General features: G+C 54.2%; 69 protein-coding genes, 4 tRNA genes and 1 other annotated feature (1 of these 74 only partly in view). Of the genes, 26 read left to right on the top strand and 47 right to left on the bottom strand.

Translation table 11 applies throughout. The features are described from left to right. The 8 genes from N1689_RS19305 to luxS all read left to right on the top strand — a co-directional run. Positions 1-23: transfer RNA gene (locus tag N1689_RS19305), tRNA-Ser, on the top strand (it extends 70 nt beyond the left edge of the window). 8 nt (positions 24-31) lie between these two features. Further along, a tRNA-Arg gene (locus N1689_RS19300) sits at positions 32-108 on the top strand. Positions 109-317: 209 nt separating this feature from the next. Continuing rightward, a tRNA-Arg gene (locus N1689_RS19295) sits at positions 318-394 on the top strand. Between the two features lie 209 nt (positions 395-603). Then, positions 604-680: transfer RNA gene (locus N1689_RS19290), tRNA-Arg, on the top strand. 609 nt (positions 681-1,289) lie between these two features. Next, entirely contained in the window at positions 1,290-1,856 is a 567-nt protein-coding gene (gene yqaB / locus N1689_RS19285) for a fructose-1-phosphate/6-phosphogluconate phosphatase (protein ID WP_253419845.1), read from the top strand. Then, the gene (locus N1689_RS19280) at positions 1,853-2,281 is read left to right on the top strand and encodes a YqaA family protein (protein WP_010248498.1); all 429 of its coding nucleotides are present in this window, start codon (positions 1,853-1,855) and stop codon (positions 2,279-2,281) included. The genes yqaB and N1689_RS19280 overlap by 4 nt, the downstream gene beginning before the upstream one ends. Positions 2,282-2,312: 31 nt before the next feature. Further along, on the top strand, positions 2,313-3,920 hold the full coding sequence (gshA, locus tag N1689_RS19275; protein ID WP_161732746.1) for a glutamate--cysteine ligase: 1,608 nt from the start codon (positions 2,313-2,315) through the stop codon (positions 3,918-3,920). 150 nt (positions 3,921-4,070) lie between these two features. Then, the gene (luxS, locus tag N1689_RS19270) at positions 4,071-4,586 is read left to right on the top strand and encodes an S-ribosylhomocysteine lyase (RefSeq protein ID WP_003849049.1); all 516 of its coding nucleotides are present in this window, start codon (positions 4,071-4,073) and stop codon (positions 4,584-4,586) included. A gap of 60 nt (positions 4,587-4,646) precedes the next feature. Here luxS and N1689_RS19265 read toward each other — a convergent pair whose 3' ends face one another. Next, the gene (locus N1689_RS19265) at positions 4,647-5,933 is read right to left on the bottom strand and encodes an HlyC/CorC family transporter (protein WP_013358821.1); all 1,287 of its coding nucleotides are present in this window, start codon (positions 5,931-5,933) and stop codon (positions 4,647-4,649) included. Positions 5,934-5,948: 15 nt separating this feature from the next. Next, on the bottom strand, positions 5,949-6,749 hold the full coding sequence (locus N1689_RS19260; RefSeq protein ID WP_010248489.1) for an inner membrane protein YpjD: 801 nt from the start codon (positions 6,747-6,749) through the stop codon (positions 5,949-5,951). Between the two features lie 164 nt (positions 6,750-6,913). Here N1689_RS19260 and ffh point away from each other — a divergent pair, with 164 nt between their 5' ends. The 6 genes from ffh to N1689_RS19230 all read left to right on the top strand — a co-directional run bounded on the left by ffh (position 6,914) and on the right by N1689_RS19230 (position 11,013). Next, on the top strand, positions 6,914-8,275 hold the full coding sequence (gene ffh / locus N1689_RS19255; RefSeq protein WP_013358819.1) for a signal recognition particle protein: 1,362 nt from the start codon (positions 6,914-6,916) through the stop codon (positions 8,273-8,275). Between the two features lie 141 nt (positions 8,276-8,416). Then, entirely contained in the window at positions 8,417-8,665 is a 249-nt protein-coding gene (rpsP, locus tag N1689_RS19250) for a 30S ribosomal protein S16 (protein WP_003849041.1), read from the top strand. 18 nt (positions 8,666-8,683) lie between these two features. Beyond that, entirely contained in the window at positions 8,684-9,232 is a 549-nt protein-coding gene (gene rimM / locus N1689_RS19245; RefSeq protein WP_013358818.1) for a ribosome maturation factor RimM, read from the top strand. Between the two features lie 35 nt (positions 9,233-9,267). Continuing rightward, on the top strand, positions 9,268-10,032 hold the full coding sequence (gene trmD, locus N1689_RS19240) for a tRNA (guanosine(37)-N1)-methyltransferase TrmD (RefSeq protein WP_050496505.1): 765 nt from the start codon (positions 9,268-9,270) through the stop codon (positions 10,030-10,032). 42 nt (positions 10,033-10,074) lie between these two features. Beyond that, complete coding sequence (gene rplS, locus N1689_RS19235) at positions 10,075-10,422, top strand: 50S ribosomal protein L19 (protein ID WP_003849035.1); 348 nt, start codon at positions 10,075-10,077, stop codon at positions 10,420-10,422. 168 nt (positions 10,423-10,590) lie between these two features. Next, complete coding sequence (locus N1689_RS19230; RefSeq protein WP_260059904.1) at positions 10,591-11,013, top strand: hypothetical protein; 423 nt, start codon at positions 10,591-10,593, stop codon at positions 11,011-11,013. Positions 11,014-11,074: 61 nt separating this feature from the next. On the opposite strand, the gene N1689_RS19225 is transcribed toward N1689_RS19230, so the two are convergent. The 9 genes from N1689_RS19225 to N1689_RS19185 all read right to left on the bottom strand — a co-directional run bounded on the left by N1689_RS19225 (position 11,075) and on the right by N1689_RS19185 (position 18,516). Further along, entirely contained in the window at positions 11,075-11,305 is a 231-nt protein-coding gene (locus tag N1689_RS19225; protein ID WP_260059901.1) for an ogr/Delta-like zinc finger family protein, read from the bottom strand. Between the two features lie 70 nt (positions 11,306-11,375). Beyond that, complete coding sequence (locus N1689_RS19220) at positions 11,376-12,476, bottom strand: phage late control D family protein (RefSeq protein WP_260059898.1); 1,101 nt, start codon at positions 12,474-12,476, stop codon at positions 11,376-11,378. Beyond that, positions 12,473-12,958, bottom strand: coding sequence for a phage tail protein (locus N1689_RS19215; RefSeq protein WP_260059895.1), 486 nt, complete (start codon positions 12,956-12,958; stop codon positions 12,473-12,475). The genes N1689_RS19220 and N1689_RS19215 overlap by 4 nt, the downstream gene beginning before the upstream one ends. Next, complete coding sequence (locus tag N1689_RS19210) at positions 12,955-15,660, bottom strand: phage tail tape measure protein (protein WP_260059893.1); 2,706 nt, start codon at positions 15,658-15,660, stop codon at positions 12,955-12,957. Before N1689_RS19210 ends, N1689_RS19215 begins: the two co-directional genes overlap by 4 nt. After that, the gene (locus N1689_RS19205) at positions 15,653-15,772 is read right to left on the bottom strand and encodes a GpE family phage tail protein (RefSeq protein WP_033786692.1); all 120 of its coding nucleotides are present in this window, start codon (positions 15,770-15,772) and stop codon (positions 15,653-15,655) included. The genes N1689_RS19210 and N1689_RS19205 overlap by 8 nt, the downstream gene beginning before the upstream one ends. Before the next feature lie 14 nt (positions 15,773-15,786). Beyond that, positions 15,787-16,095 carry a phage tail assembly protein gene (locus tag N1689_RS19200; RefSeq protein WP_137244587.1) on the bottom strand — a complete coding sequence of 103 codons (309 nt, stop codon included), beginning with the start codon at positions 16,093-16,095 and terminating at the stop codon, positions 15,787-15,789. Positions 16,096-16,149: 54 nt separating this feature from the next. Next, positions 16,150-16,665 (bottom strand): phage major tail tube protein, encoded by a 516-nt coding sequence (locus N1689_RS19195; RefSeq protein ID WP_009086863.1) that lies wholly within the window; start codon positions 16,663-16,665, stop codon positions 16,150-16,152. Positions 16,666-16,677: 12 nt separating this feature from the next. Beyond that, positions 16,678-17,847, bottom strand: a complete 1,170-nt coding sequence (locus N1689_RS19190; protein ID WP_137244586.1) for a phage tail sheath protein — start codon at positions 17,845-17,847, stop codon at positions 16,678-16,680. A gap of 45 nt (positions 17,848-17,892) precedes the next feature. Next, on the bottom strand, positions 17,893-18,516 hold the full coding sequence (locus tag N1689_RS19185; protein WP_260059885.1) for a recombinase family protein: 624 nt from the start codon (positions 18,514-18,516) through the stop codon (positions 17,893-17,895). 108 nt (positions 18,517-18,624) lie between these two features. On the opposite strand from N1689_RS19185, the gene N1689_RS19180 reads away from it, so the two are divergent. Both N1689_RS19180 and N1689_RS19175 read left to right on the top strand, forming a co-directional pair. Further along, on the top strand, positions 18,625-19,218 hold the full coding sequence (locus N1689_RS19180; RefSeq protein ID WP_260059883.1) for a hypothetical protein: 594 nt from the start codon (positions 18,625-18,627) through the stop codon (positions 19,216-19,218). After that, on the top strand, positions 19,218-19,610 hold the full coding sequence (locus N1689_RS19175) for a tail fiber assembly protein (RefSeq protein WP_260059882.1): 393 nt from the start codon (positions 19,218-19,220) through the stop codon (positions 19,608-19,610). The genes N1689_RS19180 and N1689_RS19175 overlap by 1 nt, the downstream gene beginning before the upstream one ends. 25 nt (positions 19,611-19,635) lie before the next feature. On the opposite strand, the gene N1689_RS19170 is transcribed toward N1689_RS19175, so the two are convergent. Genes N1689_RS19170 through N1689_RS19145 form a run of 6 tightly spaced genes read right to left on the bottom strand, consistent with a single transcriptional unit; the run spans position 19,636 to position 23,434 of the window. Beyond that, positions 19,636-20,037, bottom strand: coding sequence for a tail fiber assembly protein (locus N1689_RS19170; protein ID WP_260059881.1), 402 nt, complete (start codon positions 20,035-20,037; stop codon positions 19,636-19,638). After that, positions 20,038-20,997 carry a phage tail protein gene (locus N1689_RS19165; RefSeq protein WP_260059879.1) on the bottom strand — a complete coding sequence of 320 codons (960 nt, stop codon included), beginning with the start codon at positions 20,995-20,997 and terminating at the stop codon, positions 20,038-20,040. It abuts the gene before it with no gap. After that, positions 20,994-21,605 carry a phage tail protein I gene (locus N1689_RS19160; protein ID WP_260059876.1) on the bottom strand — a complete coding sequence of 204 codons (612 nt, stop codon included), beginning with the start codon at positions 21,603-21,605 and terminating at the stop codon, positions 20,994-20,996. The genes N1689_RS19165 and N1689_RS19160 overlap by 4 nt, the downstream gene beginning before the upstream one ends. Next, positions 21,602-22,516 carry a baseplate J/gp47 family protein gene (locus N1689_RS19155; RefSeq protein WP_260059874.1) on the bottom strand — a complete coding sequence of 305 codons (915 nt, stop codon included), beginning with the start codon at positions 22,514-22,516 and terminating at the stop codon, positions 21,602-21,604. The genes N1689_RS19160 and N1689_RS19155 overlap by 4 nt, the downstream gene beginning before the upstream one ends. Beyond that, positions 22,503-22,856 (bottom strand): GPW/gp25 family protein, encoded by a 354-nt coding sequence (locus tag N1689_RS19150; protein ID WP_260059978.1) that lies wholly within the window; start codon positions 22,854-22,856, stop codon positions 22,503-22,505. The genes N1689_RS19155 and N1689_RS19150 overlap by 14 nt, the downstream gene beginning before the upstream one ends. Further along, positions 22,856-23,434, bottom strand: a complete 579-nt coding sequence (locus N1689_RS19145; RefSeq protein WP_260059871.1) for a phage baseplate assembly protein V — start codon at positions 23,432-23,434, stop codon at positions 22,856-22,858. The genes N1689_RS19150 and N1689_RS19145 overlap by 1 nt, the downstream gene beginning before the upstream one ends. A gap of 91 nt (positions 23,435-23,525) precedes the next feature. On the opposite strand from N1689_RS19145, the gene N1689_RS19140 reads away from it, so the two are divergent. Next, positions 23,526-24,401, top strand: a complete 876-nt coding sequence (locus N1689_RS19140) for a DUF2971 domain-containing protein (protein WP_260059868.1) — start codon at positions 23,526-23,528, stop codon at positions 24,399-24,401. 43 nt (positions 24,402-24,444) lie between these two features. On the opposite strand, the gene N1689_RS19135 is transcribed toward N1689_RS19140, so the two are convergent. The 12 genes from N1689_RS19135 to N1689_RS19080 form a co-directional block, all read right to left on the bottom strand. After that, positions 24,445-24,894 (bottom strand): phage virion morphogenesis protein, encoded by a 450-nt coding sequence (locus N1689_RS19135; RefSeq protein ID WP_260059865.1) that lies wholly within the window; start codon positions 24,892-24,894, stop codon positions 24,445-24,447. Continuing rightward, entirely contained in the window at positions 24,887-25,318 is a 432-nt protein-coding gene (locus tag N1689_RS19130) for a phage tail protein (protein ID WP_260059863.1), read from the bottom strand. The genes N1689_RS19135 and N1689_RS19130 overlap by 8 nt, the downstream gene beginning before the upstream one ends. Beyond that, positions 25,281-25,520, bottom strand: coding sequence for an Rz1-like lysis system protein LysC (gene lysC / locus N1689_RS19125; protein ID WP_260059860.1), 240 nt, complete (start codon positions 25,518-25,520; stop codon positions 25,281-25,283). Before lysC ends, N1689_RS19130 begins: the two co-directional genes overlap by 38 nt. Continuing rightward, entirely contained in the window at positions 25,414-25,842 is a 429-nt protein-coding gene (lysB, locus tag N1689_RS19120; RefSeq protein WP_260059858.1) for an Rz-like lysis system protein LysB, read from the bottom strand. Before lysB ends, lysC begins: the two co-directional genes overlap by 107 nt. Next, positions 25,839-26,234: a DNZ54_00345 family protein gene (locus N1689_RS19115; RefSeq protein ID WP_260059855.1), complete on the bottom strand. Its 396-nt coding sequence runs from the start codon at positions 26,232-26,234 to the stop codon at positions 25,839-25,841. Before N1689_RS19115 ends, lysB begins: the two co-directional genes overlap by 4 nt. Before the next feature lie 4 nt (positions 26,235-26,238). Further along, complete coding sequence (locus N1689_RS19110) at positions 26,239-26,748, bottom strand: lysozyme (RefSeq protein ID WP_260059852.1); 510 nt, start codon at positions 26,746-26,748, stop codon at positions 26,239-26,241. Then, positions 26,729-26,941: a phage holin family protein gene (locus tag N1689_RS19105; RefSeq protein ID WP_260059848.1), complete on the bottom strand. Its 213-nt coding sequence runs from the start codon at positions 26,939-26,941 to the stop codon at positions 26,729-26,731. Before N1689_RS19105 ends, N1689_RS19110 begins: the two co-directional genes overlap by 20 nt. Positions 26,942-26,944: 3 nt before the next feature. Further along, the gene (locus tag N1689_RS19100) at positions 26,945-27,148 is read right to left on the bottom strand and encodes a tail protein X (protein ID WP_033786650.1); all 204 of its coding nucleotides are present in this window, start codon (positions 27,146-27,148) and stop codon (positions 26,945-26,947) included. Then, entirely contained in the window at positions 27,148-27,612 is a 465-nt protein-coding gene (locus N1689_RS19095; protein ID WP_137244569.1) for a head completion/stabilization protein, read from the bottom strand. The genes N1689_RS19100 and N1689_RS19095 overlap by 1 nt, the downstream gene beginning before the upstream one ends. A 99-nt stretch (positions 27,613-27,711) precedes the next feature. Then, positions 27,712-28,356, bottom strand: coding sequence for a phage terminase small subunit (gene gpM / locus N1689_RS19090; RefSeq protein ID WP_260059841.1), 645 nt, complete (start codon positions 28,354-28,356; stop codon positions 27,712-27,714). A 3-nt stretch (positions 28,357-28,359) separates the two neighbouring features. Beyond that, positions 28,360-29,565, bottom strand: coding sequence for a phage major capsid protein, P2 family (locus N1689_RS19085; protein WP_260059838.1), 1,206 nt, complete (start codon positions 29,563-29,565; stop codon positions 28,360-28,362). Positions 29,566-29,609: 44 nt separating this feature from the next. Next, positions 29,610-30,467: a GPO family capsid scaffolding protein gene (locus N1689_RS19080; RefSeq protein ID WP_260059835.1), complete on the bottom strand. Its 858-nt coding sequence runs from the start codon at positions 30,465-30,467 to the stop codon at positions 29,610-29,612. A gap of 142 nt (positions 30,468-30,609) precedes the next feature. Here N1689_RS19080 and N1689_RS19075 point away from each other — a divergent pair, with 142 nt between their 5' ends. Continuing rightward, entirely contained in the window at positions 30,610-32,376 is a 1,767-nt protein-coding gene (locus N1689_RS19075; protein ID WP_260059977.1) for a terminase ATPase subunit family protein, read from the top strand. Then, a complete protein-coding gene (locus N1689_RS19070; RefSeq protein WP_260059833.1) occupies positions 32,376-33,416 on the top strand; it encodes a phage portal protein in 1,041 nt (346 codons plus the stop codon). The genes N1689_RS19075 and N1689_RS19070 overlap by 1 nt, the downstream gene beginning before the upstream one ends. Before the next feature lie 337 nt (positions 33,417-33,753). Here N1689_RS19070 and N1689_RS19065 read toward each other — a convergent pair whose 3' ends face one another. From N1689_RS19065 to N1689_RS19000, 13 genes are all read right to left on the bottom strand, one after another. Next, a complete protein-coding gene (locus N1689_RS19065; RefSeq protein ID WP_260059832.1) occupies positions 33,754-34,275 on the bottom strand; it encodes a hypothetical protein in 522 nt (173 codons plus the stop codon). A gap of 626 nt (positions 34,276-34,901) precedes the next feature. Beyond that, entirely contained in the window at positions 34,902-35,168 is a 267-nt protein-coding gene (locus N1689_RS19055; RefSeq protein WP_260059825.1) for a hypothetical protein, read from the bottom strand. 73 nt (positions 35,169-35,241) lie between these two features. After that, entirely contained in the window at positions 35,242-35,481 is a 240-nt protein-coding gene (locus tag N1689_RS19050) for a DinI-like family protein (protein ID WP_253419753.1), read from the bottom strand. 13 nt (positions 35,482-35,494) lie between these two features. Further along, positions 35,495-35,680 (bottom strand): hypothetical protein, encoded by a 186-nt coding sequence (locus N1689_RS19045; protein WP_260059821.1) that lies wholly within the window; start codon positions 35,678-35,680, stop codon positions 35,495-35,497. Positions 35,681-35,878: 198 nt separating this feature from the next. Beyond that, positions 35,879-38,248 carry a replication endonuclease gene (locus tag N1689_RS19040; RefSeq protein WP_260059819.1) on the bottom strand — a complete coding sequence of 790 codons (2,370 nt, stop codon included), beginning with the start codon at positions 38,246-38,248 and terminating at the stop codon, positions 35,879-35,881. Further along, entirely contained in the window at positions 38,241-38,648 is a 408-nt protein-coding gene (locus N1689_RS19035) for a hypothetical protein (protein ID WP_260059816.1), read from the bottom strand. Before N1689_RS19035 ends, N1689_RS19040 begins: the two co-directional genes overlap by 8 nt. Further along, the gene (locus N1689_RS19030; protein ID WP_260059813.1) at positions 38,645-39,460 is read right to left on the bottom strand and encodes a DNA adenine methylase; all 816 of its coding nucleotides are present in this window, start codon (positions 39,458-39,460) and stop codon (positions 38,645-38,647) included. Before N1689_RS19030 ends, N1689_RS19035 begins: the two co-directional genes overlap by 4 nt. Continuing rightward, complete coding sequence (locus N1689_RS19025; RefSeq protein WP_260059810.1) at positions 39,457-39,684, bottom strand: TraR/DksA family transcriptional regulator; 228 nt, start codon at positions 39,682-39,684, stop codon at positions 39,457-39,459. Before N1689_RS19025 ends, N1689_RS19030 begins: the two co-directional genes overlap by 4 nt. Beyond that, positions 39,684-39,911: a DUF2732 domain-containing protein gene (locus tag N1689_RS19020; protein ID WP_260059806.1), complete on the bottom strand. Its 228-nt coding sequence runs from the start codon at positions 39,909-39,911 to the stop codon at positions 39,684-39,686. Before N1689_RS19020 ends, N1689_RS19025 begins: the two co-directional genes overlap by 1 nt. A 69-nt stretch (positions 39,912-39,980) precedes the next feature. Beyond that, a complete protein-coding gene (locus tag N1689_RS19015) occupies positions 39,981-40,319 on the bottom strand; it encodes a DUF5347 domain-containing protein (protein WP_260059805.1) in 339 nt (112 codons plus the stop codon). Then, on the bottom strand, positions 40,283-40,471 hold the full coding sequence (locus tag N1689_RS19010) for a phage filamentation protein Fil family protein (RefSeq protein ID WP_260059804.1): 189 nt from the start codon (positions 40,469-40,471) through the stop codon (positions 40,283-40,285). The genes N1689_RS19015 and N1689_RS19010 overlap by 37 nt, the downstream gene beginning before the upstream one ends. Before the next feature lie 3 nt (positions 40,472-40,474). Beyond that, complete coding sequence (locus N1689_RS19005) at positions 40,475-40,984, bottom strand: phage regulatory CII family protein (RefSeq protein ID WP_260059802.1); 510 nt, start codon at positions 40,982-40,984, stop codon at positions 40,475-40,477. A gap of 35 nt (positions 40,985-41,019) precedes the next feature. Continuing rightward, entirely contained in the window at positions 41,020-41,244 is a 225-nt protein-coding gene (locus tag N1689_RS19000; RefSeq protein ID WP_260059801.1) for a hypothetical protein, read from the bottom strand. Positions 41,245-41,365: 121 nt separating this feature from the next. Here N1689_RS19000 and N1689_RS18995 point away from each other — a divergent pair, with 121 nt between their 5' ends. After that, the gene (locus N1689_RS18995; protein WP_260059799.1) at positions 41,366-42,223 is read left to right on the top strand and encodes a helix-turn-helix domain-containing protein; all 858 of its coding nucleotides are present in this window, start codon (positions 41,366-41,368) and stop codon (positions 42,221-42,223) included. A 65-nt stretch (positions 42,224-42,288) separates the two neighbouring features. Continuing rightward, a complete protein-coding gene (locus N1689_RS18990) occupies positions 42,289-43,320 on the top strand; it encodes a tyrosine-type recombinase/integrase (RefSeq protein ID WP_260059976.1) in 1,032 nt (343 codons plus the stop codon). A 209-nt stretch (positions 43,321-43,529) separates the two neighbouring features. Here the strand turns inward: N1689_RS18990 and N1689_RS18985 are convergent, their stop codons facing one another. Beyond that, positions 43,530-44,066, bottom strand: coding sequence for a GNAT family N-acetyltransferase (locus tag N1689_RS18985; protein ID WP_161736783.1), 537 nt, complete (start codon positions 44,064-44,066; stop codon positions 43,530-43,532). A gap of 288 nt (positions 44,067-44,354) precedes the next feature. On the opposite strand from N1689_RS18985, the gene N1689_RS18980 reads away from it, so the two are divergent. Next, entirely contained in the window at positions 44,355-45,434 is a 1,080-nt protein-coding gene (locus tag N1689_RS18980; RefSeq protein WP_260059798.1) for a 3-deoxy-7-phosphoheptulonate synthase, read from the top strand. A gap of 5 nt (positions 45,435-45,439) precedes the next feature. Beyond that, entirely contained in the window at positions 45,440-46,561 is a 1,122-nt protein-coding gene (tyrA, locus tag N1689_RS18975; RefSeq protein ID WP_161736781.1) for a bifunctional chorismate mutase/prephenate dehydrogenase, read from the top strand. A 57-nt stretch (positions 46,562-46,618) separates the two neighbouring features. Here tyrA and pheA read toward each other — a convergent pair whose 3' ends face one another. The 4 genes from pheA to bamD all read right to left on the bottom strand — a co-directional run bounded on the left by pheA (position 46,619) and on the right by bamD (position 49,367). Next, positions 46,619-47,782, bottom strand: a complete 1,164-nt coding sequence (pheA, locus tag N1689_RS18970; RefSeq protein WP_260059794.1) for a bifunctional chorismate mutase/prephenate dehydratase — start codon at positions 47,780-47,782, stop codon at positions 46,619-46,621. A gap of 22 nt (positions 47,783-47,804) precedes the next feature. Further along, positions 47,805-47,929: a sequence feature (Phe leader region), on the bottom strand. Further along, entirely contained in the window at positions 47,881-47,928 is a 48-nt protein-coding gene (gene pheL, locus N1689_RS18965) for a pheA operon leader peptide PheL (protein WP_193555295.1), read from the bottom strand. It overlaps the preceding feature by 48 nt. An 88-nt stretch (positions 47,930-48,017) precedes the next feature. Next, a complete protein-coding gene (gene raiA / locus N1689_RS18960; RefSeq protein WP_161736779.1) occupies positions 48,018-48,353 on the bottom strand; it encodes a ribosome-associated translation inhibitor RaiA in 336 nt (111 codons plus the stop codon). A 282-nt stretch (positions 48,354-48,635) separates the two neighbouring features. Beyond that, complete coding sequence (bamD, locus tag N1689_RS18955; protein WP_009086788.1) at positions 48,636-49,367, bottom strand: outer membrane protein assembly factor BamD; 732 nt, start codon at positions 49,365-49,367, stop codon at positions 48,636-48,638. A gap of 129 nt (positions 49,368-49,496) precedes the next feature. On the opposite strand from bamD, the gene rluD reads away from it, so the two are divergent. The 3 genes from rluD to clpB all read left to right on the top strand — a co-directional run bounded on the left by rluD (position 49,497) and on the right by clpB (position 53,901). Next, positions 49,497-50,474 carry a 23S rRNA pseudouridine(1911/1915/1917) synthase RluD gene (rluD, locus tag N1689_RS18950; protein ID WP_013358810.1) on the top strand — a complete coding sequence of 326 codons (978 nt, stop codon included), beginning with the start codon at positions 49,497-49,499 and terminating at the stop codon, positions 50,472-50,474. Next, positions 50,474-51,202 carry a purine nucleoside phosphorylase YfiH gene (yfiH, locus tag N1689_RS18945; RefSeq protein WP_161736778.1) on the top strand — a complete coding sequence of 243 codons (729 nt, stop codon included), beginning with the start codon at positions 50,474-50,476 and terminating at the stop codon, positions 51,200-51,202. Before rluD ends, yfiH begins: the two co-directional genes overlap by 1 nt. 113 nt (positions 51,203-51,315) lie before the next feature. Further along, positions 51,316-53,901 (top strand): ATP-dependent chaperone ClpB, encoded by a 2,586-nt coding sequence (gene clpB / locus N1689_RS18940; protein WP_202605109.1) that lies wholly within the window; start codon positions 51,316-51,318, stop codon positions 53,899-53,901. Positions 53,902-54,168 lie beyond the last annotated feature (267 nt).

The raw sequence follows: 54,168 nt of genomic DNA, 5'->3' as shown, positions 1-54,168 counted from the left end.
TTCGAATCCCTCCCTCACCGCCATTTTCGATGCATCCATAGCTCAGCTGGATAGAGTACTCGGCTACGAACCGAGCGGTCGGAGGTTCGAATCCTCCTGGATGCACCATATTTTCGAATATGGAAAAGTGCCTCGGTGTGACATGACGCATTAGCGTTCAGGCCGCACTAAGGAGGATAACGTTGCTTTAGCAACGGCCCGCAGGGCGAAGCGCAAGCTGAGTAATCCTCCTGGATGCACCATCGAAACAAAGCGAATTAGCAATTCCTTTCATGGTGAGTAGTTAGCACCCTGCGTTGTACAAGAATTTGATTTATGCATCCATAGCTCAGCTGGATAGAGTACTCGGCTACGAACCGAGCGGTCGGAGGTTCGAATCCTCCTGGATGCACCATATTCTTCCCGAATATGGACAGTGCCTCAGTGTGTCATGACGTGATTATCGTTCAGGCCGCACTAAGGAGGATAACGTTGCATCAGCAACGGCCCCTAGGGCGAAGCGCAAGCTGAGTAATCCTCCTGGATGCACCATTCTTTGTAACATCCTCAGGTTGGTTTCCGAAAGTCCATAAAAAAGTGTGACCCCCAAAGATAGACCCCAATGCATCCATAGCTCAGCTGGATAGAGTACTCGGCTACGAACCGAGCGGTCGGAGGTTCGAATCCTCCTGGATGCACCATCTTCTCGAATGTTGGCAGTTCCTCAGTGTGACATGACGCAATAAGCGTTCCGGCCGCACGAAGGGGGATAACGTTGCATCAGCAACGGCCCGCAGGGCGAAGCGCAAGCTGAGTCATCCTCCTGGATGCACCATCTTCTTCTTTAGTCTCAAAATCCAGTCTTAAAATCCCTCAAAGTATCATGGCGCGATGATCGCTAAGACATCACTAAACACGCTAGCGTTACTTCCGTAACCGCCCGTACAGCAAACGCTGAGTGAGTATCCTGAAAAACCTCTGCAGTTTCCCTCTGGCTTCACACGCACTCTTTTCCTGTTTAATCTGCCCCATTGATTCATCATCCTGACTTAAGCGATCCGAAACGCCTGTTTCCCGCATCAACGCCTTCTGTTTTGCTGCCCACGCCCGTCCGCCGCCGCCTGTCAGCCAAAAGAATGTTAAAAATTCGCTTAAAATTCGTACTGTTATCACTGGCCGCGCACGATCACCTTTATCTGAAAACAAAAATTGCTAATGCTTTCAAAGCATTTGCTGTTCATCCCCCCTGGCGACAACCTGTCCACATTAGGCTAAAGTAATGTCTCATTTGGTGGATGTCCGGAGTGACAATGTACGATCAATATGACGCCCTGATTTTCGATATGGACGGCACGATTCTTGATACTGAGCCGACACATCGAAAAGCGTGGCGTCAGGTACTGGCGCGTTATGGATTAACGCTGGATGAAGCTCGTATTATCGACTTCAATGGCGCACCAACCTGGCGGCTGTCGCAGTTCATCATTGAATCCAATCAGTCGTCACTCGACCCTCATCTTCTTGCCGCAGAAAAAACCGCTGCCGTGAAAGCGATGCTGCTGGAAAACGTGAAGCCACTGCCTTTAATGGAGGTGGTGAAAGCGTATCACGGGCGGCGTCCGATGGCGGTGGGTACCGGAAGCGAACACAGTATGGCAGAGGCGTTACTGACGCAGCTGGGCGTGCGTGAGCTCTTCTCTGCAGTCGTTGGTGCTGACGACGTACAGCGTCATAAACCTGAGCCTGAAACCTTCTTACGCTGCGCTGAGCTGATGGGTGTGACGCCGGCACGCTGTGTGGTGTTTGAGGATGCGGACTTTGGTATTCAGGCAGCGAAGGCGGCAGGTATGGCTGTGGTGGATGTCCGCTTACTGTGAGTGACGTTCTTACCTATGCCTCAATGTTCGGCAGCAGCTTTTTAAGTGCAACGCTCCTGCCGGGAAGTTCTGAAGCACTGCTGATAGCACTATTGATAGCAAAAAAGACATCAGTTTACGGGTTGCTTTTGGCCGCATCACTGGGAAACACCTTGGGCGGCTTAACCAACATTCTTATTGGTCGCTTGCTGCCGTTAAAACGTCAGGGGCGATGGCATGACACAGCAATGACGTGGTTGCACCGACTGGGACCTGCAGCACTGTTATTCAGCTGGCTGCCAGTGATAGGTGATCTGCTCTGCGTTCTGGCAGGCTGGTTACGTTTCGCCTGGCTACCCGCGATGCTGTTTCTCGCTGTCGGCAAAACACTGCGTTATATCGTTATCGCGACTGCCACATTACAGGGTATGCAATGGTGGCATTGATTCGCATAGATTCGAGGCTACGGTTAACATTATGCTGAACAAAAATAAATTATTATCACAGCGGGGGGGTAATGTGATCCCGGACGTATCTAAAGCGCTCTCCTGGCTGGAAGCGCATCCCAATGCCCTTAAAGGTATTGGCCGTGGCATCGAGCGTGAAACGCTGCGTGTACAGGCAAATGGCGAACTGGCAAAAAGCGGCCACCCGGAATCTCTGGGGTCGGCGCTGAAACATGACTGGATCACCACTGACTTTGCCGAAACGTTGCTGGAATTTATTACGCCAGTGGATCACAGCATTGATCATATGCTGGCATTCCTGCGCGATATTCATCGTCACGTGGCCCGTGAACTGGGTGATGAACGCATGTGGCCTTTCAGTATGCCATGCGAGATTGACGACGCAGACAATATTGAGCTGGCGCAATATGGCACGTCCAATATCGGTCAGATGAAGACGCTCTACCGCGAAGGCCTTAAAAACCGCTACGGCGCGTTGATGCAGACCATCTCCGGCATTCACTATAACTTCTCGCTGCCACTCTCATTCTGGCAGGAGTGGGCTGACGTGAAAGATCAGGAAAGCGGAAAAGAGACGATTTCGGCGGGCTATCTGCGGCTGATCCGCAACTATTATCGCTTCGGCTGGGTCATCCCCTATCTGTTTGGCGCATCGCCTGCTATCAGCTCCAGCTTCCTGCAGGGCCGTGAGAGCGCGCTGCCGTTCGAAACCAACGACAAAGATACGATGTGGCTGCCGTACGCCACCTCGCTGCGTCTGAGCGATTTAGGCTACACCAATAAATCACAGAGCTCTCTGGGCATCACGTTTAACTCGCTGGAAGGCTATGTCACCGCGCTGAAAAAAGCGATTAAGACGCCGTCAGAAGAGTATGCAGCGATGGGCACTAAAGATGCCGACGGTAACTGGCTGCAGCTCAACACCAACGTGCTGCAGATTGAAAACGAGCTCTATGCGCCAATCCGGCCTAAGCGTGTGACACGCTCGGGTGAAGCCCCATCTGATGCGCTGCTGCGTGGTGGTATTGAGTACATTGAAGTGCGTTCGCTGGATATCAACCCATTCTCTGCCATCGGCGTTGATGAAAATCAGGTTCGCTTTCTCGACCTGTTCCTGATCTGGTGTACCCTGGCGGATGCGCCGGAGATGAGTGCCGATGAGCTGCAATGCACCCGCATAAACTGGAACCGGGTTGTGCTGGAAGGGCGTAAACCGGACCAGAAAATTGCCGTAGGATGCGGAGAAGCGGAACATTCGCTGGTGGAAGTCGGCAAGACCCTGTTTGCCGATCTGCGTCGGGTTGCTGAAGTCTTAGACAGCAATAATCAGGACAGCACGGAATATCAGCAGGTTTGCGATCAACTGGTAGCATCGTTCGACGATCCTGAGCTAACCTACTCGGCGCGCATCCTTCAGGCAATGAAGGACAATGGTGTAACCGGAACCGGCGTGGCGCTGGCTGAACAGTATCGCCATCTGCTCTGCGAAGAGCCGCTGGAAGTGCTGACAGAAGACGATTTCACGCGTCAGGCGCAGGAATCTGTTGCTGCACAGCAGCAGCTGGAAGCGAGTGATAAGCTGGATTTTGAAGCATATCTGGCGAGCCGGGAAGGGTAGAAAAGAAAAAGGCCACATCAATGTGGCCAAATTAACATCTCTGTTGTCAGGGATGATGATAACAAATGCGCGTCTTTCATATATTCAGACGTTGGGCGAACAGAAAAGTTTCATCGTTTTAAAAAAATTTCTCAGAACAGGAGGTGACGTATGCCACTACTGGACAGTTTTACCGTTGATCACACCATCATGGGCGCACCGGCAGTACGCGTTGCAAAAACCATGAAGACTCCGCATGGCGATACGATTACCGTTTTTGACCTGCGTTTTTGCCGCCCGAACATTGATATTCTCACTGAGCGTGGCATTCATACGCTGGAGCATCTCTTTGCCGGATTCATGCGTGATCACCTGAATGGTGACGGTGTGGAAATCGTCGATATCTCGCCAATGGGTTGCCGTACCGGCTTCTACATGAGCCTGATTGGTACGCCAGACGAGCAGCGCGTTGCGAAAGCGTGGAAAGGGGCGATGGAAGATGTTCTGAAAGTGAAAGATCAGAACCAGATCCCTGAGCTGAATGAATACCAGTGTGGCAGCTACAAGCTGCACTCACTGGATGAAGCGCAGCAGATCGCGCGCAATGTGCTGGCGCATGAGATCGGCGTTAACCGCAACGACGATCTGAAGCTGCCTGCTGAAAAGCTGAAAGAACTGCACATCTAGCCAGAGCCTCTCTGCTAAAAAAAACGCCGCATCATGTCGATTGCGGCGTTTTTTATGGCTTCAGGAACCGACCGATTTTTTCAGTGGCGTCTTTGGCGTGATGCGCACCTGTTTAATCATGTTGTCCTGCACGTCCAGAATATCGACGTTGTAATGGCCGATCTGAACACGGGTGGCGATGGCAGGGATCTCTTCCAGCGCTTCCAGCAGCATGCCGTTAATAGTGCGGGCTTCCTGCTCTGGCAACTGCCAGTTAAATGCCTTGTTGATTTCACGCACGTTAGCACTACCCTCAATCAGCACCGAGCCATCATTCTGCGGCATTACTTCTTCTGCCAGTGACGGTGACATGGAGGTAGTGAAGTCACCGACAATCTCCTCCAGAATGTCCTCAATCGTCACCAGCCCTTTGATGTCGCCATATTCATCCACCACCACGCCCGCTTTCTCTTTATTGCGCTGAAACTTCACCAGTTGGGTGTTAAGCGGTGTCCCTTCCGGGATGTAGTAGATCTCATCGGCGGCACGCAGCAGCGTCTCTTTGGTGAACTCTTTTTTCTCCGTCATCATGCGCCAGGCTTCGCGTACCCGCAGCATGCCGACGCAGTCATCCAGCGAGTCCCGGAACAGCACGATGCGGCCGTGTGGCGAGTGGCTTAATTGACGTACGACCGACTTCCAGTCATCGTTGATGTTGATGCCGACAATCTCATTACGCGGCACCATAATGTCGTCAACGCTGACTTTCTCCAGGTCGAGAACAGAGAGCAGCATGTCCTGGTTCCGGCGTGACATCAGGCTACGCGACTCATAGACGATAGTACGTAACTCCTCTTTGCTCAGCGCAGAGTTAATGGCACCGTCAGCGCGGATACCCGCTATCCTCATCAGCAGCCGGGTAATGGTGTTAAGCAACCAGACCAGCGGCAGCATGATGTATTGCAACGGGACCAGCAGCAGGCTGCTGGGAAAGGCGACACGCTCAGGATAGAGCGCCGCCACGGTTTTTGGCAGCACTTCAGCGAAGACCAGCACCACAAAGGTCAGGATGCCGGTCGCAATCGCGACGCCTTCATCACCGTGAATACGCATGCCTACGATGGTGGCAAGGGCAGAGGCCAGAATATTGACCAGGTTGTTACCGATTAAAACCAGACTGAGCAGCCGGTCAGGACGACGCAGTAGCTTCTCCACCCGGCGTGCGGCGCGATTACCGTTTTTTGCCTGATGGCGCAGCTTATAGCGGTTAAGCGTCATCATTCCGGTTTCCGACCCGGCAAACCAGGCGGAAACCAGGACCATGACGCAGAGAATAATAATCAGCGTGGTGGTTGAAACATTCTCCAACGCAGAACTTCCTTTTTAACGAGAGGTAGGGACAAGCAGATGCTGCAGGATGCGACTGCCGAAGTAAGCCATGGTTAACAGCACCGCACCGCTGCAGTTAAACCAGACAACGCGGCGACCACGCCAGCCTTCATGATAGTGCCCCCAGAGCAAAACGATATAAACAAACCACGCAATGATGGAGAGAACGGCTTTATCGACGTTTTCTGCGCTGAAGAGATCCTGCATATAAAACAGACCGGTGCAGAGCACCAGCGTCAGCAGCACGACGCCGACCTGGGTAATGTGAAACATCTTACGTTCGATGGTCAGCAGTGGCGGCATATCCTGAGTAAACGCCAGTCGCTTGTTTTTTAGCTGGTAATCAATCCACGCCAGCTGCAGCGCATAGAGCGCGGCAATAATCAGTGTCGCATAGGCGAACAGCGACAGACCGATATGGATCATCATGCCTGGCGTGGTTTCCAGATGGGTAATGAACGCATTGGGGACGAAAGTGGCGAAGGCCAGATTAATCAGCGCGAAGCTGTAAACAATCGGCAGCAACAGCCAGCCACGGTTGCGTGACGCCACAATGGTCATGATGGCGCAAATCAACAGGCTGACCAGCGAGCCTATGTTGAGCAGGCTTAAATTCTGTCCGCTATCAACCGCAAATATGCGTTGCTGCAAGGCCACCGCGTGTGTCACCAGCGCCACACAGGCAGAGAGCATCGCCATTCGCCGCCAGCCGCCGTTACGTTTCAACAGGCTGGGAATGATCAGGGCAAGGCTTAAAGAGTAGGCGAATAGCGCCACTATCGCGAAAACGAACATAGATCCTTTCAGGTTCAGTCAGATAAGGAAAAAGGCAGTATAGCGCCAGCCGAAGCAGGCTCCAAACGATCTGAGGGGCAATTGCAGAGATCGCCGAGGCTTCGTGTTATAATCCGCCGCATTCTGCCGATCAGGCGCCTCGCGATCTTTTTAAGTGAGAGACCATGTTTGATAATTTAACCGATCGTTTGTCGCAAACCCTGCGAAATATCAGCGGCCGCGGAAGGCTGACTGAAGAGAACATCAAAGAGACCCTGCGTGAAGTGCGCATGGCGCTGCTTGAAGCTGACGTTGCCCTGCCAGTGGTACGTGACTTCATCAACCGTGTGAAAGAGAGCGCGGTCGGCCATGATGTGAATAAAAGCCTGACGCCAGGTCAGGAGTTTATCAAAATCGTTCGCAACGAGCTGGTTGCGGCGATGGGTGCAGAGAACAACGCACTCGACCTGGCGGCTCAGCCACCAGCCGTAGTACTGATGGCGGGCCTGCAGGGTGCCGGTAAAACCACCAGCGTCGCTAAGCTGGGTAAGTTCCTGCGTGAAAAACACAAAAAGAAAGTCTTAGTGGTTTCTGCCGACGTCTATCGTCCGGCGGCAATCAAACAGCTGGAAACGCTGGCACAGCAGGTTGGCGTGGATTTCTGTCCGTCCGATCTCAGTCAGAAGCCGGTCGATATCGTCAATAATGCGCTGCGTGAAGCCCGCCTGAAGTTTTACGATGTGTTGCTGGTGGATACCGCCGGTCGTCTGCACGTTGACGAAGCGATGATGGACGAAATCAAACAGGTTCATGCCGCGATTAAGCCGGTAGAAACGCTGTTTGTGGTCGATGCCATGACCGGTCAGGATGCCGCAAACACGGCTAAGGCCTTTAATGAAGCCCTACCGCTGACCGGGGTTATCCTGACCAAGGTTGACGGTGATGCCCGCGGTGGTGCAGCGCTGTCGATTCGCCATATCACCGGCAAGCCAATTAAATTCATGGGTGTCGGTGAAAAAACCGAAGCGCTTGAACCGTTCTATCCTGACCGTATTGCGTCACGTATCCTCGGCATGGGCGACGTGCTGTCACTGATCGAAGATATCGAAAGCAAGGTTGACCGTGATCAGGCGGAGAAACTGGCTAAGAAGCTGAAAACCGGCGACGGTTTTGATCTCAATGACTTCCTTGAGCAGCTGAAGCAGATGCGCAACATGGGCGGCATGGCCAGTCTGATGGGCAAACTGCCCGGTATGGGACAGTTGCCTGACAATGTGAAATCGCAGATGGATGACAAAGTGCTGGTACGCATGGAAGCCATCATCAACTCGATGACACGCAAAGAGCGTGAGAAACCAGAAATCATCAAAGGCTCGCGCAAGCGCCGCATCGCAACTGGCTCCGGAATGCAGGTGCAGGACGTTAACCGCTTATTGAAGCAGTTCGACGACATGCAGCGTATGATGAAGAAAATGAAGAAGGGCGGTATGGCGAAAATGATGCGCGGCATGAAGGGTATGATGCCGCCAGGATTCCCTGGCCGCTAAGCGTTCCACAAAAAAGCCCGGAAAGGCACGGTTTAGGTTGCTTTTTTCGCCAAAATGAGTAAAATTTTCGGGCTTTTTATACAGCACCCGGACCCCGTTCCTCGATGGGGGCCGGGTGTTTTATTAACTGAAGAGGATGTTATGGTAACAATTCGTTTGGCACGTCACGGCGCTAAAAAGCGTCCGTTCTATCAGGTCGTCGTCACTGACAGCCGCAATGCACGCAACGGTCGTTTCATCGAGCGCGTTGGTTTCTTCAACCCGATCGCATCTGGTCAGGCTGAAGGTCTGCGTCTGGATCTGGACCGTATCGAGCACTGGGTTGGCCAGGGCGCAACACTCTCTGATCGCGTTAACGCGCTGGTCAAAGAAGCTAAGAAAGCAGCTTAATCTGTCACGGTGGTGAGCATGAGCAGACAACTTGCCGCACAGCCTCCTGTTAACCCGATTGTATTGGGTAAGATGGGAGCCGCCTACGGTATTCGCGGCTGGCTCAAAGTGTTTTCCTCCACTGAAGACGCTGAAAGCATCTTCAACTACCAACCCTGGTTCATCCAGCGCGCCGGTAAATGGCAGCAGGTCGAACTGGAAGGTTGGAAGCACCACAATCAGGACCTGATCATCAAAGTCAAAGGCATTGACGATCGGGATGCGGCGGCTCAGTTAACCAATTGCGAAATTCAGGTTGACTCGACGCAGTTGCCATCGCTGGAAGAGGGTGATTACTACTGGAAAGACCTTATGGGCTGCCAGGTAGTTAACCTCGAAGGCTACGAGATGGGTAAAGTCATCGATATGATGGAAACCGGCTCGAACGACGTACTCGTCGTTAAGGCAAACCTGAAAGATGCATTCGGTGCTCAGGAGCGGTTAATTCCGTTTCTTGATGAACAGGTTATCAGGAAAGTCGATCTCTCTACTGGCGTCATTGAGGTAGATTGGGATCCTGGTTTTTGATCTCCGAATCGAACGGTAACGTAACGGCGAATACAATGTGGATTGGTGTTATCAGCCTGTTTCCAGAAATGTTTCGCGCTATTACCGATTACGGGGTAACTGGCCGGGCTGTAAAAAACGGTCTGCTCAGCATTCAGAGCTGGAGTCCTCGTGACTTCACGCACGACCGGCACCGTACCGTGGATGATCGTCCTTATGGCGGCGGACCGGGAATGCTGATGATGGTACAACCCTTACGGGATGCCATCTCCGCAGCGAAAGCAGCGGCAGGTGATGGCGCCAGAGTGATATATCTTTCACCTCAGGGCCGCAAACTGGACCAACAGGGCGTTTGCGAACTGGCGGCACGAGACAAGTTAATTCTGGTCTGTGGTCGTTATGAAGGGATTGATGAGCGCGTAATTCATTCCGAAATTGACGAAGAATGGTCAATCGGTGATTACGTTCTCAGCGGCGGGGAACTGCCAGCGATGACGATGATTGACGCAGTTGCCCGGTTTATTCCAGGCGTACTCGGCAAGCAGGCGTCAGCCGATGAGGATTCGTTCTCTGACGGTTTGCTGGATTGTCCGCACTATACCCGTCCTGAAGTGTTAGACGGCGTGGAGGTCCCGGCAGTATTACTGTCAGGTAACCATGCTGATATTCGCCGCTGGCGTCTGAAGCAGTCGCTAGGCCGTACCTGGCTGAGAAGACCTGAACTTCTGGAAAACCTGGCTCTGACTGAAGAGCAAGCAAGGTTGCTGAACGAGTTCCAGCGGGAATCCCGGCAGCAACAAAACGATGATGTGGAAGAGTGATCTTCCCCGACTATCAGTTTACCCAGGATATGAGATTTAATTATGAGCAACATTATCAAGCAAATTGAACAAGAGCAGATGAAACAGGACGTACCTTCCTTCCGCCCGGGTGATTCCGTGGAAGTGAAAGTATGGGTCGTTGAAGGTTCTAAAAAACGTCTGCAGGCATTCGAGGGCGTGGTTATCGCTATCCGTAACCGCGGTCTGCACTCTGCATTCACTGTTCGCAAAATTTCTAACGGCGAAGGCGTTGAGCGTGTATTCCAGACTCATTCACCTGTAATTGACAGCATCGCTGTTAAACGTCGTGGCGCTGTGCGTAAAGCCAAACTGTACTACCTGCGTGAGCGTACTGGTAAGTCTGCTCGTATTAAAGAGCGTCTTAACTAAGGTATCGCTAACGCGACATCTAAAAGTTAATAGCAAACAAGGGGTTGGCGTGATGCCAGCCCCTTTTTTTATGGCCTTGTCCACGGATTGGCTACGCAGATTTTTTTTGCGGTCAGTTGTGGTCATAATCGTTGTGATTACTGCGACTCAAACGTGAAGGAATACCCAATGAAAAAGTTTTGCATCTGTCTTGCTGGTTTGACTCTTGGGGCTTCAGCTTATGCTGCTAAACCTGACCAGATCCCTGCACCTCTCTTACACAGCCTCAAGCAGCTAAATCTTTCCCGACCACCATCCCTTGTTAATGGCACTTTATACGTCTCGTATAATTTCAAAAAAATAGAGTTACTGCAGGCACGTAGTTTGGTTGACACGGTTTGCTTCGCTTACTACGGAGATAATCCACCTAAACGTTCGTGGAAAGCTGGGGTAATAAAAGATATTACGGTCACCAACGATTCAGTTACGCAGGGCTTTACATATGAGGATGGGGACAAAAGCTGTGAACAGATGGCAAGCATGAATACTGAAGAGGGCATTGCTTTTATGGATGATCGTCTGGCTGCAGCAACTTTTAAACCCACATTCTAATGACCAAACAAAAAAGGGCACTGAATAATCAGTGCCCTCGATCTGGCGTATTACAAGAATTTTAAAGCCATAAATTGCCCTGTGTTTGAGCAGCTCTTATGCGCGTTGGATGTGGTGGGGCAGGGTTGATTTTTCCAGGGCACATGATTATGTCAGTAACAGTTTCTAAGGATTTGAAGGTACAACCGCAGTTGATGTTCTGGCACTGGTTGTAACGTTCTTTTGTGTTCTCTGAAAGCACAACACTACTGCGCGTGTGGGCTGCATGGGAACACTTTGGACAGTTCATCATTTCAGATACTTCCTCTTGAAATTTTCAGCAAATATTAACGATTTAACGATCAATTGAATAGCTAAATCTACTATTGCATACTTAATTCATCGATTTTTACTTCCAGTTCTAAGCTTGTAGTAAATCCGCTGTCCGCGCTCAGGCTGTGCGTTAGCGTTGTGATGATCCATTCCCCGGCATCTACCTGCTGTTTGAAGCCGCTGACCTTCACCGGCATTTCCGTGTATAGCTCCGCGCGCCCCTTTGCCAGCTGAATAGAAAACGTTGCAGCACCGCGCTGCAGGCGTTCCCACTGCATTTTGGCAGCACGCTCTGCGTTGCCCCGGTTTGCGTAAGTGCGGCTCAGTACCAGCACGTTTTCATCAGTGCCGATCAGGTAATCTCCCTGCTTTGCCTCCGGCTCTTTCTTCTTCGCCGTGGTTTTACGTCGCCTGCGCTTCACCTTCGCCACCGGCTTCTTTGCCGGTTCGCGGGTGTGCAGCCAGCTGGCGATTACGCCGGTGTAAGAGTCGCGGTCTGCCAGGCTGAAGCGGTGGCTGTCGCCGTCCCTGCGCTGAAGGGTGATCACCGGCAGCGCCTTACCGCTTGCCGTCTTCCCCTGTCCCTGGCGGATAAACAGCAGATTGCCTTCCTTGACGCAGGCGACTGCGCCGCACTGTTTAGCCAGGCGCATCAGAAAGCTGGCGTCTGATTCGTTGGTCTGATCAAGGTGGTCAATTTCTGCGGCGGCAATGTCTTTACCCATTGCCGCCTTCAGCTTATGGCGTCCGGCGATGTCCCGGACAATTTCGCCTGCGGTGGTTTTGTGCCAGGACTTCTCCCGCTTCGTGTTCAGGGTCTGCCGGAAGTCCGCGCTGCGCGCCCGCAGCGTCAGGCGGTCAGGCGTGCCGCTGTGCTCGATTTCGTCAACCACATAGCTGCCTTTCGGAAAAAGCGCCTCTCCCTGCCAGCCCAGCGACAACGAGAGCACGACGCCCCGGCGCGGCAGTTGCAGCTGGCCGTCCGCATCGTCCAGCTCGATGTCCAGCTGATCCGCCTCAAAGCCCCGGTTGTCGGTGAGCGTCAGGCTCAGCAGGCGCTTTTCCAGCTTCTGCGTGATGTCTGCGCCGTCCATCGTCAGCCGAAACGCCGGTGAGTTCTGCTGGCCGTTAATCCACGGGCTGGTCATCATGAAAATAATCCTCCCGCTGCGGCGCTCACCTTACCGGCGACGGTGGCGGCTGCGCCCTTCATGGCAGACAGCTGATCGCTGAGGCTGCCAAACATCTCGCCCAGCGATTCATCGGTGCGCTTCAGCGTCAGCGTGAATTCAATGCGGCGGCACACACCGCTGCTGAAGAACTCCGCCTTGGTCTGGCTCAGGCTTTCAATCACGAACATGCCGTAAATCGTCCCGCTGCCCTCGATAAGCGGCCACGCGCGGCCCAGCTCTGCAATCTGCTCCAGCGCGAACAGCGACAACCTGCCGCCGGTAATCTCCGGCAGCAGCACGCCGGAAAGCGTCAGCGTGTCGTTGTCCGGGCCTAAGAACTGCAGCGATGGCCTCACGCCCACGCGGCTGTTTGACGGGAAACGCCAGCTGCGCTGATACTGCAGCTCCTGATAGGGCACCGTCCTCAGCATGAAAACAAATAAGCCCAGCGTCATCATCATTCCTCAAATCCTCCCCTGTCCCGGTAACTGCTGCGGGCGCGGGCCTGCGCCTGCCGCTCTTTTGCCTCAAGCCTGCGCATCACCTCATCAACCAGATTCTGCTGGCTCTGCCCCGGCTGCTGCACGATGGTGAAGGAGGCGTGAATCTGCGGCGCAGCTCCCCGTGTAGCGCTGCCACTCATGCGTGGTGTTTCCTGCCGGTAATCCTGAACCGGCAGGCTGAGCGGGTGCAGCGGCTTCGCCTCCGCCGTCGCTCCGGCACCGCCCAGCGTCAGCGCAGCCAGTGCTGCCAGCCGTGCAGTGCTCCGGCGGCTGGTCACGTTCGCCGGACCGCTGACCAGTTCCGGCCCGTTTTCACCGGCAACGCCGAACTGCCCGGACGGAATAAAGCCGCCGCTGTCGTACATGCCCGCAAATCCAGGGAACCCGCCCGGCGGCAGGGATACACCGCCGCCCGTTTTTACTGTCGCCGGTCGCGGCAGCTGCGGCCCGCCGGACTTATCGCCGCCCGGCTTCAGAAAGTCCGGCAGGTAGTCGGTCAGTGACGACAGCTTGTTTTTGATGGCGTCCCACTTCTGACTGATGCCCGCCATCAGGCCTTCAATCATCTGTGAGCCGGCCTCCTGAAACCGCGCGGGCAGCGCCTTAGCGTCGGCTACAATCTCGCCCCACTTTGTGCTGATGTAGGTACGAATCGCAGTCCAGACGCTGCTGACCTTTGTGCTGATGCTGTCCCACAGAGCGGCAAGTTTCGGCCCCAGCGTGTCCCAGTTCTTCCAGATAAGCAGCGCCCCGGCGGCAATCAGCCCGATTACGGCCAGTATCGGGTTTGCAAACATCAGCCGCCCCAGCCACAGCACGCCGTTACCTACGATGCCGATGGCGCTTTTAATCAGCCCGAAGGCGCTGAATGCTTTTATCCCCAGCACGTTAAAGCTGAGTCTAAGCAGCGCCATCGGCCCCAGCACCGCCGCAAGGCCGATCATGAGCGTACCCAGCGCCAGCACAATCACCGATATAACTGCCGCAGCTTTTACCAGTGTGCCCGCCAGCTCCTTGTTATTTTCCACCCAGCGGCGGGTCACGCCGGTGACTTTCTTCACCATATTCATGATGTCCATCAGCGGCGTGCGCAGGGAGTCGCCCAGGCCGCTCATGGTGTTAGATACGCCGGTTTTGGTCAGCATCCACTGTGCAGAAAGCGAGTCCTTGTTGATGTCTGACTCTTTCTGCATGGAGCCTTTCGCTCCGTCGCCCTGCGTCAGCTGCAGCTGTCGCCTCAGCTCCGGCATGTTGTTAGCGAGTTTGGCCGCGTCCTTGCCGTACTCCTTGCCGAACACCATCGTCATGGCCGTCAGGCGTTTGTCTTTCGGCAGGTTATTGACCTTTTCCAGCACGCGCTGGATGGTGCCCATGGCGTCCGTGGTCATCTGCTTTTCAATCTTTGCCGGGTCCAGTTTCAGCAGGTCCATGCCGTCCATAAACCGGTCGCTCTGCATGGTGGCTACGGACAGCTCGCGCACCATGGCATTCGCGGCACTGGCGGCGGTTTCCGCCGTTGCGCCCAGGCTGAGGAATGTTGAGCCGAGCGCCGCCGCTTTGCGGTAGTCCAGCCTGTCAGCCACGCCGCCCATGCGCTGCAGCACGTCAATGATGTCTGAACCTTTGGACATAGCGTTATCGTCCAGGTAGTTCAGCGCGTCGCCCAGTTGCTCGATGTTGCGCGTGGGGATTTTGTACAACTGCGCAATCTTGCCCAGCCCTTCAGCCAGCTCACCGGCAGGTAGCTCAAACGCGGTTGACGCCTTCGCCGCCGTGGTGGCAAAGGCCATCAGGTCACGCTTCTGGTCCTCATAGGAGTCGTTCTGGTTCGTCACGCCCATGCGCGCGCCGCCCTCAACCAGCGCGGCGTAGTCAATCGCGCCGTTTTCCATCGGCAGCTGCTCACTGGCGGCCTTGATGGCGGCCTGCATGTCATAGAACTGTTTTGTGCGGTTTCCTTTGTCGTCGCGCAGTCCGTTAACCTGCTTTGCCACGCCTTTCATGGCGTCTTCCATTGCCGCTGAAGATTTCACGGCGGCCAGTACCGGCGCACCCATTGCCAGCCCGGCGGCAGACGTTGCCGCTCCCGCACCGGCCACGCGATCGCGCACCTCAAGCGATCGGGAATATCGCTCACGTACCGCGCTCAGCTTTGCCTGCCGTTCTCCCAGCTTTTTAAGCGACTGCTGCTGCCGGTCAATGGCGGCGCGCGCCTCGTCAGACTGACTTTTAAGTTCGCGCTGTGCCTGGCTCAGTTTCTTCGTGTCGATACCGGCAGCGCCCAGCGCCTCACGCTGACGCTGCACCGACAGGCGCAGCCCGTTGTAGGTCTGCTGCAGCTGGCTGGCGCGGTTTTTTGCCTGCTCCAGCACGCGGGCCTGTGCAGCTGTGGGCCTGTTTGTTTCCGTAAACTGCACGGCCAGCCGGGCCGCTTCTTCGCGGGCGGCTTTAAGGTTATTCGCGGTGATGGCAAGCTGTGAGCGGGTCTTACGAAAGCCGTCGATACGCCCGGCCTGTGCGTCCAGCTCTTTAAGGGTGTTGCGGGTGTCTCGCAGCGTGCCAGCCAGCTCCCGTGTGCTGTCGCGGGCGCTGCGGAAGGGGCGCGTCAGCTTATCGACTGCGCCCAGCACGACCTGCAAACGCAGATTTTTATCACTCATCGCTGGCCCTGTGTCGCAGGATTGCTTTGTGCCGCCACTCCAGAACTTCCGTCAGCGTCATGGACTCGGTAACGGAGGGCGGCCAGTGAAAGACGGTAGCGATATCCGCCACCAGATCGTCTACCGTCAGGCCGTCGCTAAATCCGACAGGACCGACTTCTTCAGCAAAAAAGTGACCACCTCTACAGACAGGCTCACCAGATCGGCGGGGTCCATTTCGTTGATTTCCGCCGTGGTCAGGGCCGGGGTTGTGATACGCGGCAGCACGGTGATCAATGCGTTCACGTCCATGTCCAGCAGCGCCTGCAGGCGGGTGCCGCGCAGCGCACCGGACTGCGGCTTGCGCACGGTGACGGAGGTGATTTCGGTTTTGCCGCGCAGGATCGGGGTATCCAGCTCGACGACTTTTTCATTTGGAGCGGTTTTATCAGTCATGATGCTTTTCCGTTAAAAAGAGATAAGCGGCAGGCGCGCGGCCTGCCGGTGTGATTACAGGCCCAGTGCGTTGCGGTGCGCTTCCATCAGGTCCTTACCATCCACGATGTGGATCATGTTCACGATGTCGATCTCGTAAACCACTTCGCCGTTGATGGTCAGCTTTGCGTAGCTGTTGGTTGCGGACACTTTGGTGGTGCTGGATTCACCGGTTTTCCATTCGCCGGAGTCCAGCTCCTTATAGCGCCCGCGCGTGACCAGCTCTACCGCCTGTACTTCGCCGGTATCGTCGCGCTGAATGGAGCCGGTAAAGCGCAGCTGGATGCCGTCCACGGTTTCGGTGCCAAGCTGCTTAAACAGCAGCGCTTCAGTGCCGCCTACGGTGAACTCCGTATCCAGCGCACCATCATCCAGGCCCATGTCGATGTCCACCGCACCGGCCATGCCACCGCCGCGATATTTTTCGAACTTACGGGTGACTTTCGGCAGCGTCACGGACTCAACCAGCCCCTGCCAGTTGTTGCCTGCGTTGAACACGTTCAGGTGCTTGAGTTTGCGGGGTAATGCCATCTTTCAGTCTCCTTATGCGCTGACGCGGCTGCTGAAATCGACCAGGTACTGGTCAGTGATGCGCTGGCGCAGCAGCAGGTTTTCCAGAGGCGGTACCGGCGTGTAGTCGTAATCGATCAGCAGCTTGCCCGCCTTGAGCGTGTCTTTATCGTTCACGCTCTCGTCCAGCCAGCAGTCCGCGCCAATCAGATAGCCCTGATTCACCAGGCTGCGCAGCTTCGCGCGGATGCTTTCGATGATGTCACGGGCCAGTGACGGGTTCAGCGCGCCGTCAACGGACCACATCTGCGCTTCAGCCATCGTGTCCATGAGCACCTGCGCCGTGCGGGTGTAACACTCAAACTGAAAGAGCGCGTCATCACTGAGGCAGCGGGAACCCCAGAAGCGGAAGCCGTCTTTGCGGATCAGCGTGGTCACGTCGTTCTGGTTCAGCAGGCCCGCATCAGTGGCCGGATCCTGCAGGTCCCAGAAGACGTCTTTTGAAATGCCGGTGACGCCGTTTACACCGACGTTTGACAGGGATTTATGCCAGCCGGTCTGTTCGTCGATTTTGGCACGCAGGCCCAGCGCGCGGGCGGTAGCGTAGGCCGTTGCGTCAGCCTTCAGCACGGTGTCAAAACTGATGAAGTCAGGCCAGATCAGCATCCCTTCGCGCTGGCTGAAGTTGCTGCGGTAGGCAATCGCCTCTTCAACGCTTTTGCAGCCATACGCGGACAGGTAGGCAAAGCCGCGCAGGCTCTGCGCCACGCTCAGCAGCTCGGTGGCAACGGCTTTTGTGTCGTGCCCCGGTACGCCCAGAATGCGGGGCTTTACGCCGCAGACGGACTGCGCGGCCAGCAGCGCCTTCATGCCGGTGCGCTGGCCGTCGGTCACGCCGCCGATGATGTTAGCTGTGGTTTCCGCTTCAGTTTCGCCCTGCGGCACGCGCACGACGACGGTGACGGGTTTTGACTGATCGGCGATGGCGTCCAGTGAGCGGGCCAGCGTACCGGACTCCCCGGCCTTACCGCTGGCGGTGAGTACATCGGTTAACAGCACCGGGCGGTTTAGCGGGAAGGTGGCCGCGTCAGCGTCGTCGCCCGTACAGACCAGCCCGACAATCGCGGTGCTTACTGTGGTGATGGTTCGGGTGCCCTCGTTGATTTCCTCAACGCGCACGCCGTGGTGATAATCCTGTGCCATGTGGCGGTTCTCCTGTGAAGGGGTTCCGCTATGGTCTATGGTCCGCTATGACGGGGCACGCGCTGGCTGTTGTGCCGTACCTGACACAACAGGCGCGCCGTTTTCACGCAGGGTTTTCTGTTCCGGGGCGGGGATATAGCGGTAAAGCGTCTTCACTGACACGTCCAGCACCAGTGACACCTGCAGCAGCGTTGCGCCCTGCGCCAGCATCCGCCGGGCACGCTCCACCGTTTCCGGCGTCATCTTCCGCCGCCTGCCGCCGATGCGCCCTTTATCACGCGCAGCGGCCAGCCCGGCGCGGGTACGTTCTACGATCAGCTCGCGTTCCATTTCCGCCAGGGCACCCATAACGTGAAAAAAGAACCGGCCCATCGGCGTGCTGGTATCGATGCTGTCAGTCAGGCTGCGAAAATTCACGCCCCGTTCCCGCAGCTCTTCAGTCAGCATCACCAGGTGGCGCATACTTCTGCCGAGACGATCCAGCTTCCACACAACCAGTGTGTCCCCGGACTGCAGGCAGCGCAGCGCTTTTTTCAGCCCCGGCCTGTCGCTGGTTTTCCCGCTTATCCTGTCCTCGAAAATCAGCTCACAATCTGCGCTCTGCAGCGCAATCCGCTGTAAGTCCGTGTTCTGGTCATTTGTTGACACCCTGATGTAGCCAATCAGCACGCTGAATTCTCCGCAAATGGCCGCAAGTGTGCCAGCGCAGCCCGGCACAGGGCCAGGTGTTTGTTTCTCAGAAACCTCGGTATTAGCGAAAAGTTTTCCGGGCGTTTTATGGGTTGTCAGATTTTCACCACGCCGGGCGCAATCAACTACAACCCCACTAAGGGAACTAAACGTATCAGGATTATCCTGACCGGCGGTGGCGGCAGAGGCTATGGATATCTCGGATGGGGTAATAACTTTACGAGCCGTGGCGCTGGCGGTGGCGCTGGCGGGACGGTCATTGCGTGGCTGGACGTGGACGATACTAAAGCATACCCCGGCGTGGTAGGTCGCGGCAGTGATGAAACCCTGTCTGCAACGAGCAGCACATTCAACGGTCTGCTGACGGCAGGCAACGGCGTGAATACTTCATCAGGTGATGCGGGCGGCGCGGGCGGAAAGGCTGTCGGTGGCGATTTAAATATTCAGGGCGGTGACGGCAGTGATGCACCGGGCCTTATATCGACCAGCACAAATCCTTACCGCGGCGGCTCTGGTGATGGCGGTGTGAGTTATTGGGGCGGCGGCTTCCGAAGCGGGGAAGGTGCAGTAACCGGCAAAAGAAACACCTTTGGCGCTGGCGGTAGCGGCTCTACCCGCTCGGATCCCTATATTGGCAGTTACGGCTCTGACGGGGTTATTTACATTGAGGAGTTCAGCTAATGAAAACTTATGCCCGGATTGAAAATCAACTCGTTGCTGAAATTGTCTCGCTGAATGTGAAGCCTGAAAAACTCTATCATCCGTCATTGGTATGGGTAGATATTAGCGCGCTACCCGAACAGCCCGATGTAAATTATCGCTACAGTGACGGCGTGTTTGCGGCGCCGGTTACAGAAGCTGAAAACGCAGTGCTGATTGCCAGCAGCAGGCTGGCTGCTGAAATGGATGAAGCAAACAGGACAATCGCGCCGCTTCAGGATGCGGTCGATATCAGCATTGCAACAGACGAGGAGACTATCCGACTGTCAGAATGGAAGCGTTACCGGGTGGCACTCAGCCGGATTGATACCAATAAAGCGCCAGACATCGAATGGCCGGTCATGCCGGAATAAGCGAAGCCCGCAATGCGGGCTTTTTTCATGCGGGCTGTTCAGGCCAAATGATATTTTCCATGTCTTTCGTATTAATCCGCATCAGCATGACGCGGTATTTTTTCCAGGCGATAAGCTGGCTTGCCTCATCATCTGTCGCTATCCCCAAATCGCTCGCATCCTGCAGGGGTTGAATGGCCGTATCGGCTTCAGATCTCAACCTGCTGAGCTTGTCTTCGGCCTGGCTGATAAGTTCTTCTGTTGTTGGCAGCGGCCGATCAGTCAGGCACGGAAGCATGTCAGCACCGCAGGCAATCAGCTTTCCGTCTGCCTGTCCGGCGAGTAAGTCAGCCCATTTTTTATCGGTGATTTTTACGGCATCATCAGGGATAACCAGATTGATGCTGGTATCGTAAAAAGCATTTGCAGATGGTGAATATTTTTTCATTCAGTACCCCAGCGCCAGCCATGTAATTCCCTGAAGAGTTGAGTCAGGGCCTGTATTTGTGAGATCAAAAGAGGATTTATTACGAAATCCCGCCCCTAAACCATACTCACCAGACGACGGTAAAGCCGATCCCTTGCAGGCGATCACGACGACACCCGCATTTGGGAATTCAATCGGCAGAACAACGGTTGTGGTTGTTTTCTGCTTAAAGCCACCAGAACCCCACTGCAGAATCACACCGTTTGGTAGCCGAGTGTAACCATTGCCCGATTTTACAGCGGCGAAGAAACTCATATCAGGCAGCTGATCAGCGCCATTACCGACAGTCTTTTTTGCTGCATCGCCTAAACCGAGGTTTTTGAGAGCGTCAGCAACCAGCCCGGCGTCTTTGATTTCTGCCAGGGCACTTGCGATCTGCAGGTACTGGCTGTGTGGATTTTTAGCATCGGTATGACTTTTCATTACGCTGTCAGCGTAGGCTTTTACCTCGATCACAGCATCATCAACATATTTACGCGTTGCCAGCACCACGGACGGGTCAATCTTAAGGGTGATGGCGTCGGTGCTGTTGATAATCAGGATCATGCGCACGGTCTGCGTGCGGCCACTGCCTTCCTGCAGTGCAGGTTTGTAGGTTTCCGGCGTGTTGCATACCGCGATCAGCGTGCCGTCGGCATCAAAGAGTCCCATTTCTCTGATCCAGAATCCTCCCGACGTTTCGGGGATCACCTGTTCGGCAATCATCTGGCTGGCGTTGGCCGGGTCAATGCTCAGCGTGTTGATGGCTGCGCGGCGCACCTCGTTAACCAGCTTTGTCTGGCTGGCGTTCGGTGTAGGCAGCGTTCCCCCGCCGTCACCCACGGCCATCTGTGTGATATTCAGTTTTGTGCCGAGTGCGGCAGCGTTGGCAATTTTTGCCGCGCCCAGGTTGGTTACGATTGCATAGTATTTTTGTGTCATGGTCCCACTTCCATCAGATCAATAACGTGAACCGCCGCGCCGCCATAAACTGCACCGCTGACGGAAATAAGTTCCGGGGTATACGGATAAACGGTCAGGTCATCACCGTCATAACTGGCCGCCGCCATGCGTGTTTCTCCGCTGACCTGCAGGTTAATTGACATCCCCAGCAGATGACGGCTGCAGGGCTTCGCATCGCTGATCAGCCGCTCAAGTTCCTGATAGGTTTCTTCAGTTATGCCCTGGTCCTGCACGCCGATGTCCAGCCGGAACGTGCCCGGCGTCTCACTGGTTTTCCACCACTCAATAACCCGGATCAGAAAGCCGAACGGCTCAACCACGCGACGGATGGCGCTGATGGTGCCTTTGTGCTGATGGATGTAAAACGCATCGCTCACCACCTGCCGCTTGACGCTCTCCGCCCAGCTTTCGTCCCAGCGGTCTACTGAAAACGCCCAGGCCAGATAGGGCAGAAAGCTCACCGGGCAGGTGGCCGGGTTCCATAAGTCGCGCAGCGGCACGTTCAGCCCGGAAATTCCGCTGCAGGCTTCTGCCAGGCGGCGCTCAAGCGCAGACGAACCGGGCGGCATCAGGCTGCTGTTGCTCATGTGACCCCCTGATCGCCCGCTACGGACACATCCGTGCCGGTGCAGTAGCCCGCCTGCGTTCGGTCCATGATGATGTCCTCCGCCGGTTCGGTGATTTCCACCCAGTCCACTCCGGCCACGCGCATCACCGCCCCGTATGACTCACGCCGCACGCTGCGGCCCAGCTTTTTCTGCTCGGTCAGGTAAGCGGCCAGCTTCGCGTTTGCCGCCTCAAGGCAGGGACCGGCGGCCACCCCGTCGAACAGGTGAAGCCGGGCCTTCACGCTGTAGCTGCGGATGGTCGCCCCCTGAACCGTCACCCGGTCGGCTACCGGGCGCACGCTGTCTGCGCTCAGCGCGGTATTCACTGTGGTCAGCAAATCCGCTGCTGCCGTGCCGTCGCCCTCACGGCTCAGGACGGTGACCAATACCGTCGCCGGTGACGGGCTGGTTGCAGACACGTCCTGCACCCGGCCATCGGCGCTTTTTGCGTGGAACTCATACGCGCCCGTCGGCCCGGCCACGCTCAGCCCCTCAAACGCTTCCGGCACGCGCACGCGCAGATCATCGTCCGATTCCATTACCGCATCCACCGGCGGCACCGCGTCGGGGTTCGCAGGGGTAACAGTCAGGCGCTGTACGTTGTTGCGGGCGGCCATCTGGTCCAGATCGCTGCCGATGGCGTAGGCCACCATCACCGCCTGCGCCGCCTCGTTAATGCGCTGGCGCAGCAGAATTTCCCGGTAGACGTTCTCCTGCAGGCTTTTAACAATCGGATCGGACTCCAGCGCCAGCACGCGGCGCATGGCGGCCTGTTCATCCGCCGGATAAAGCGCAATCAGCGCCTCTTTACGCTCTGCCAGCAGCGATTCAAAGTCCGGCACCTCAATAATCTGCGGTGCAGGCAGCTGAGAAAGGTCAATTACCGCCACTGTTCACCCCCGTTGAAACCGTCAGAGAAAGCGGTGAGCCGTCGGCGCGCTGGCCGCTCAGATCAACCTGCATAGAGCCGTCCGCATTGCGCGTGATGTTTACCGAGGCCAGCCGGATGCGTGGCTCCCAGCGGCTCAGTGCGGTATAGGTGGCGGCCATTATCTGCAGTTCGGTGGTGTCGTTCTGCGGCCAGTCAATCATCGCGGACAACATCGAACCGTAACCACGCCGGGCAATGCGGCTCCCTTCGGGGGTGATCAGAATGTCGCGCACACTCTGGCGGATGTGTTCGATGTCAGTAATGACTTCGCCGGTGTCGCGGTTCATGCCGAGATACATCACTGCGGGCCTCCTGACGTGTCGGTGCCGGTCTTCACTTTGTTGTGTAAGTGCTTATCAGCAATCACGCCGTTAGAACTCATTGAACCGCCGCCGTGGGTCACATCACCGTTCATCGTGGTGTCACCGTTAATCCGTATCTGGCTGGCCTCTATCCCCAGCGCGTCGGTTATCAGCTGAATGCCGTCCTCCGCCTCAATACGCACGCTTTTAATATTCTTTATCAGCAGCTGGCCGTTTTCCGGCTCGTACTGAAACCAGCCGCCGTCCTTAAACACGGTAGTGGTGCCGTCCTCCGAATAGTCGGGCGGCGGGAAGGCCTCGGAATAAATGGCAGGCAGCGCAAAGGCAGTTTCGAGGTTGCCGCCCAGGCTCAGCAGCACGACCTGTTCCCCCACGGTGGGCTTCCACCATGTGCGTGTGTTACCGGCGCGCAGGGTGAGCCAGTTGATCCAGTTGGTTTCGAGGTCGCCCATTTTCACCCGGCACAGCCAGTTCACCGGGTCCACTTCGGACACAATGCCGGTGCGGATCAGGTTGGTGATAAGGCGCATAATTTCGGTGAGTTGTGTATTCATAATGATGAATCGTGACACAGCTAATTCAAATTCAGTAAAAAGTGTGCTTGTATGGTTTCTCACACAAAACATAAAAAGGAATGTTTAGACTATGAGTAAGGTCAATCTTGGAGATAGTACAAAAGGTGTTGAGACTTTATGGCGATATATGTCTCTTGATAAGTTTATTGACTTACTTGATACTTCAGAGTTGTTTTTTTCATCCCTTTCCTCTTATAGTCAATCCGATCCTTTCGAGGGTTTACTTCCGCAAGTAACTTCTAAACCTATTGGGGATGTATTCGTTGAAAGAATCGAAGTTTTAAAAAAAGAAGTGGACAAGGCAGAGTCTTATATTAAAGGGCTTAACGATAAAGCAACGCCATCACAGTTATCGGCATTAAATGCGGCCAGGCAGCAAATCACTACGCTAACCGATGATTTCAATCAGAGTTATATTGATGTAATTCATTCAATTACTGTAAATTGCTGGCACAGTAATGACCATGAATCGGAAGCCATGTGGAAACTTTATAACGAAAACCATAAAGGCATTGCGATAAAAACATCTTTGGAATCACTGGTGTCTGCTTTTAAAGATAATGATGATGAACATGAAATATCAATCGGAAAGGTGAAGTATATTGATTACTTTGATAGTAGCCTGACCAAAGATGATTGTGTAGTAGACGGGACTATTTCTCCATTATTGAAAAGATTGTCATTTAGCCATGAGAATGAAGTTAGAGTTTTCATCTCACCAAATGTGGCTGAAGGTGAGGTTCTTGAGGGCCGTAAGCCCTTGAGAATTAAAGTTGATTTAAATTCATTGATTGAAGGCGTTTATATATCCCCCTATGCGTCAGGTCTTTTTACGTCGAGTGTAAAGGCTATTTGTAAAAAATACCTAATTGAAGAACAAAAAGTTCATGCCTCTGGGTTATTTTCAGGTGTTGAAGGTCTAACAAAGCTTGTAAATAATTCTTAATAATTTTTTATCATGGTGGTTGATAAAGTATTAGGCAAATTTTTTAATCCTTAATCAACCACTTGCTAAGTGATTCATTTATTAGTATTTCAATCTCAATACTGACTCCTAACAATTTCCTTTCTGGGTATTTCACAATCGGGCCGCGACGGCTTACCCGGTCCCGCAGGCCGTAGTGATGGACGCGGGCCAGCTTCTGAACCCCCGGCACAAAGGCAACCTCAGCGGCATCTGCATTCGCCTGCGCCTTCAGATACTTCGCTGTTTTCAGCTTCGCAAACATGCCGCGACGGATGCGGCCCTTTTTGCTGCGGGCACTGACACGGCGCGGCTCCCATGCGGTGCCGTCAGGCGAGCGCTGCGCGGTGATGTTTGCCTGCTGAATGCGGCGCACGTCGCGCGCCACCTCGCGCAGCATCTTTTTCCGGGCGGCAGGCTCCAGCTGCGACAGCAGCGCCGCCAGCCAGGCATCCACTTCATGAAGTTCAGCCACGTTTCACCGTCCAGGATTCCTCCGGTACGTCCGGCTCCGGCACTGCCTCAATCCGGGCTTTGCCATCCTCTTCAGTCATAATCACACGCTCTGACAGCTTCAGATCCATGCTGATGTCACAGCGGTCATTTGCCAGAATGTCCACCTCAAACGAAAACAGCCTTTCGCGCGCCTCGCTGTTCTGCAGTGCGTCGGGCTGATTTTCCTGCAGCCATAAAAGCACCGGGGCCATCAGCAGGTTCTGATCGCCGGTGAAGTCGGTGATCACCACGTTCAGGGTGTAGCGATACTCCCACGACAGGGACGCGGCGGACGTGGCGACCAGCTGGCCGCTGTCCACGAACAGGTGCAGGCGGTCCGGGTTATCGGCCACGTAAGGGACCGACTTATTCAGGGCGCTGCGTAAGGACTGCGGCTTGTTCATCGTTTTTTTCCTGACAGCTGATGATGGTATCGACCTTACCGGCACATGCCGCCCAGGCGGCCTCCGTTTCGTCCAGCAGGGCCAGAAGGTCGCCGTTAGTGCGCGGCGAGGCCGGGTCCAGCTGGCAGCGGGTGATTTTCGGACAGCCACTCACGGTAAGATCCACCTCCTGAGAGGGCCGGTCGCTGGCGCAGCCGGACAACAGGATCAGGCAGAGCGGCATCAGCCCAGCGGCGAAGGTCTTCATTTTCACGTTTCAGTTCCTCAATCTTTCGCTGCCGGTCGCGCAGCAGCTGGCCGTTGCGTTCGGCGGCGGCGTAAAGCTGCGTCTGCGCCTGGCTGCTGGTCTGCGTCAGGATATTCAGTGCAATCAGCTGGCTATTTTTCTGGCTCAGCTTTTTGCCCTGACCCGCAATGGTGGTCTGCTGCGCATCAATCCTGCCGTGGGCGCTGCTCAGCCGGTAAGACTGCACGCCGGTGACAAGCAGCAGGATCAGCACGATGGCGGCCATTGCGCGCGTCATGCTGCGGCCCGTTCAGGCTCTGCCAGCTGACGCCGCATAATGGAGAAAATCACCATCATCAGCAGGTAAAAGACCAGGGTGATAACCCAGCCGGAAAACGCCAGCGTCAGCACAATCAGCAGCTTGAGCACCCAGCCATAAATCCGCCCAATCAGAGAAGATCTGTCCGGGACAAAGAACTTACGCAGTGCTTCCTTAAACTCCTCCCGTGTTTTGACTTCTGCGTAAAGCACCAGAACACTGCTGGCAGACAGTAACCCGGTGATGATATTTAAGAGCCACGTCACTGCTACAACTACATTCACGGCAGCGCCCTGCGGATGAAGCAATCCGGCCAGCACTACCATCAGATAAATAACCATTACCAACCGACCCGCTAATTTCTCTTTCATCTGCTCAGACTCCTTTAAGGCACCATGCCAGCTCACGCCCGCGCCGGTTATCCAGCCCCTGATTAAATACGCCTTTCACGTACACCCAGCGCGGCAGCTGATAACACGCCTCGCGCCATTTACCCTTTTTCAGCAGCGACACCATCGTGGAGCCGCACACGTTGCCGGTGCCAACGTTAAACGCCAGCGACACCAGCGCGTCATAAACCTGCTGCGGCATGGAAACCGCCACGCAGCGCGCCAGTGCCGCCTCAGTGCGCAACACGTTGGTAATGAAATTCCCCGCCGCCTGCCGTTCCGTTATGGACTTACCCGGCACAACGCCGGACGTGTTACCAATGCCGTCGGTCCAATTTCCCGCGCTGCACTGGTACGGCTGCAGGCGGCAGCCCTCATAGTCGGCAATCAGCCGCAGCCCCTCCACGGAGGTGTGCAGCTGCTGAAAGCCGGGCATTGATGCGGCCAGCGCCAGCACCACGCCCACGGCGCAGCGTTTAACGGTCTGCAGATTCATATTCACTCCGCGTAATGCGCCCGCTTGCCAGCAGCTGGTAGGTTTTGTGTTTGTAGTACCAGCTGATAAGCGCCATCAGCAGGCCGATAAGCACACCGGCCACGGTGGACATGTCTTTCAGGTCCATGCCGCCCAGCCACGCCATCACTACCGCAATGCACCAGGTTAAAAAGGTGGTGATTTTTTCCCACATGATTCAGTCCCAAAGCTGGACGGCCTGCACGGTGGCCGTCGCTGTCACGTCCGGCAGCTCCACTTCCAGCCCGTGAGGTAAGAGGGGACCGTGCTCCGCCAGCCCCGGATTTGCCTGCAGCACCTGTTCCGTCATGCCCTGCGTGCGCCCGTAGTGACGCCAGCAGAGTGCGTCCACCGTGTCATATTGCTGCGCACGCACCTTCATCAGATAAGCTCCACGGTGCAGTGCGGCATGTCCTGCACGCGGCTGACGGCCCAGCGCGCATCGCGCCAGAGGTCGCCGCTGGCATCAGCCAGTTCTTCGCCGCGCTTCACGGCGGAGGCGGTGGCGTCAAAATCCTGATAGCGCTCGTTCAGCACCGCGCGCGTCCAGCACCACACCGCATTTTCATAGTGATGCAGCCGCACGCTCACACCGGCCAGACGCTCCGCCGGAACGTCTGCCAGGCCGTTATGACCGGCCAGCTCCTGCCGCTCACGCCACGGGTAAAGCTCCGCGTTAACCTCGGCCATCGCGGTCAGTACCACCTGACGCAGACGCTCCGGCGTCACGGTGCCGTCAACGCGCATGACGCTGCGGAACTTCGCCAGATCAACATCCGGCCAGAATGAATTGTTGGGGATGATGTCCGGCGTTCCCGTCGCCTTCTGTGGCGCGATAAATTCCATTGCTCTGTTACTCCTGAATAGGTGGGCGGTGGACGGGGTTTTGATGCGGCGCTGCCTGTCGCCACCCCGTGCCGCCCCGCGCGTGGGCACGTCCGGTTATCAGCTGGCGTTACGGATTTTCCGCTCCAGCTGCTCAATGTCTTTTTTAACGCCGCATTTGTCGTCCAGCTGCAGGGCGCGCTTCAGATGGTTCAGCGCGGATGCCGGGCTGCTTTCCGTCAGCACCCATCCGATGGACTTATGCAGACGGGCGCGTGACTGATCGGGCATGTCGTGCGCGTCCACAACTTCCAGCGCCTCCAGCAGCAGGGCCGGATCAAAAGGCGTCTTTGCCAGAATGGCGGCCTTTGCCGCGTCGGCAATTTCTTCGGCCAGCACAGTCGCCGTGGTGCGTTGTCCCAGCGGCATCGCCCAGGCGTGCTTCAGTGCATGGCGGCCAATCGCCAGCGCACCGGCATAGTCACCGGCGTCAACGCGCCAGAGCATCACGTACATCAGCACGTCGTCCTGTTGTGTGCCGTCCGCGCTCAGCACGCCCTCAGCCCAGGCGGCGTACTTCGGCAGCACCTCCACCTTGATTTCAGCTTTTCGGACGTTGGACTGAATGCCCTTGAGGCGGCGGCGGTCTTCGTTCAGCTGCAGCAGCATCAGGTCATAGCCCTTTGTGCTGCGGCCACTGCCGCCCGACCGGGCGGCCTCCTGTGCCTGAATAAAGCGCGTATGCGCGCGGAAAGGGTTAGTCACGGGTTACGCTCCGCCTTTGCTGTCGCCACCGGTCTGCGTGGTGTCCGCGCTGGCGGCTGAACTGCCTGCATCATTCATGGACTTGACCACGCTGGCCGCCACGGTGGCGATGCGTGCGATTTCCGCTTCGCTCATTTCACCTGACGTTTTTTCCGGCTCCTGCTCTTTTTCCGGCTCCTGCTCCAGCAGCTCGATGTTTTCCACCAGGCAGGTACAGTCGTAGTCCTCGACCACGTAAGCCTCGTTGACCGACTCAAGGTTTTCGATGCGGTCACGTTTCGGGTTGTCGATGATGGAGCGGCGGCGCGTCTCTTCCTGCCAGTAGATGGACAGGTTATCCAGACGGGTGATCAGCAGCGCATTCGCCGGGAAGTACGGCGCACGGACTGCCTGCAGGCCGCCGATGCGCTTCTGACTGATGATCAGATCAGCGGCCAGCGCTTCGGTGTTGGGCTGGCTCTGATTGACCAGCGGGAAATACTTATCAGCCAGCAGCTGGCGTCCGCAGATAACCACCAGTTCGGTGTCGTCCTGATACTGCACGCCGATTTTTTCCGACACCGCGCCCATCACCACGGCATCCAGGTTACGGAACAGGCCGTTTTTACCCACGGTGATTTTGTCCGACACCACCTTGCCATCGTCACCGATGTGCTGACCCAGCACCTGCGACGGTTTTTCCTGGCGGATTTTCTCCAGCCAGCCGATATTCACGTCCTGCAGCAGCGGGTTCTGTACGCGGTTAGAGGTTTTCTCACGCTTCAGGCCGTTGAAGCCGATCATGATGCGGTCCAGCGCCTGACGCTTCACGATGGCATCACGGATGCGCACCTGGAAATCGCTGAACTTCGCCCACATGTCCAGCTTTGAATAAGGCAGCGCCGTGTCAAAGTTGGTCTGTGTGCATTTATAGCCGTCGCCGTCGATGTAGGTCGGATCGGTAGGCTCGCGCTCTTTCTGGGTGGTATCGGTGGTGCCCGCAATGGTGGTGCCGATCCCCAGCCCCAGCCGTTCGCCGCTCTGCTCACTGACCGGCATGATGTTGATGGCCTGCAGGAACGCGGACGACTCCTGAATTTTGCTTTCCAGCGTCTGCGACACGGACGGCTCAATGGTGAATTTGCTGTTCAGCGCGGACAGGTCAATCTTGTTAATTTCTGCCAGCACCGACATGTAAGCATTCAGCTTAAAACGGGTAGTATTTTTCATCGCTTCGCTTTCTCTGTTCGTTAAAAAGGTTTGCCGCCGCTGTATCAGCAGTCGGTGCGCACTTCGCCGCCGCTGCCGTTACCCTGCGTGCGCGGGCGGACCTGCTGGCGGCCATCTTCCCGGCTCAGCTGCTGCTGCAGTTCGGTAAAGTCCGCCTGCAGCTGTTCGCGCTTCAGCACTTCCTCACCCAGCGCACTGCTGAAATGTGATTTCAGGCTGTCGGCCTGTTCGCTCAGTGCCGTTTCAATGCGCGCGCTCAGGTCCTGCTGCTCCGTGGCAATCAGCTCAACGGCCTGATGCACATCACTGAAGCGGTCCGCGTCGGCCTGCTGCTGCTTGCTGAACATCGCCTTGATGCGGGTAAACAGGGCGGGCTTTTCGTCGGCCACGTCCTCAAACTCGATCAGGGTTTCTTCAGCGGCGGAGAAAACGTTGTCAGGATGCTGCTTGCGATTTGCCAGCGGGTTCGCCCCGGCGCTGGCGCTGAACTGCAGCATTTCGGTGCCGAGGCTGGCCGGATCATCGGTCACGGCCAGGCCAATCAGATAGGCCGCGCCGGTGTCCGCGAACTCCGGGCGGATTTCCATAGAGGTAAAGATTTTCTGCATAGTGCCGGTCAGCGTGACCAGCTCGTCAGTCGGGTTGATCAGGGCATACAGCCCCAGCTTGCCTTTCAGCGGGCCGTCGCTGATTTCTTCGGCGTCCAGCGCTTCCACTACGCCAAAGCGGCGAAACGGGCTGTCAGGCGTATAGCCCTTGATGTGCTCCATGTTGATCACGGCGGTGTACAGCTCAGGGCTGTAATTTGCCGCCATCTGCTCAAGCCAGCTGCGCTCGATGGTGCGCCCGTCCGTGGTGGCACCTTCCACCCCGATACGAAAACGCTTTGCTTTCTTTGCCATTGTCCAGGCTCCGGTCAGTAAAACTCTGTGAGGCTCTATGGTTGCGGCGGCAGGGGTATCGAAACAACGCGCGGACGTTGTGCGGGAAACCACACAATGAGGGATGGCGGAAAAGGAAGCGGCGGGGCCGTATTTTGGCTGCATGAACATGACACCCGCCCCCGACGACCTCGATCCCCGCAGGCAGGCTTTACTGCTGTACTTTCAGGGATACCGCATCGCCCGCATTGCTGAAATGCTGGGAGAGAAACCCGCAACCGTTCACAGCTGGAAAAAGCGCGATAAGTGGGGCGACTATGGCCCGCTGGATCAGATGCAGCTGACCACCGCCGCACGCTACTGCCAGCTCATCATGAAGGAGCAGAAGGAAGGGAAGGACTTTAAGGAAATCGACCTGCTGGCGCGCCAGTCCGAGCGCCACGCCCGAATCGGTAAATTCAGCAACGGCGGCAATGAAGCGGACCTGAACCCGAACGTGGAGAACCGGAACAAAGGTCCGCGTAAGCCCCCGGAAAAGAACCTGTTCAGCGACGAACAGATTGAGAAGCTGCAGGAGGTTTTCCACGGCTCGATGTTCGGCTATCAGCACCAGTGGTGGGAAGCCGGTAATAAATATTCGGTACGCAATCTGCTGAAGTCGCGCCAGATTGGTGCGACCTTCTTTTTTGCCCGTGAGGCGCTGATCGATGCGCTGACCACCGGGCGCAATCAGATATTCCTGTCAGCCAGTAAGGCGCAGGCGCACGTGTTCAAGCAGTACATCATTGAATTTGCCCGCGAGGTGGACGTAGACCTGAAGGGCGACCCGATGACGCTGAGTAATGGCGCGTGCCTGTATTTCTTAGGCACCAACGCCCGCACCGCGCAGAGCTATCACGGCAATCTGTACCTGGATGAATATTTCTGGATCCCGAAGTTTCAGGAACTGCAGAAAGTGGCGTCCGGCATGGCGCTGCACAAGAAATGGCGCGAAACCTACTTTTCCACCCCGTCCAGCCTCACGCACAGCGCCTATCCGTTCTGGTCCGGTTCGCAGTTCAATAAGGGCCGGGCCAAAGCTGACCGTGTAGATATCGATCTCAGCCATCAGTCACTGGCCGCCGGTCGCCTCTGTGAAGACGGCCAGTTTCGCCAGATTGTCACGGTTGAAGATGCGGTGCGCGGCGGCTGTGACCTGTTTGACCTGGAGCAGCTGCGCACGCGCTACAGTCCGGAAGACTACCAGAACCTGCTGATGTGCGTGTTCATGGACGATCTGGCGTCGGTGTTCCAGCTGGCCATGCTGCAGAAGTGCATGGTGGACAGCTGGGAAGTCTGGACCGATTTTGAAGCGCTGGCGCTGCGGCCGTTCGGCTGGAAAGAGGTATGGATCGGCTATGACCCGGCGAAAGGAACGCAGAACGGCGACAGTGCCGGATGTGTGGTCATGGCACCGCCTGCTGTGCCGGGCGGTAAGTTCCGCATCCTTGAGCGCCACCAGTGGCGCGGGATGGACTTCCGGGCGCAGGCTGACGCCATCAGGACGCTGACGCAGCAGTATAACGTCACCTATATCGGCATCGACTCCACCGGCGTCGGGCTGGGCGTGTACGAGAACGTCAAAGCCTTCTTCCCGCAGGTGAAAGAGTTTGTTTATAACCCGAACGTGAAGAACGCCCTGGTGCTGAAGGCTTACGACACCATCGCCAGCGGGCGGCTGGAGTTTGACGCCAGCCACCTCGACATCGCGCAGTCCTTCATGTCTATCCGCAAGGCCACCACGGCCAGCGGCAACCGTCCGACCTATGAAACCAGCCGCAGCGAAGAAGTCAGCCACGGCGATTTAGCCTGGGCGACCATGCACGCGCTGGCAAACGAGCCGCTGCAGGGACAGGCGGCACACACGCAGAACATTGTGGAGATTTATTAATGAGCAAACGCAGGAACCGCACCCGCACGCAGCCCGTGCCGCAGCCGGATAGCATGACCAGCGGGGCAGCGTCTGAGGCGTTTACCTTTGGCGACCCGATCCCGGTGCTGGACCGCCGCGAACTGCTGGACTACGTGGAGTGCGTAATCAATGATCGCTGGTATGAACCGCCCGTAAGCGTTGACGGGCTGGCGCGCACGTTCCGCGCCGCCGTGCATCACAGTTCACCCATCAGCGTAAAGTGCAATATTCTGGCGAGTACCTTTATCCCGCACCGCCTGCTGAGTCAGCAGGCGTTCAGCCGCTTTGCGCTGGATTACCTGATTTTCGGCAATGCCTACTTAGAGAAGCGGACCAGCCGCCTCGGTAACGTGCTGAAGCTTGAGCCGTCGCTGGCGAAGTTCACCCGGCGCGGCCTTGACCTGGACACGTACTGGTACGCGCACTACGGCATTAATACTGAGCCGTATGAGTTTGCGAAGGGCAGCGTGTTTCACCTGATGGAGCCGGACATCAATCAGGAGATTTACGGCCTGCCTGGCTACCTGTCAGCTATCCCGTCTGCGTTGCTGAATGAGTCGGCCACGCTGTTCCGCCGTAAGTATTACCTCAACGGCAGCCACGCGGGTTTCATCATGTATATGACCGACCCGGCGCAGAGCCAGCAGGACGTGGACAATATCCGCGGCGCCATGAAAAGTGCGAAGGGCCCTGGCAACTTCCGCAACCTGTTTATGTACAGCCCTAACGGGAAAAAGGACGGCATTCAGATCATCCCGCTGTCAGAGGTAGCGGCAAAGGATGAGTTTCTGAATATCAAGAACGTGAGCCGTGACGACATGCTGGCCGTGCATCGCGTACCGCCGCAGCTGATGGGGATCATCCCGAACAACACCGGTGGGTTTGGGGACATTGAGAAGGCCAGTAAAGTGTTTGTGCGTAATGAACTCATGCCTTTGCAAAAGCGTTTTGAAGAACTGAACGGATGGCTAGGTGAGGAGGTGATTCGTTTTGCACCGTATGCGCTGGATGCCGAATAGCAGACACAAAAAAGCCCGGCTTAGCCGGGCTTCATGCAAAACGCAGTTATGGAACTAAGCCGCTTTACGGCGTTGCTTAGATCTTCCATGGAGTTCGTTTCCTTCAAACTTCCCATGCTTCAACATTTTGGGGGCCGCTTGAAGTAGATCTTCCATTGCGACGCCCATACGGGTGAAAACCTCAGTTACTGCGTACTGTTTCTGAGTTTTCTTGTCACTATGCGTCATAGTCATGATTTCCTCTTAGAGGTTTAACCTCGTTGTCATCCGGTGTGTGGTTGGATGTCAGGCGCAGTATTCTAGCACTGCGCAAAAATTTATCTACTACTTGTTAGCTTTAAATGTAACTTTTAACCGTACTAACAATTGTAGCAAATGGTGCCGAAAGCAACTCTAAATCACCATCGAACCCATACTCTTTGTAATAGTCGACAACATCTTGATTGAGTGGTTCCGGGATACGGATCTCAGTGCATCTTGCTGCAAAACCAAAGAAGTAAACAGCAAACAAGGTCACTAAAAACATATTGCCTGTCAAAGGGTGACCTGGATCATCTCTGACAAAACATTCAACGAAGTGAATGTCGAGTACGCCAGTTTGTTCATCAAAGGTACACAAAGCAGCGCCACAAGGAATGTGTTTTTGCTGACCTTCGAGCAGTTTCAGACAAAACTCAAACTTGTCATCGCGGTTACCGAACTTTGAAAAACCATAGTCCCATTCAAGTTCAGCAAAGCGAGTGGTAAGGAGTAGAAAGTCTTCATCCTTGATTGGCCCTACAGCCAAAGGCATCTCAAGAGCCTCCAGTAACATCTGAAGGTTGTTGATGCTTACGCTAGCTATCTGCTCTAAGTTCAATTCACGTTCCCTAATCGCAACATTAAAGTTTAGATACTCTAATGTCATTTTCGGCTGAACTCTAGAAATCTTTAGAGTGATCCTAGCAGACGTTTCACAAACTTGACCAACTATCACTGCAATCACATTCGAAGACAAAATCTACAATCAAGCACTATGGAAAAACAATAGGGCAGACCTATTTTTGTTACGCGCCGCATTTTTTGTTTCTCTGACTTTGCTTTGATGCGAACGTCTCATAAGGCATCATTTAAGTACTCATGAACTGATAAACATACTACCAAACTGCGCTTCAATGAACGTCAAATGGCTGTAGTGTTTTGAAAAGCATACCTCGCCAGGCTAGCCAGAAAACGCATATGGACTGTTTTGAATGAGCCTGCCATAACCACTAATACAGTCCAATCGAGACTCACAGCGGCCCGGAAATTGCGCCGCATTCTGACCGCCTGCACCCCTCAGCGCGCGCTCGTAGCCCCGCCACGCCTGCCCGCTTTATGCAGTGGTTTTCATGCACCTGCATGACATAAGCAAAAGCCCGCCAGTACTGGCGGGCCGGAGGGCTAACGATCCTTTTGGGATCATGCGGATTCATGCAGCATAGACATGCACTCATGCGCATGGAGTCAGAACAGTGAAAGGTTATTATCCAGGGATATGTATTTCACATCAGCCGGGGCAGAATTTTTCACCGCCTGCAGGTATAAAAGTCCCTGTGAAAGAGAAACAGGGGCGGGGATTTCAAGCCAGAAAACACCATCATAAGTCCGGCCCAACCAGAACCCGCCGCCGTTCTCTTTTGGCCGCTGAAAGAAGACCAATCCGCCAGGCGCATAATCAGTCAGGCTTTCGCCCCGGTAAACTACCTGATAATTTGAATCGCTACCGGCCATCGCCTAACGCCTCGCAAAGCTCGTTGTTCAACCTTGCCAGCGGCAAAAATGAATTTTGACGCCAGCAACGTTATCAGTGTTGGTACTGCCAGCTATCGTCTTCCCATACTGCCTGCAGAATATCCATAACATTCTTTTTATCATCGTCCTGCCTGACGCCGCTCAATGTGACGCCGTTGGCGCTCCCTTCCCGAATGCGGATAGTAGTATCAGGATAAACTGGCAGAAAATTACGATAGAGTTCGGATTCAAGGGCCGAAAGAATATCCTGACTGATTTTTTGTTGTTTATTAATCATGATTTCAATACGCATTACGATCCCTCTGTTATTCAGCAGCGTAAAAAATTTCATCTTCAGGGACATTCTCACAGCCTGACTGCGCCAGCTCTGCAATGATGCTCATTGCTAACTTCATGTCGGACGGCTTGCAATTCGCTATAAGCGATACCTCTGCAATGAACTGAACGCAGGCCATCTTACGGTTTATTGGTGCCAAATCTTGAGTGTGCATTTACCCCTCCCTTTACTCTAAAGACTGTATAACCATACAGTAGTAGATGCGTTAAGAAATGTGAAATGTTTTTTCATTCAATCGGACCTAATCCTAAAAATGAAAAATGCAATCTCGGTAAATCCAACCTGTTATTTTGATTAGATAAAGCCTTACTTGCATGTTAATGGCTGCTCCTTGTATGCAGGCTTAGTCAATTCAGACCCATTGACGCCACTTATCATCTTCCTGCAGCCGCGCATTCCGGTAGAAAATGCGCATACCTGCACCAGAATCCAGACTCCCCCCTGACAGAAGCAGGTTAGTTTCTCTTTCATCCCCGGTAAAACCTCTTACCCGTAGCTCTGCAACCAGTAGCGCACGCTGATCATCGTCAATTTCCTGCTTATAACTCTGCTTCTGGCGCGGCTTCACCACCCGGAGACGCGCCAGCAGATCCCGGCGCTGTTTTCTGGTCATGTTGTCGAAGTCTGCCGGGCCATAAAGAGGCGCTTCGCCAGGCTCAACAGGTTCAACTGATACCTGAATGCCCCCTGAAATGTTCATTTTTTCATCAGGGGGACAGTTATTGCCACGAGTCCAAGGGGCGCAAGCGCCCTGGTCGGCTGTCGCCTCCTGAACGTCAACGGCCTTACGAACCATTTTCCACTTCGTTGCGTGCGTGCAGATGCGGCCAGCCACTAACGGGGACCAGATGCCATAAATGCGGGTGCCGTGATCACCGTAAGGGGTTGGCTCGTCGTTAAGCTCGTAAGCAGTCCTGACGATGTGATGTTTACGTGGAACAAGCACGCCACCCTGTTTCATGATGTAGGTGGCGAAGCAGCCTACATCTGCAGCGGCCAGCACGGCGTCCAGCTGCGCGTTTTCAAGTACCGGCGCACCGGCCTTTTTATCGCTCTGATTTCTCAGCGCCTGACCGGCAAGCAGGCGCAGTTCCCGGTAAGCCTGACGGCCCGGAATGCCAAAGAAGCGGAACTGCTGAACACGATGAAGTGACGCCCAAGCGCCTACGTTCTCTGCACTGTCACGCAGTGATTTACCTGTTTCTGCGCTGATTTCATCAGACAGGCCACGTCCGTCGATATTCTTGCTCACGTATTTGGCTATATAACTGGTTGGCGAACCTTTGCGCGGGTTGATCAGCTCAGCTTTAAAGCGTGGCCCGGTATTGTTGCCAAGCTCTTCGCGGTCTTCGCGGATGGCAAATTTCCGCAGCAGTGCGGTAACTGAACGGCGCTCCTTTTTACGCATGAAGCACAGCAGGTGCCAGTGTACTGTTCCATCATGATGCGGCTCAGCAACCCGCACGCCGTACCAGCGCATCCCGGCTTTATGCATGGCTTTGCGGAAGGCAGCAAAGGTATCAACCAGATAATCACTGCTCTGGCGAACGGTGGCCGTGGTCCACTTTGGATTGGGCCTGCCGTTGTTAAGCGTTGCGTGGAAACGTGACGGGCAGGTGATGGTATAAAACACGGCGCAGTCGCCGCGCATTTCCGCGATAAGCTCCAGCCCCTTAACGCAGGCCATCATCTCATTGCGGCGGTGAGCAGGATTACTGTTACTGGCATTCACCACGTCTTCCATATCCAGCGTATCGCCTTCATTGCTGACCAGCTCATGCGAACGGAAGAACTCCAGAGACTTCCTGCGCTGCTCACGCTTATGGATCACCGCTTCAAAGCTGACGTAGGGGGACGCTTTTTTGTTGACCAGGCAGACAGCACGCAGCTGCTCTTCACGCCATTCACAACGCAGCTGCCATAACTTGCGATACCACCAATCTGCGCAGAGCATACGGGCCAGTGATGGCGGGATCAGATCATAGGGCACGGGTTTGCGGCGGCGCTTTTTGCGGCGCAGCTGCTCAAAGGCCGGGGGGATTACGTCCAGACGCATCGCTTCCGCTGCAACAAGTTCCCATGCCTGGCGGACCTGCTCCGGCGTCACGTCGTCACTGACGAACAGATGGCCGCTGGCTTTATCCAGACACATGCTCATGTGCGCAGCGACCAGTGTTGATAAACGCTTGACCTGATTCTGGTTCATTTCAGGCAATGCCAGCAGGCCGTCCAGCCCGTCGTGACCGGCCATAAAACGGAAGGTGGCAGAAATCTGGCTTTCGCGCACGCGGGCCAGCCTCTCAAGGCAGGGGCGGATCGTCTCGCGCAGGTAACGGGAATAAGCCTGCGGCCTGCCGAGATTGTGGAAAAACTTAACCCGCTCCATAAGAGGCTTGCTGATGTGTGAAGGCTGGGCGCTGACATCTGCCACGATGACCAGATCGGGATTAAACTGCTGCTGTTCGCGGGCCATCTTTGCCCGGCTGATAATTCTGTCCTGCACAATTTCGCGCTGAACAGGATCGCGTGACTCATTGAAAAAGTAGCGGTCCCAGACCTGATCGCTCACTGCCTCACGGCGCAGTTGCTCCTGCTCATTATCCGCAGCATAGAGAGCGATCAGGTTTGAAAGCGCAGACACCGGCGCAACTTCCGCCGGGTCCAGCTGTGGATTGATGGCCTTTTTAGGGGCATTCCACGGATATGCTAAAGTCTCAGTCATTCCGCTTAACTTCATGACCAGCCTCACGAATCGCATAGGCGATCATGTCTTTAGCAACGCGATATTTTACATTTGAACCGCAATAGACCCGGAAGTCTGGAATTTCTACGGGCCTTGCAGAGCAGGCCGGCACGCCGCCAGTTACCTGTAGCTCCTGAAGCTGTGCAAAGTACTGATCGGACTGACCAGACACAAAAGCGAATTCCTCTTCCAGTTCACTGACTCGCGATTCTGCATCCAGTGTGCGCTTCTCAACAGATTCGAAAGCCTTGATAAGTCGCTTTAGCGCCCACGCTTCATACATCTGAACAATTTCGTGCTCAGCAGATTGGCAATCAACCAAGTTTTCAACCAGTTCAGATGCCAGTTTTGTTAGCGTCTGATTATTATCGTGGATCATGATGCAATCCTTTTCTGAAGTGATGCGGGGTTACGGGTAGCGATAATTTCCGCTGCCTGCTTCTTCTCACCTGCAGCAACCCCAACAGAGCGGGGGGCAGTAACTTTGGTCAGGTCAAATTCGCGGAAGATGCTGCGGGTAAACAGGGTGTCGCTGTTTGAAATGATGACCGGGTTACGATCAGAGATACCCAGCAGGATGCAGGCCAGCGCGTGCTGATCATCGTCGCTGAACCCATCGGTGTGATAAGCGGTGAACGTGCCGTGATACGGCGGATCGCAGTAAACGACATCACCGGCACGGACCATGCTCAGGGTTTCGCTGTACCCCAGACATTCAAACGTCGCGCGCTGAGCCTTTGCGGCAAACGCTTCGATTTCGGCCAGCGGGAAATATGGCTGCTTGTAATGGCCGTAAGGATTATTAAATTCGCCGCGCTTGTTATAGCGGCAAAGGCCACGGTAGCCGTGGCGGTTCAGGTAAAGGAATTGCGCAGCACGTTCCAGCAGTGGCAGCGCCGCGTTGAAGTTAAAATCTTTGCGAACCTGATAATAATTTTCTTCAGTTTGATTCTGATTAAAGAGCGATAACGCGATGACAATAAACGGGCGCGTATGCTCTTTAACCTGACGATAGAGGTTAATCAGATCGGGATTAACATCCGCCACCAGATAAGCCGGGTAATCCGTATTCATCATGACGGCACAGGAACCGGCAAACGGCTCTACAAGGCGATCACCGGCGGGCAGGTGCTTAATCAGCTCAGGCATCAGGCCGGACTTGCTGCCAGCCCATTTCAGGATGGTTTTCATGACGCTGCCCCTTTGTAATGCACGCTTTTCAGCTCACTGACTTCTTTACAGGTCACGCAGAGGGAAACGCCCGGCAGTGCGCGGCGGCGCAGCTCCGGGATTGCTTCGCCGCACGACAGGCAGAAAAACTCACTCGCCCCTGCCGGGCGGTGAGTTGCGTTAGCCAGATTGCGCGCCAGTTCTTCCTGCACGCGCTGCTGTACCATGTCCATTGAATCAGCCATCAGTGCAGCTCCTGTGCCTGATTCTTGTAACGCTCTGATTCTCTTTCCAGTAGCTCAATGATTTCGGTTGCTGACATTTCCTTTTTACGGGCATGGATAGCCAGCGCGGCAATATGAATAGAAGCCGCCAGAGCATCGTCACTGCGCTGTTCAGATTTGGCCTTACTCAGCAGGGCGATCAGCGCGTCCTCATCAGCTTTAAAATTACGGGTCTGGATATTTCGCATTTCTCTTTCTCCTGAATTCGGGCAAAAAAATGCCCGGCGGGTTTACGCCATATAATTTCTTTGGGTTAATTAATTAGGTAACGTCAGATTCTTTGGAAATAAACTCACGACTGCTTTTAAGTGATTCATTGCGCTAATCAGCGCCGTCTTTTCGTCACTCGTCAGTTCACTGAAATCAACGCCGTGACGCTCTTTGCTGATATTAGCCAGGAAGAAAATTGCGCTCAGTGCGCGGCCATTCTGTTCAGACTGGTGATCGCGCTTATTACGCATGTCTGCAATAAAGCGGTTTAGTTCGTGGCTGCAATCGCCGTACATCATGGTACGAAGCGCAGAGATATGATTAAGCGCACTTGCGCGCTGACCCGCATTCATCTGAACAGTAATACTTTCAGCTTTGTAACCCATGATTCTTTCCTCTTACCCGTTAATCCTGCCAGCAGTTCGACCTGTGAAATTGCCGGGTGCCAGCGCCTGCCCTTGTCTGCCACAATCCAGCCGTGACCGTAAGCATGGGACGGGCTTTGCCGCTTCAGAAGCGGTGCTACTGAAAAAGCCATTTCTCACACCATCCCGATTGATGCACCGATACCACTTAACACATCAGCAGTACCTGACAGCGCAGGGTTCGAGTGAACGCGAGTCTGGACAGTCAGCGCCGCCAGCATCATGCAGCGAATGCCGGTATTGGCTGCTTCAATAATCCCACGACGGCATGAGGTGGTAATACTGGCGTGATTAGCTGCACTGGCAGCAAGCGTTCCGACCTGAGCAGAAGCATTGAGCACATAAGCAGAAAACTTTTCAGCGGCGTGCTCATTTACTGGTACACACGGCAGGCAGTTAAGTTGCGCCAGCATCCCATCCATCAGCGTTGCGTCTTCTGTTAAATCGGTAAGTAAAAGCACTTCAGGAACGGTCAACTGATGGATCTGTTCTGGGTTCAGCTTGTTGCGAAGCGTCTGCACTTTCATGCCTGCTTGCTGGGCCAGCTCCCGCATGTTGTGAGTCAGCGCAAACTTGCGGCAGGCGTCTTCATAATGACTATGGGTGGAGGTTTTAAAATCAAACATGGTCATTCCTTTGCTCAACTTAAATAATTAAGTTGTTACGCAGCGATATAGCGGCAATTGATACCCTGAGCGAGCAAACGCGCGCGGAAGGCAACCATATTGATCCGTGCTGCACCACCCGCTTTTTTACGTGGCATAACAAGTAGATCACCGTCTTCAACCATCTGTTTAACGGTACGAAGGCAGTAGCCATAGGCTTGCGCGAACTGCTCGTATGTCATCAGATCCGGCCCGGTCGGTATTGTAATTTGAGGACTCATAAGTGATTATCTCCAGTTGGTAGTGTCTCTGGTGCATTAGCGTGCATTTGTTAACTTGATACGGATAATACTGGTCAATTGATCTGTTGTAAACGGGTCAATTGGTTTTTCGAGGAGTTTTATGAGCGGCGTGTTTGAAAATGTACGTGAGATTCTCGCAAGAATCCTTATTTCTTATGGTGTTAGAACGCAACAGGCTTATGCCGAACTAAAAAATATGCCCGTTGGAACTATTCATAACTGGATTAAACGCGGCAAGCTTCCCGGCGATTACGTAGTGATGTGTGCCTTAGATACAGGTGCAGATGTAAGATGGCTCATAAATGGCGATGATGCAAAAGTAGAGCGCAAGGTTAATGCTAGCCATTCGATCACTGGTGAACGGCTGCTAGAGGCCATGCAATCATCAGGTGGAAAGGTCATTCTAAAAAGGCTTATGGACGCATATGGTTTCACTATGCAGAAGCAATTAGGAGAGCACCTGGGCATACCATCGGGCACTATGAGTGCCTGGCTTAGAAGAGAACATTTTCCCGGCGAAGTAGTCATTGCCTGCGCTCTTGATACCGGCGTGTCGCTTTATTGGTTAGCGACAGGTTACGGCTCAATGTATCCAGAGGAGTCCTCTCTGGCGGATTCTGAGGACGGCACCACCAAAGTTATTAAGTATTTTCTTACTAATGGTCAATTAGTTGAAAATGGAAATTGGCGGGGTGATTCTTCATTATTTTTAGAAGATGCTAATAATCAAATCATGGTTGATAAAGGGGGTGATATTTTTTGTTTAAACACTTCCTCTCAGACATTAAGTAACGGTACATGGCTTATCAGCATAGACGGAATTCAAGATATTTATGATGTTGTCCGGCTTCCGGGTAATAAGTTAAAAATTTCTAGCGAGTCTGCATCTTTTGAATGCCAAGTATCAGACGTAACACCGAAAGGTAAAGCAGAATTCATCATCAAAAAGATTAGATAGACTGATAATGCTTTTTAGCTGTCGGTTCGTTTATGAATAAAGTTTTAAACTTTGGGTTTATTAACATGGCAATCAAGAAATTACCGTCTGGCGAATGGCTTGCTGACTTTTATCTAGATGGTCGAGGTAGCCGCCGTATACGCAAATCCTTTGAAACGAAAGGTGAGGCAGTAGCTTTTGAGGATTACACACGGGCGCAGGCCGAAAGTAAGCCGTGGATAAAGGAAAAGGAGGACCGTAGAAAGCTTAGCGAATTGATCAAACTTTGGGACTCTTTGCACGGGCAGTCACTCAAGGCTGTCAAATCTCGGAAGGCAAAATTAGATATCGTGTGTGCCGGATTAGGAGACCCAATAGCGTCTCAACTGACGGCTAAAGATTGGGCGCATTATCGTGATCGTCGCCTTAAGGGCGAGATTTCTAACGGCTATCACGATGACCAATCAAAGTGGAAAGTAAAGCCTATAACGGTTAATAGAGAACAAAACTATCTTGCCGCTGTGTTTAATGAGCTTAAGCGTTTAGGGGAATGGTCTCTTCCTAACCCGCTGGAAGGCGTCCGGACGTTCCGAGAAGATGAAAAAGAAATGTCCTGGCTTACCTTAAAGCAGATCACTGAACTTCTTAATGGTTGCGAGCTTTACGGAAAGCCAGACCTAAAGATGATATGCAAAGTTTGCCTGGCTACTGGTGCGCGCTGGACTGAGGCAGAAACATTAACCCGTTCGCAGCTGTCACCTCATAAATTGTCGTTCTTTAAAACCAAAGGTGGGAAAAACCGAACTGTTCCGATCCCGCAATGGCTATATGATGAATTGAAGGAACGGCAGGGCAGGATGTTTAAACCATGCTATCAGGACTTTAAAAAGATGCTGGCTACTACCACAATTCAGCTAATAGAGGGCCAAAAAACCCACGTATTGCGTCATACGTTTGCCAGCCACTTTATGATGAATGGGGGAAATATTCTGGTACTACAAAGAATACTCGGTCATGCGAACATTCGTGAAACCATGAAGTATGCCCACTTTGCCCCTGACCATTTAGAGGAAGCTGCAGCCCTTAACCCTCTTGCCATTTTGATGTCTACAGAATGACTACTCAGTATGTACGTGCTTGCCTTTGGTTGCACCAGATATAGGCTTAACTTACTGTTTTATAAATAAAAAGCTTATGAATCAATGGTGTCTAGAAAAAGCGTCTTAACTAAGGTATCGCTAACGCGACATCTAAAAGTTAATAGCAAACAAGGGGTTGGCATCTGCCAGCCCCTTTTTTTTTCCTGATGGCAGCCAGCTGACAGAAGCTAACCGGCAGCCGGCCGCTGAAAATGATAAATCGCAGTATTAACCGGCCCTTTCTCTAATACGATCAGGCCATAGCGACAGCCAATGAACTGACCACCGCACTTCTCAGCCACGCTCCGACTGGCCAGGTTATCCTCTGCTGCCAGAATCTCAATCACCCGGGTCTGTGGGCGTGAAAACCCCAGCGGCAGCAAAGCGGCCACCGCGCGGCTGGCGATTCCCTGACGCTGTGCATCACTGCGAACCCAGTAACCAATTGCGCTGGTGTCACCCGGATGACGGGCAAAGCGTATTCCTGCGCCCCCCAGCAGCTGGTCATGCTGATCAACGATTGCAAACTCTTCCGCCTCCTCCCTCATCCGTTGCCAGTGAGTAAAGCGGATCCAGCTTTCTGCTTCGTGAGGCTGATAATCGTGATGCGCCCAGACCATCCAGGGGATCAGGCTGTCCAGTGAGTCATTCACCGCAGCAGTAAACGCGGAAACGTCGTTAAGCTCAAAAGGTCGCAGATAGATGTTAAGTGGGGAGGCGTGCATGATGGACTCAGCATTAAAATAAACATTATGTTCATTTTGCCTGCAGCAGGCAGAAACGCAATAAAGCTAATCGTAAACTTAACTTTACGATTACCGGAAATTATTGTAGTGCGGTTATTTTTTATAATATTGATATTTATGGTTTTTGTTAAGGCGTTGTTTGTTACTTTTGATCTGTGGTAATAAATGTGTACATATAATATTGCGCTATGTATTGCCTGTGATACAGTATTTATATTCCTCGATGAGGAGCCCCAATCAGCTAATACGAGCCAAAGGATCGCTATCATGCAAAAAGACGCGCTGAACAATGTGCATATCGCCGGTGAACAGGTACTCATCACGCCTGAAGAGCTGAAAGCGAAGTTTCCACTGACCGCTGAACAGCAGGATCAGGTTGCGGCGTCCCGCCAGACCATCTCTGACATTATTGCCGGCCGCGACCCGCGTCTGCTGGTGGTGTGCGGACCCTGCTCAATTCACGATACCGAAGTGGCACTGGACTATGCTCGTCGTCTGCAAACCCTTTCTGAAGAGCTGAAAGATCAGCTTTTTATCGTGATGCGCGTCTATTTTGAAAAACCTCGTACCACCGTCGGCTGGAAAGGGCTGATCAACGATCCTTTCATGGATAACTCGTTTGATATGGAAGCGGGTCTGCACATTGCGCGCCAGCTGCTGGTGAACCTGGTTGAAATGGGTTTGCCTCTGGCCACTGAAGCGCTGGATCCTAATAGCCCGCAATATCTGGGCGACCTGTTCAGTTGGTCTGCCATTGGTGCACGTACTACTGAATCTCAGACGCACCGTGAAATGGCCTCGGGCCTGTCGATGCCGGTAGGCTTTAAAAATGGCACCGATGGTAGTCTGGGAATGGCAATCAACGCCATGCGTGCTGCCGCAATGCCGCACCGTTTTGTCGGGATCAATCAGGCTGGTCAGGTCTGCCTGCTGCAGACGCAGGGCAATCCGGATGGTCACGTGATCCTGCGTGGTGGCAAAGCGCCGAACTACGGTCCTGAAGATGTCGCGCAGTGTGAAAAAGAGATGCTCAAGGCGGGACTGCGTCCAGCCTTAATGATAGATTGCAGCCATGGTAATTCGAACAAAGACTACAGCCGTCAGCCTGGCGTAGCGGAATCCGCTATTGCGCAGATCAAAGACGGGAACCGTTCTATCATTGGTCTGATGCTGGAAAGCCATATCAATGAAGGTAACCAGTCTTCTGAGCAGCCACGCAGCGAAATGAAGTATGGCGTTTCCGTAACCGATGCATGCATCAACTGGGAAGTGACCGAAACGTTGCTGCGTGAAATGCATCAGGATCTGCAGGGAGTGCTGTCGGCGCGTCTGTCACAAGAGGTGTAAGAGCAATGGTGGCTGAACTGACCGCGTTACGCGATCAAATTGACAGTGTTGATAAAGCGCTGCTGGATCTGCTGGCTAAGCGACTGGAACTGGTGGCCGAAGTAGGAGAAGTGAAGAGCCGTTATGGCCTGCCTATCTATGTGCCTGAGCGTGAAGCGTCGATGCTGGCTTCGCGTCGCAAAGAGGCCGAAGCGCTCGGCGTACCACCGGATCTGATTGAGGATGTGCTGCGTCGCGTAATGCGGGAATCCTATACCAGCGAGAATGACAAAGGCTTTAAAACCCTTTGTCCTGAACTGCGTCCGGTGGTCATCGTCGGTGGTAAGGGCCAGATGGGCCGGCTGTTTGAAAAAATGCTCGGGCTATCTGGCTATACGGTTAAAACGCTGGATAAAGAGGACTGGCCACAGGCTGGGGCACTGCTTAGCGATGCCGGCATGGTGATCATTAGCGTGCCGATTCATCTGACCGAGCAGGTCATTGCTCAGCTGCCGCCACTGCCTGAAGATTGTATCCTGGTCGATCTGGCGTCAGTGAAAAACCGGCCTCTGCAGGCGATGCTGGCCGCTCATAACGGCCCGGTACTGGGTCTGCATCCGATGTTTGGCCCGGACAGCGGCAGCCTGGCAAAACAGGTGGTGGTCTGGTGTGATGGAAGACAACCGGAAGCGTATCAGTGGTTCCTGGAGCAGATTCAGGTCTGGGGTGCGCGTCTGCATCGTATCAGCGCTGTTGAGCATGACCAGAACATGGCATTCATACAGGCGCTGCGTCACTTTGCGACCTTTGCGTATGGTCTGCATTTAGCCGAAGAGAACGTCAATCTGGATCAGCTGCTGGCGCTCTCGTCACCCATTTACCGGCTTGAACTGGCGATGGTGGGGCGGTTGTTCGCGCAGGATCCGCAACTCTATGCGGATATCATCATGTCTTCAGAGAGTAATCTGGCGCTGATAAAACGCTATTACCAGCGGTTTGGTGAAGCGATTGCGCTGCTGGAGCAGGGCGACAAGCAGGCATTTATCACCAGCTTTAACCGGGTTGAACAGTGGTTTGGCGATCACGCAAAACGCTTCCTGGTCGAAAGCCGAAGTCTGCTGCGTTCGGCCAATGACAGCCGCCCATAAATAACAGCCATCCATCTATGAAAAAGGCATCCAGCTGGATGCCTTTTTTTATTCTTTTTATTCGCCAGGCTCAGCGGGCACCACATTTTCGCTGGGGTAGCAGCCCAGTACCTTCAGAGAGCGGGTCATGGTCTGTAATTCCTGAAGCGCCTGCTGCATCCGCTCCGATTGCAGGTTGCCCTGCACATCAATGTAAAACATCTCTTCCCACGGATTGCCATTAATCGGGCGGGACTCCAGCTTGCTCATAATCAGATTGTGCTGACGCAGAACCAGCAGCGCATCAACCAACGCACCCGCCTGCTGGCCGGTTGCCATAATCAGCGTGGTTTTCGCTGGCACCTGATCTGAAACCTCGATGGCTTTGCGGGCCAGCACGATAAAGCGGGTATGGTTCTGCTGCTGATTCGCCAGATTACGCTCCAGCACCTGCAGCTGATAGAGCTCGCCACCGGCTTCACTGCCCAGCGCCGCCACCTTAGGTGAGTTGAGCGCAGCCACTTTCTCCATCGCTGCCGCGGTACTCTCGGTATATTCGATCTTCCAGTGCGGGAAACGGTTAATGAACTGACTGCACTGCTGGAAGGGCTGAGGATGGCTGTACACCGTCTCAATCTGCTGCAGATCGGTAAAACCATTCACCAGCACGCAGTGGTCGATAGGTAAGGTCAGCTCGCCCACAATAGAGAGACTGGTCTGTTGCAGCAGATCGTAGACATCGTTGATCGAACCCGAACTGGTGTTCTCAATCGGCATCACGGCGTAATCAGCCACGCCATTTTCGACCTGCTTAATGATGTCGTGAAACTTCAGGCAGCCACACTCCACCATGCTATCGAAATGACGTGACGCGTAGTTGCGTGCGGCAAGGTGCGAGTAAGAGCCTTTCGGACCCAGGAAAGCGATGCGGGCGGCATGTGCATGGGGATGATTGAGGTTTTTCTGCAGCAATGCCTGCTGCGTCAGTACGGAATCTTCGATGACCAGCTGGAACAGGCGGGTGATGTAGTGCGCATCCAGTTTATGCGCTTTACCCAGCACAATCAGATTCTCCAGCAGCGCGCGTTCGCGCTCCACATCGCGAATCGGGCGATGCGTTGCCAGTTTCGCTTGTGCGACTTCCACTGCCAGCAGACGACGCTCGGCCAGCAGCGTCAGAAGTTTTTTATCCACTGCGCTGATCTTATCGCGTAGTGCCAGCAATGGATTGTCGGGATTCATAGGGCTCACCTGTATGCTATCCAATAAAAAAGCCTCCCGGTTGGGAGGCTTCGTTGTTCGTCTTCGCTTTCATTTTCACACGACGAATAGCCTCCCGTTCAGGGGAAGGTAAAAAAGAAAGCGAAGAAAAACAGATCAGGTTTCATGTGAACGTCCGAAAAAAGAGTGACCTGAGAGTAACCGTACTGATTAAAAGCTGTCAATAAAAAACGCGCCCGGAGGCGCGTTATGAAAATCAGGACTCTTCGTCGGCGGGGATAATGTCTTTTACGCTGGCACTGGCGCGGCGCGCTTCAGACTTATGCTGAACTTTATTCAGCTGACGTTCGAGCTTCGCGATTAAATCGTTGATCGCGGTATACATATCATCATGCTTGGCGCTGGCCACCAGAGTCCCGTTAGGTGTGTTAATAGTGGCGTCAGCCACGAATTCTTTGGGCTCTTTGGAGAGGACAATATGTGGGTTAATCAGGTCGGTTTGCCATTTTTCGAGCTTGGCGAGACGGTCTTCAACATGGCTTCGGATTGCCGGAGTGATGTCCATTTGTTTACTGGTAATGTTCAGAACCATCTTTCTTACCTCTCTGTCATTTCCGTCTTGGTCTTTTCAGCATAGCGCGAAAAAGCGTTGAATGTGAGATTTCGGTCACGAAAAAATGTCACTTTTTGTCAGTCACAACATTCTGTGAGAAAGGCAGAGAAACTGGCCGAAATGGCTTGAAGCGAAACGATTAACACGGCATGCTTGATGAGTTAGCTCGCTGGCAGCAGATCCACTTATGACTGTTCTTTGAGCAAAAAAAAGCAGCCATCACAGGCTGCTTTTTTTTATGGCTGAAAAGCTACCGGGCTATCAGCTGTTGTTCGCTGCAATGATTTTCGCCACTTTGTCTGCTTCAGCGTTCAGTTGCAGATTGCGGTAAGCATTTTCCATCAGCGGCAGTGCATCGTGTGTTGCCTGAGTATCCGGATAATCGCGCATCATACCTTCGACACGGTTAACAACCGCGACATACGCCTCGCGCTTAGTATAGAATTGCGCCACTGACAGCTCATATTTCGCCAGGCGGTCTTTCAGATAGACCAGACGTTTCTGAGCATCAGCCGCATACTGGCTGTTCGGGTAACTGCGCAGCAGTTGTGAGAAGTCGCGGAAGGCATCACGAGCGTGCGTCGGATCGCGGTCAGAACGATCAATACCAAAGAAGCCCTGCAGTGCTGAGTCATCCAGCGCCATATCCGTCAGACCTTTCATATAGATGACATAGTCAATGTTCGGATGTGTGGGGTTAAGACGCATAAAGCGGGCAATGGCAGCCTGTGCCAGGGGCAGATCGGCATTTTTATAGTACGCGTAGATTAAATCCAGCTGCACCTGCTGCGAATAAGGACCGAACGGATAACGATTATCCAGCGCTTCCAGTTGCTTAATCGCAGCTTTAAAGTTACCGTCCTGCAGCTTTTGCTGCGCTGTAGCATAGATTTCAGAAGGCGGGCTGTCCGGTACCGCGTCATTTGAGCCGGAACAACCTACAAGTGCCAGGCTCAGTGTGGCAGCAGCCACCAGATGTTTCATACGCGTCATGACGAAGTGATTATCCTCAAATGTTATGGCGGAAGCTGTCCGTATAGCTCCCGGTAATGACCAGGTACGATAGCACATTATATTAAACGGCATCGCCGTGAAAACCCAACGTTAACGAAGAAGCTGTATATGGCACAACAAGTTCAACTCACCGCAACGGTATCCGAATCACAACTCGGACAACGCTTAGATCAGACTTTGGCGGAATTGTTCCCTGATTATTCACGTTCCCGCATAAAAGAGTGGATCCTCGACCGTCGCGTGACAGTAAACGGCGTCATGGTCGATACACCTAAAGAAAAAGTGCTGGGCGGCGAGCTGGTCGCGATTGACGCTGAGATCGAAGAGGCACAGCGCTGGGAACCGCAAAATCTGCCACTCGACATCGTTTATGAAGATGAGGACATCATCGTCATCAACAAACCACGCGACTTTGTGGTTCACCCTGGCGCCGGTAACCCGGATGGTACGGTACTCAACGCCTTACTGCATCACTATCCAGCGATTATGGATGTGCCGCGTGCGGGCATCGTACACCGCCTGGATAAAGACACCACCGGTTTAATGGTGGTTGCGAAAACTGTACCGGCTCAGACGCATCTGGTGGACTCGCTGCAACGTCGCGAAATCACCCGTGAATATGAAGCGGTTGCGATTGGTAATATGACGGCGGGCGGTACTGTTGAGCAGCCTATCAGCCGTCACTCAACCAAACGCACCCACATGGCGGTTCACCCGATGGGTAAGCCGGCGGTGACGCATTACCGCATCATGGAGCACTTTCGCGCGCATACCCGTCTTCGCCTGCGTCTGGAAACCGGTCGTACTCACCAGATCCGTGTGCATATGTCTCACATCAGCCATCCGCTGGTGGGCGATCCGCTTTATGGGGGCCGTCCGCGTCCGCCAAAAGGCGCATCAGAGGCATTTATCACTACGCTGCGCGGTTTCGATCGTCAGGCACTGCACGCCACCATGCTGCGTCTGTATCATCCTATCAGCGGGATTGAAATGGAATTCCATGCGGCGCTTCCACAGGATATGGTTGATCTGATCGCGGCGTTAAAAGCAGACACCGAAGAATTCAAAGACCAGATGAACTGGTGATGAATCTGATTACGCCTCAATGGCCTGCTCCGTCACGCGTTCGGGCCTGCTCGACGCAGCGACAGGGCGGCATCAGTACATCGCCCTGGGATGCACTGAATCTCGGCGGGCACGTGGGGGATAATCCGGATACGGTAACGCGTAACCGGCAGTTGCTGATGGAAGAGGCGGGCTTGCCTGCGATGCCGCAGTGGCTGGATCAGGTTCATGGCACTGAAGTTGTGCGTCTGGCTGCAGGAGCAAGTACGCCATTGTGTGCCGATGCCTGTATCACCGATCAGCCTGGCGTCGTCTGCGCCATCATGACCGCTGACTGCCTCCCGGTCCTGTTCTGTTCGCAGGATGGGACGGAAGTGGCGGCGGCACATGCAGGCTGGCGCGGACTTTGTGCGAGTGTACTGGAAAATACGCTGGCGCAGTTTCGTTCGCCATCGGATCAGATCCATGCCTGGCTGGGTCCGGCAATCGGGCCGGATGCATTTGAAGTTGGTGCAGAAGTACGTGAGGCCTTTATGGCTCAGGATCCTCGCGCCGTGCAGGCTTTCCGTCCTTCAGGCGGCAAATTTTACGCTGATATCTGGCTGCTGGCGCGTATGCGACTGCAGGCAGCGGGCGTGAAATCAATCAGTGCCGACAGCCGTTGTACCTTCACCCAGCGCGACGATTTCTTTTCCTTCCGTCGCGATGGGATCACCGGGCGTATGGCAACTTTGATCTGGCTGTTATAACCTTACGCCATAAGACGGTCCAGTTAGCGTGTTTTTTACTCAAATCTCAGGTCATTAACCTTGAAAATTTGAGGGATGACCTCATTTAATCTCCAGTAGCATTTTGACCTGTAATGGGAGGAATTATGCGTCTGGATCGTCTTACTAACAAATTTCAGCTGGCTCTCGCCGACGCGCAGTCCCTGGCTCTGGGACACGACAACCAATTCATTGAACCTCTGCACCTGATGAGCGCGTTGCTCAAACAGGAAGGCGGATCGGTTTCACCTTTACTGACTTCTGCGGGTGTCAACGTTACGCCTTTTCGCGCTCACATTGAGGAGGCCATCGATCGCCTGCCACAAGTTGAAGGCAGCGAAGGGGATGTACAACCCTCATCTGACCTCGTACGGGTATTAAACCTGTGCGACAAGCTGGCGCAGAAGCGCAATGATAACTTCATTTCATCCGAATTATTTGTTCTGGCCGCCCTTGAATCACGTGGTGCACTGGCCGATCTGCTTAAAGCCGCGGGCGCAACGCGCGAAAAAATCACCAGTGCGATTGAACAGATGCGGGGAGGAGACAACGTGAACGATCAGGGGGCTGAAGATCAGCGCCAGGCATTAAAAAAATACACCATTGACCTGACCGAGCGAGCCGAGAAGGGCAAACTCGATCCGGTGATTGGTCGTGATGAAGAGATTCGTCGCACTATCCAGGTTCTGCAGCGCCGAACCAAAAATAACCCGGTGCTGATTGGTGAGCCTGGCGTGGGTAAAACCGCGATTGTTGAAGGGCTGGCGCAGCGCATCATTAACGGTGAAGTCCCTGAAGGCCTGAAAGGCCGCCGGGTACTGGCGCTGGATATGGGGGCGCTGGTGGCCGGGGCGAAATATCGTGGTGAATTCGAAGAGCGTCTGAAAGGCGTACTGAGTGACCTGTCGAAACAGGAAGGCAACGTCATTCTGTTTATAGACGAGCTGCACACCATGGTGGGAGCCGGTAAAGCGGACGGTGCGATGGATGCCGGTAACATGCTCAAGCCAGCGCTGGCGCGTGGTGAACTGCACTGCGTAGGTGCCACTACGCTTGATGAGTATCGCCAGTACATTGAAAAAGATGCCGCGCTGGAGCGTCGTTTCCAGAAAGTCTTTGTGGCTGAGCCGACTGTGGAAGATACCATCGCCATTCTGCGTGGTCTGAAAGAGCGTTATGAGCTGCATCACCATGTGCAGATCACTGACCCGGCGATTGTCGCAGCAGCAACGCTTTCTCATCGTTACATTGCGGACCGCCAGCTGCCGGACAAAGCGATTGACCTGATCGATGAGGCAGCTTCCAGCATTCGTATGCAGATGGACTCGAAGCCGGAGTCACTGGATCGCCTTGAGCGCCGTATTATTCAGCTGAAGCTGGAGCAGCAGGCGCTGAAGAAAGAGGCGGATGATGCCAGTATCAAACGTCTGGAGATGCTGGAAACTGAGCTGAACCAGAAAGAGCGCGAATACGCCGAGCTGGAAGATGAGTGGAAGACTGAAAAAGCCTCGCTGTCCGGCACGCAGAATATTAAAGCTGAACTTGAGCAGGCGCGTCTGAACTTAGAGCAGGCTCGTCGTCAGGGCGATCTCGCGCAGATGTCAGAACTGCAGTACGGTAAAATTCCTGAACTGGAAAAACAGCTGGCCGCAGCGACTCAGGCGGAAGGCAAAACCATGAAGTTACTGCGCAACCGGGTAACCGATGTGGAGATTGCCGATGTGCTGGCGCGCTGGACCGGGATTCCGGTGGCGCGAATGATGGAAGGTGAGCGCGATAAGTTACTGCGCATGGAGCAGGATCTTCATGGCCGGGTCATCGGACAGGATGAAGCGGTTGAAGCAGTATCAAATGCGATTCGCCGTAGTCGTGCTGGCCTGTCAGATCCTAACCGGCCTATTGGTTCCTTCCTGTTCCTGGGCCCTACCGGGGTAGGTAAGACCGAACTGTGTAAGTCGCTGGCTAACTTCCTGTTCGACAGTGACGATGCGATGGTTCGTATCGACATGTCCGAATTTATGGAAAAACATTCAGTGTCGCGGCTGGTGGGCGCACCTCCGGGTTATGTCGGCTATGAAGAGGGCGGTTATCTGACCGAAGCTGTACGTCGTCGTCCTTATTCGGTAATCCTGCTGGATGAAGTCGAGAAGGCGCATCCTGATGTCTTCAACATTCTGCTGCAGGTGCTGGATGATGGGCGTCTGACGGATGGGCAGGGTCGTACGGTCGATTTCCGTAACAGCGTGGTGATCATGACCTCTAACCTGGGATCGGATTTAATCCAGGAACGGTTCGGCAATCTCAGCTATCCGGAAATGAAAGATATTGTTATGGGTGTGGTCGGACAGCATTTCCGTCCGGAATTCGTCAACCGTATCGATGAGGTGGTGGTGTTCCATCCGCTGGCTGAGAAACACATTGCTTCTATTGCGCAGATTCAGCTGCAGCGGTTGTACAAACGTCTGGATGAACGTGGCTATCAGCTGCACATCTCCGATGATGCGATCAAACTGCTGGCGGAGAACGGGTATGACCCGGTCTATGGTGCGCGTCCGCTGAAACGGGCGATACAGCAGCAGATTGAGAACCCGCTGGCTCAGCAGATCCTTGCAGGTTCGCTGGTGCCGGGTAAAACCATCGAAATGGATGTTGTAAACGACGTCATAACTGCACATCAGTAAGGGTGCGAGTTGAAAAACGGGCCTCTGGCCCGTTTTTTTTGCCCTTTTGGGGGATTCTTGCTTATTTATTACTCCTTTTGAGCGCAAATTGAACGGTCAGTAAAAAAGTTGTGATTTGCACTTGCGCTATCTCAGCCGTTCCCTATAATGCGCCTCCACTGACACGGCAAACCGGAAACGGGAAACGGGTTGAGAGGCACAGGAGACTGCGCCGCCGGAGAAAAACTTCTGAAATAGAGGTTGACTCTGCAGGAGGAAAGCGTAATA

The organism is Pantoea sp. XY16, assembly GCF_025153065.1.
Lineage (GTDB): Bacteria > Pseudomonadota > Gammaproteobacteria > Enterobacterales > Enterobacteriaceae > Pantoea > Pantoea alfalfae.
Note: the sequence above shows the minus strand (reverse complement) of the source record. Positions and strands in the feature narration are given on the sequence as shown.

Bases quoted from the DNA above. Each gene is read 5' to 3' on its own strand.
- trmD (WP_050496505.1), top strand. From the start codon at position 9,268: ATGTGGATTGGTGTTATCAGCCTGTTTCCAGAAATGTTTCGCGCTATT.
- N1689_RS19190 (WP_137244586.1), bottom strand. From the start codon at position 17,847: ATGGCACAGGATTATCACCACGGCGTGCGCGTTGAGGAAATCAACGAG.
- rimM (WP_013358818.1), top strand. From the start codon at position 8,684: ATGAGCAGACAACTTGCCGCACAGCCTCCTGTTAACCCGATTGTATTG.
- N1689_RS19150 (WP_260059978.1), bottom strand. From the start codon at position 22,856: ATGTATCTCGGCATGAACCGCGACACCGGCGAAGTCATTACTGACATC.
- N1689_RS19145 (WP_260059871.1), bottom strand. From the start codon at position 23,434: ATGAATACACAACTCACCGAAATTATGCGCCTTATCACCAACCTGATC.
- N1689_RS19165 (WP_260059879.1), bottom strand. From the start codon at position 20,997: ATGACACAAAAATACTATGCAATCGTAACCAACCTGGGCGCGGCAAAA.
- yfiH (WP_161736778.1), top strand. From the start codon at position 50,474: ATGAATCTGATTACGCCTCAATGGCCTGCTCCGTCACGCGTTCGGGCC.
- N1689_RS19075 (WP_260059977.1), top strand. From the start codon at position 30,610: ATGAACATGACACCCGCCCCCGACGACCTCGATCCCCGCAGGCAGGCT.
- N1689_RS19000 (WP_260059801.1), bottom strand. From the start codon at position 41,244: ATGAGTCCTCAAATTACAATACCGACCGGGCCGGATCTGATGACATAC.
- N1689_RS19230 (WP_260059904.1), top strand. From the start codon at position 10,591: ATGAAAAAGTTTTGCATCTGTCTTGCTGGTTTGACTCTTGGGGCTTCA.
- N1689_RS18980 (WP_260059798.1), top strand. From the start codon at position 44,355: ATGCAAAAAGACGCGCTGAACAATGTGCATATCGCCGGTGAACAGGTA.
- N1689_RS18995 (WP_260059799.1), top strand. From the start codon at position 41,366: ATGAGCGGCGTGTTTGAAAATGTACGTGAGATTCTCGCAAGAATCCTT.
- N1689_RS19030 (WP_260059813.1), bottom strand. From the start codon at position 39,460: ATGAAAACCATCCTGAAATGGGCTGGCAGCAAGTCCGGCCTGATGCCT.
- N1689_RS19130 (WP_260059863.1), bottom strand. From the start codon at position 25,318: ATGAACAAGCCGCAGTCCTTACGCAGCGCCCTGAATAAGTCGGTCCCT.
- raiA (WP_161736779.1), bottom strand. From the start codon at position 48,353: ATGGTTCTGAACATTACCAGTAAACAAATGGACATCACTCCGGCAATC.
- N1689_RS19260 (WP_010248489.1), bottom strand. From the start codon at position 6,749: ATGTTCGTTTTCGCGATAGTGGCGCTATTCGCCTACTCTTTAAGCCTT.
- N1689_RS19215 (WP_260059895.1), bottom strand. From the start codon at position 12,958: ATGATGATGACGCTGGGCTTATTTGTTTTCATGCTGAGGACGGTGCCC.
- tyrA (WP_161736781.1), top strand. From the start codon at position 45,440: ATGGTGGCTGAACTGACCGCGTTACGCGATCAAATTGACAGTGTTGAT.
- N1689_RS19085 (WP_260059838.1), bottom strand. From the start codon at position 29,565: ATGAAAAATACTACCCGTTTTAAGCTGAATGCTTACATGTCGGTGCTG.
- lysB (WP_260059858.1), bottom strand. From the start codon at position 25,842: ATGACGCGCGCAATGGCCGCCATCGTGCTGATCCTGCTGCTTGTCACC.
- N1689_RS19050 (WP_253419753.1), bottom strand. From the start codon at position 35,481: ATGCGTATTGAAATCATGATTAATAAACAACAAAAAATCAGTCAGGAT.
- N1689_RS19010 (WP_260059804.1), bottom strand. From the start codon at position 40,471: ATGGCTTTTTCAGTAGCACCGCTTCTGAAGCGGCAAAGCCCGTCCCAT.
- N1689_RS19140 (WP_260059868.1), top strand. From the start codon at position 23,526: ATGAGTAAGGTCAATCTTGGAGATAGTACAAAAGGTGTTGAGACTTTA.
- N1689_RS19110 (WP_260059852.1), bottom strand. From the start codon at position 26,748: ATGAATCTGCAGACCGTTAAACGCTGCGCCGTGGGCGTGGTGCTGGCG.
- pheA (WP_260059794.1), bottom strand. From the start codon at position 47,782: ATGAATCCCGACAATCCATTGCTGGCACTACGCGATAAGATCAGCGCA.
- N1689_RS19210 (WP_260059893.1), bottom strand. From the start codon at position 15,660: ATGAGTGATAAAAATCTGCGTTTGCAGGTCGTGCTGGGCGCAGTCGAT.
- N1689_RS19095 (WP_137244569.1), bottom strand. From the start codon at position 27,612: ATGGAATTTATCGCGCCACAGAAGGCGACGGGAACGCCGGACATCATC.
- N1689_RS18985 (WP_161736783.1), bottom strand. From the start codon at position 44,066: ATGCACGCCTCCCCACTTAACATCTATCTGCGACCTTTTGAGCTTAAC.
- clpB (WP_202605109.1), top strand. From the start codon at position 51,316: ATGGGAGGAATTATGCGTCTGGATCGTCTTACTAACAAATTTCAGCTG.
- N1689_RS19070 (WP_260059833.1), top strand. From the start codon at position 32,376: ATGAGCAAACGCAGGAACCGCACCCGCACGCAGCCCGTGCCGCAGCCG.
- luxS (WP_003849049.1), top strand. From the start codon at position 4,071: ATGCCACTACTGGACAGTTTTACCGTTGATCACACCATCATGGGCGCA.
- N1689_RS19015 (WP_260059805.1), bottom strand. From the start codon at position 40,319: ATGGGTTACAAAGCTGAAAGTATTACTGTTCAGATGAATGCGGGTCAG.
- N1689_RS19035 (WP_260059816.1), bottom strand. From the start codon at position 38,648: ATGATCCACGATAATAATCAGACGCTAACAAAACTGGCATCTGAACTG.
- N1689_RS19160 (WP_260059876.1), bottom strand. From the start codon at position 21,605: ATGAGCAACAGCAGCCTGATGCCGCCCGGTTCGTCTGCGCTTGAGCGC.
- yqaB (WP_253419845.1), top strand. From the start codon at position 1,290: ATGTACGATCAATATGACGCCCTGATTTTCGATATGGACGGCACGATT.
- N1689_RS19045 (WP_260059821.1), bottom strand. From the start codon at position 35,680: ATGCACACTCAAGATTTGGCACCAATAAACCGTAAGATGGCCTGCGTT.
- N1689_RS18990 (WP_260059976.1), top strand. From the start codon at position 42,289: ATGGCAATCAAGAAATTACCGTCTGGCGAATGGCTTGCTGACTTTTAT.
- N1689_RS19195 (WP_009086863.1), bottom strand. From the start codon at position 16,665: ATGGCATTACCCCGCAAACTCAAGCACCTGAACGTGTTCAACGCAGGC.
- N1689_RS19005 (WP_260059802.1), bottom strand. From the start codon at position 40,984: ATGTTTGATTTTAAAACCTCCACCCATAGTCATTATGAAGACGCCTGC.
- N1689_RS19040 (WP_260059819.1), bottom strand. From the start codon at position 38,248: ATGACTGAGACTTTAGCATATCCGTGGAATGCCCCTAAAAAGGCCATC.
- N1689_RS19175 (WP_260059882.1), top strand. From the start codon at position 19,218: ATGAAAACTTATGCCCGGATTGAAAATCAACTCGTTGCTGAAATTGTC.
- N1689_RS19200 (WP_137244587.1), bottom strand. From the start codon at position 16,095: ATGACTGATAAAACCGCTCCAAATGAAAAAGTCGTCGAGCTGGATACC.
- N1689_RS19080 (WP_260059835.1), bottom strand. From the start codon at position 30,467: ATGGCAAAGAAAGCAAAGCGTTTTCGTATCGGGGTGGAAGGTGCCACC.
- N1689_RS19225 (WP_260059901.1), bottom strand. From the start codon at position 11,305: ATGATGAACTGTCCAAAGTGTTCCCATGCAGCCCACACGCGCAGTAGT.
- N1689_RS19220 (WP_260059898.1), bottom strand. From the start codon at position 12,476: ATGATGACCAGCCCGTGGATTAACGGCCAGCAGAACTCACCGGCGTTT.
- rplS (WP_003849035.1), top strand. From the start codon at position 10,075: ATGAGCAACATTATCAAGCAAATTGAACAAGAGCAGATGAAACAGGAC.
- N1689_RS19180 (WP_260059883.1), top strand. From the start codon at position 18,625: ATGGGTTGTCAGATTTTCACCACGCCGGGCGCAATCAACTACAACCCC.
- N1689_RS19025 (WP_260059810.1), bottom strand. From the start codon at position 39,684: ATGGCTGATTCAATGGACATGGTACAGCAGCGCGTGCAGGAAGAACTG.
- N1689_RS19115 (WP_260059855.1), bottom strand. From the start codon at position 26,234: ATGAAAGAGAAATTAGCGGGTCGGTTGGTAATGGTTATTTATCTGATG.
- gshA (WP_161732746.1), top strand. From the start codon at position 2,313: ATGCTGAACAAAAATAAATTATTATCACAGCGGGGGGGTAATGTGATC.
- rluD (WP_013358810.1), top strand. From the start codon at position 49,497: ATGGCACAACAAGTTCAACTCACCGCAACGGTATCCGAATCACAACTC.
- N1689_RS19100 (WP_033786650.1), bottom strand. From the start codon at position 27,148: ATGAAGGTGCGTGCGCAGCAATATGACACGGTGGACGCACTCTGCTGG.
- bamD (WP_009086788.1), bottom strand. From the start codon at position 49,367: ATGACGCGTATGAAACATCTGGTGGCTGCTGCCACACTGAGCCTGGCA.
- N1689_RS19055 (WP_260059825.1), bottom strand. From the start codon at position 35,168: ATGGCCGGTAGCGATTCAAATTATCAGGTAGTTTACCGGGGCGAAAGC.
- rpsP (WP_003849041.1), top strand. From the start codon at position 8,417: ATGGTAACAATTCGTTTGGCACGTCACGGCGCTAAAAAGCGTCCGTTC.
- N1689_RS19170 (WP_260059881.1), bottom strand. From the start codon at position 20,037: ATGAAAAAATATTCACCATCTGCAAATGCTTTTTACGATACCAGCATC.
- N1689_RS19105 (WP_260059848.1), bottom strand. From the start codon at position 26,941: ATGTGGGAAAAAATCACCACCTTTTTAACCTGGTGCATTGCGGTAGTG.
- ffh (WP_013358819.1), top strand. From the start codon at position 6,914: ATGTTTGATAATTTAACCGATCGTTTGTCGCAAACCCTGCGAAATATC.
- N1689_RS19020 (WP_260059806.1), bottom strand. From the start codon at position 39,911: ATGCGAAATATCCAGACCCGTAATTTTAAAGCTGATGAGGACGCGCTG.